This window comes from Acidovorax sp. Root275, assembly GCF_001428965.1.
Taxonomy (GTDB): Bacteria; Pseudomonadota; Gammaproteobacteria; order Burkholderiales; family Burkholderiaceae_C; genus Acidovorax; species Acidovorax radicis.
The window spans coordinates 356,223-412,031 of record NZ_LMJH01000001.1; the positions used below are offsets into that span (position 1 = coordinate 356,223).

A 55,809-nucleotide genomic window follows, 5' to 3' on the forward strand; every position below is an offset into this window, starting at 1 on the left:
GTCCTGCGCCAGATCCCCCTGCTCGACGATCATCTGGCCATGCATATAGCGCGTGATGCGGCCCAGCCGGAAGATGTCATGCCGCAGCGACGGCGTGAGCGCGGCGAACCAGCGGCCCCGGTTGATGGCCTCGCGCTCGGGCAGGCTGAGGAAGGGGCGTTGCAGGTGGTGGTCGGCCAGGGAATGGGTGGACTCTGGCAAGGCAATGGTGGCGGTGGGCATGGCGGCAGGCTGGAGTTGGGCGGGGCCGGCCTGTGCGCAGGGCCGGGCGGAAAGACGGTGAAAAGGCGCAGCATGCCAGTTTAGCGATACAGCCCGCACCGCGATGGTCCTGCACGGCACTTGCGCGACACCCCATCGCCGGGTGCCGCAGCCCTGCCTACGCTTTGGCGCTGGGGTGCGCCTTGTGCTGCCTTTGCGGCTTGCGCAGAAACGCCAGCAGCCGGCGCTCCGCCGCACTCAGGCCCCGTGGCGATGTGGTGCCGCCGATGTGATTCCACACCGCCTGCATGCCCGGCCCCGCGTCGGATGCCAGCCGCGAGCCCAGATCCAGCACGGCCGGGTGCACATACGACTTCCTGCACACGGCCGGCGTGTTGCCCAGCTGGCGCGCCACCTCGGCCAGGATGGCCTTGGCGCTGTAGCGCACGTTTTTGTCGGCCGCGCCGGAGGCGTCGGTCTGGGTGCAGGCCAGGCGTGTCAGCTCCAGCGCCTGCGTGGTGCCGTGCCAGGTGCGGAAGTCCTTGGCGGTGAAGTGATCGCCTTCGGTGCTGCTCACGCCCTGTGTGATCTCGCGCAGGTAGTCATTCACGTCGCCCGAGCCCACGGTGCGAGGGGTGCCGTCCTCATCTTCATACTGGAAGAGCTCCTGCCCCGGCAGCTGCTGGCAGTGCCGCACCACGCGGGCCACGCGGGGGTCGCTCAGCTCGGCCTCCTGCTGCACACCGCTCTTGCCGCGAAAGCGCAGCGTCAGCTGGCTGCCCTTGACCTGCACATGCCGCGTGCGCAGCGTGGTCAGGCCGTACGACTTGTTGGTAGCGGCGTACTCCTCGTTGCCCACGCGCAGGAAGGTGGTGTCCAGCAACCGGACCAGGGTGGCCAGCACCAGGGTGCGTGTCAGGGGCTGGCCGCTGCGGTGTGCCGCCAGGTCGCGCGCCACGCGGGTGCGGATGCGTGGCAGCGCGCGGCCAAAGGCCTGCATGTGCTCGAACTTGCCCTCGTCGCGCTGCTCGCGCCACTGCGGGTGGTAGCGGTACTGGCGCCGCCCGCGTGCGTCCAGTCCAGTGGCCTGCAGGTGGCCGTTGGGCAGCGGGCAGATCCAGACGTCGGTGTAGGCGGGCGGGATGGCCAGGCGCTGGATGCGGGTGATCTCGTCTGGGTCTTGGAGCCACTGGCCATCGGGCTGGCGGTAGCGAAACGCCTTAGCGCCGTTGCGCACGCGGGTGAGGCCGGGCATGGCGGGTGTGACGTACACCAGCCCACCGGGCAGCTTCTGTGGGCGCGTTGGGGGCCGGGCTGGCGCAGGCGCGCGGGGCGTTGGGGAGAGAGTGGGCATCGGGGCGAACAGGTGGTAAGGGCCAGTGCGTGGCCCCGATCACACCTGTGCCCGGGCGGTGGTAGTGTAGGTGCGCTCCGTGCGCAGGGGTGAGACAGGGACCGAATCGGTAGCCTGTTGTGCCACCATTGTGGGTAAAAAATGGATCCTGCGCTTATTGGATAAGCGCAAGTAGCTGCAAAAAATGTAGCAACCTGCTTGATCGGACCACGCTCAATCGGCCGCAGTCGGGTCCAGGGCAAAACCCACGCCGTACACCGAACGAATCCAGTCGCTGCCGTCCGCGCTGGCGGCCTTGAGCTTCTTGCGCAGGTTCTTGATGTGGCTGTCGATGGCGCGCTCGTTCACGTCCAGCGTGTCGTCGTACGCTTGGTCCAGCAGCTGCGCGCGCGAGAAGATGCGCCCGCGCTGGCGGGCCAGCACCTGCAGCAGCCGGAACTCGCGCCGCGTGAGGCCCAGTGGCGTGCCGTGCAACGTGGCCTGCCAGTGCGATTCGTCCAGCATCAGCGCCGCCACCGTGGTGGTGGCTGCCGGGGGCTCTTGCGCAGCGGCGGTTCGGCGCAGCACGGCCTTGGCGCGCGCCACCACTTCGCGCGGCGAAAAAGGCTTGCAGATGTAGTCGTCCGCGCCCAGCTCCAGGCCGATGAGCCGGTCCACTTCTTCGACGCGTGCGGTCAGCATGATGATGGGGTGCTGTGTGTGGCGGCGTGCCTGGCGCAGCACCTCCAGGCCATCCATGCCGGGCAGCATGATGTCCAGCAGCGTGAGGTCGGGCGGCGCGGCCAGCATGCTGGCGAGCGCCGCGCGGCCATCGGCCTGGTGTTCAACGGTATAGCCCGCGTGGCGCAGGTAGTCGACCACGATGGCGGCGATGTCGGGTTCGTCTTCGACGACGAGGATGCGGTGGCTCATGAGGGGTTGTCCAGCAGTGGCAGTTGCAGCGTGATGCGCAGACCGCCCAGGGGGGAGGTGTCGGCCACCAGCGTGCCGCCGTGCGCGAGCACGATGGCGCGGCAGATCGCCAGGCCCAGGCCGGAACCGCCATGGTCGCGGTTGCGCGAGGTTTCGGCGCGGTACAGGCGGTCAAAGATGCGTGGCAGCTCGTGCGCGGGCACGCCGGGCGCGCTGTCGTCCAGCTCCACCTGCAGTTGGGCGGCTCCATCGGCCGGTGGCAACAGGCGTGCCGAGAGGCGCAGCAGGCCGCCCGCATCGGTGTAGCGCAGGCTGTTTTCCAGCAGGTTCAAGAACACCTGGTGCAGTTGCTGCGCGTCGCCGCGCACCAATGGGGCGGGTATTGGGGCGGGCGTTGACACGGACGACTGCGCGGCCAGGGCGTCCAGGCCCGTGGTATCTACATCGATGGCGGCCTGCGCCAGGCGCGGGCGCATCGACGTCAGTGCTTCGGTCAGCAGCGACAGCGGGTGCACGGGCACCTGGGCCGATGGCGCGCTGGTGCCAGCGGCGTCCAGGCTGGCACGCAGGTCGCCCACCAGTTGGATCAGGCGCATCACCTGTCGGTGCAGGCGCAGCGCGGTCTTGTCGTCAAAGGGGCGCACGCCGTCCTGCACGGCTTCGATCTCGGCGCGCATGGCGGCCAGGGGGGTGCGCAGCTCGTGGGCCACGTCGCCCAGCCACTGGCGGCGCGAGGACTCGATGCTGCTCAGTTGTTCGGCCATGGTGTTGAAGGTGCGGGCCAGCTGGGCCAGTTCATCGTTGCCGTGCACAGGCACCCGGGTGTGCAGGTGGCCCTGCGCAATGCCGCGTGCGCCGGTGGCCAGGGCTTCGACCGGCGCCAGCCAGCGCCGTGCCAGCCAGCCCGACAGCAGCAGTGCCAGCGCCAGGCCGGCCAGGCCTGTCCACGCCACGAAGCCCAGGTGTTGCGCCAGAAAGGCCTGGTCGGCATCGCTGCGCACGCCCTGCGGGGGGGCCAGCACCAGCTGGCCGATGGTCTGGCCATCGGCACCGGTCAGGGCTAGGCGCGCGCTGCCGGGCTGGGGCGTGGCACCTGCCACCAGGTTTTGCTGTGCATCCACCAGGCCCAGGCGGGGGAACAGGTCATCGGGGTGGCGTTGTGGGCCACCCGCGCTGCGCTCGCCCGGGGGCGGGCCGCCGTCGGGGGGCGGTGGCGGGGGCTGCTGCATGCTGCGGTCCACTGCCGGGTTGCCGTTCGCCAGTTCGGGGGGCATGCCGGGCGGACCGCTCCGGTCGGTGGGCGGGGGGCCTTCAGCGCTCTGGGCGCCTGAGCGGCGCAGGCTTGCCCCTGGGTGGCTGAGCTGGCCCCAGAGGCGGGGCTGGTTGCGCAGGGTGTCCCAGCCGCCCGTCTGCGTGTGGTGGGCCTGCAGGCGCTCGGCCAGCCAGCCCATGCGGGCCAGTTCGATCTCTGCCACATACGGCCCCAGGCCCCGCTGCAGACCCAGGCGCGAAAAGCCCGCAAAAATCAGCAGCAAGGCCACCAGCAGGGCGGCCAGGGCGATGAAGGCTTTGCGGTGCAGGGTCAGGTGGGGCATCGATGGGGGCGCAGGTGTCGTCAGCGGGCGGGGGGCGGGCCGCCTGCTCCGCCGGGGCCGCCAGGCCCGCCTGCGGGCATGGCCACCAGGGTGCCGCCCATTGTGCGGCATGTGCCTGCGAGCGATTTGCCATCGGGCATGGTCAACGTCACGCTGGCGCCTTCGGTCTTGCCCTTGCAGGCGGCATAGGCCTCGGGCGGCGGCGCGGGTGGGTCCTGCCGTCCTTGGGATTGCGCCAGCACGGGGGTGGCGGATATTGCAGCCAGCATGGTCGTGAGCGCCACGCGGGCCAGCCAGCAGGGACGAAGAGAGTGCATAGGCATGGTGTTTTTTCTTTCAGTGTTGTGGAGAAAGGAGTTCAGCGAGTCAGCGCCAGCACGTGCTGCCGGCGCGGCGCGTGTGAGGGCGCAGTGCATTAAGGAAAGCGTTTGACGGGTGGGGCACGCCGTCAGAAACCGGCGCCGCCCAGGCCAGCGCACCCGTGGAACCGGCTTTGCCGGGCCACCGGGTGCGTCCCCCTCCGGGGGAAGGCGCCAAAGGCGACTCAGGGGGACTTTCAGTCAAGCAGCGATCGAGATCGTGATGTTGGCCGAGTACCCGCCGCCGCTGTTGGCCTGCATGGTGGTCATTTCCAGCGTGGTGCCGTCGCTGAAGACGTTGTCCGTGGCAAACGACATGGAGGCCAGGTTGCGCACGCTGGCGCTGTAGCCCGAATTGGCGCTGTAGATGGTGCTGAGCAAGGCCGTGGGGAAGGCCAGTTGCGTGGTCTTGATCTTGTTGCTCGCGTTGCTGGCTGCGGCCAGGCTTCGGTACACCTCCAGGTGCATGTGTGGCATGCGGCCCGCGTAGCAGCCGGGCACGACGGTGGTGAAGGTGACGGTGCCGTTCGCATCGGTGGCCTGCACGCCGCGCAGGTAGTTGTCGGCGATGTTGCTGGAGCTGTACACGGAATAGTTGCCGTCCTGCGTGCAATGCCACAGGTAGATGGCGTAGCCGGACAGCGCGGCGCAGCTCGCGTTGGTATTGGTCAGCGTGATCGTGATGGTGAACGGCACGCCGCTGACCTGCGTGGACGAACCGATGGAGCTGCGGATGTCCGAGCGCACGATGCCGCTGAGCGCCAGCACGTTGTAGGTGTTGTTGCTGGCATTGGAGCCATCGGCAGGGTAGGGGCCGGCGGTTTCCTCGGGGACGACCGAGCAGGTGGTTGTGGTGCCGGTACCCGTGCCGCTACCTGTTCCCGTGCCGCTACCTGTTCCCGTGCCGGTGCTGGTATCAGTGGTGTCGGTGGTGTCTGTGTCGCTGCCCCCACCCCCGCAGCCCAACAGGGTGGCCATGCCCAGCGAGCCCAGGGCGTTCAGGGCAAAGCGGCGGTTGGAGGGCGTCTGCGCGGCGGCGGCAAAGGGGGCGACGGTGGCTTGGGCGGCGGTGGTGCGGTCCATGGATTTCTCCTGCAAGTGGGGTATGGCCTGCACTGTGCCGCCCGATTGGGGAGAAATTTGGGAGCAAAAACGGTCCGATTGATTGCTATGATTTATATAGCTTTAAAAGCCCGGTCGTAAAGCGGCAGAGCGCTTTTTATTGAGAAGGCGGGATCCGAGCGCCCGCCTTGGTCAAGGCTTTACCTGGCGATCCCTGTGGCTTCGTGCCGGCAGCTGAAAGACCGGTCGCTGCGCGCAATGTCGTCGCTGCCGCACTGCCATTTGTGGATGTCCGTCTGCTGTTTGCGGGTGCGCAGCACCGGGGTGTAGACCAGGTGCTTGCCAGCCAGCGCCATGTCGCCTGTGCTGTCGGCAATGGTCAGCCGCACCACGCCATTGGCTGGATCGATGGCCATGGCCTGGAAACCTGCGGGAAGCTGCCCGGGCCGGCCCAGACCCACGGTGGCTGCGCTGGTGGGGAAGGCGCCCGTGCTCTGGTAGTGGTTCTCGACCAGCCGCAGCACGGTGCGCGCCGCGCCGTCCAGCTGGCGCACCGTTTCGCGGCGGGGATTGGCGGGCTCGTCGCCCTGGTTCCACAGCACCACGGCCACCATGGTGGCAAAGCTGAAGGCGGCCGTGCCCGCCAGCATGACCAGTCCCTTGAGGACCCAGCCGGGGCCACGGACCAAGGCCACGGCCTTCTGGATGGCGGTGTCGCTGGCACGGCGGGACACCACGAAGGTGCCGGTCATCGAACTGTGCAGGCCCCGCTCGCCAAACAGGGCGGTCAGCAAACGGTGCAGCAGGAAGGGCACCGCCAGAGTCAGCCCCAGGGTGAGCGAATACTTCAGAAAATGCCGCAGCACGGACCGCACGAGGCCCGGGCGCTCGCCCGAGCGGGTGACCACGCGCTGGCCCAGCAGCCGCTTGCCGGCAGAGCCCTGGCCCAGCGCGTCCATCAGCGCCGGGATGAACAGGCCCAGGATGCCCAGCGCCAGCGCCACCGGGTAGGTGGTGGCGGGCGCGCTGTCAAAGGCCGGACGGGCAAACACCCAGGCCAGAACCAACGCCATCGGGATGGCCACCATGGTCACCCCATCGATCAGCGTGGCGCCCAGGCGTGCCATGGTGCCCGGGAACACATCTTCGAGCTGCAGGTTCGTCTGGGTTTGCGGGGGCTTGTCAGGGGCTGATGCTGCTGCCTGCCCGCCGGCCACGGCCAGCGGCGCCTGGCAGCTGAAGCAGTGTGTGTAGGAGGCAGGGTTCTGCCAGTTGCAAAGGGGGCATTGCATGGTGGGTGCGCAGCAAAAGGGATAAAGGGTGAAGGGGGCGAAAAAGGGTGAAAGGGGAAATGTAAAAGAGGCCGCTCTGGGCGGCCTCTTTTATGGGGGGTGGGTCGTGTCAGTGGCGCGCGGGGGGCGCGGAGTGCGACATCAGGCGGTCCGTCAACGCAATGGCCAGTGCGCTCAGCAGGAACACCACGTGGATGATGGTCTGCCACATCAGCACCTTGATGTCATAGTTGGCGGCGTTGATGAAGGTCTTGAGCAGGTGGATCGAGCTGATGCCGATGATGGCGGTGGCCAGCTTGACCTTGAGCACGGAGGCGTTCACGTGGCTCAGCCATTCGGGCTGGTCGGGGTGGTCTTCCAGGTGCAGGCGCGAGACAAAGGTCTCATAGCCGCCCACGATCACCATGATCAGCAGGTTGGAGATCATCACCACGTCGATCAGCGCCAGCACCACCAGCATGATGATGGTCTCGTTGAGCGCGGTCACCTCGAAGTCGCTCTTGTAGCCGATGCTCGACACCAGTTGCTTGAGCGCCGCCGTGTTGCCGAAAGCGGCCTCGATCAGGTGCACCAGCTCCACCCAGAAGTGAAACACATACACCGCCTGCGCCAGGATCAGGCCCAGGTACAGGGGCAGCTGCAGCCACCGGCTGGCAAAAATCAGCGAGGGCAGGGGGCGCATGGGCGAGGGAGTGGCGGGGTTTTTGGGGAGGGACATGGAATGTAGGGTGGGTCTTGGGTCGCGCGATTTTAGGGGTGCCGCGTGACACCCCTCGCGCGCAAGTGCTTTCCTGTGCAGGGGCAGGTTGCCGATTCTGTAAGCTTCGTGCCAGTCAGTGGCTTGTAAGTGCCGCGCCCGACAGTACCGCCCAATTCCAATTCCATCAGACCCAGGAGACAACACCATGAGTGCGCCCACATCTGCCATCGAGTCCGTATTGGTTGAGAACCGCGTGTTCCCGCCCGCCGATGCGGTCGTCAAGGCCGCCCGCGTGTCAGGCATGGCGGGCTACGACGCGCTGTGTGCCGAGGCCGACAAGGACTTCGAAGGCTTTTGGGCGCGCCTGGCCCGTGAGAACGTACAGTGGACCAAGCCGTTCACGCGCACGCTGGACGAATCCAACGCGCCGTTCTACCAGTGGTTTGCCGACGGCGAGCTCAACGCCTCGGCCAACTGCCTGGACCGCCACATCGGTACGCCCACCGAGAACAAGGCCGCCATCATCTTCGAGGCCGACGATGGCACGGTCACCAAGATCACCTACAAAGAACTGCTGGCCCGCGTGAGCCAGTTTGCCAATGCGCTCAAGGCCCATGGCGTGGCCAAGGGCGACCGCGTGCTGATCTACATGCCCATGACGATCGAAGGCGTGGTGGCGATGCAGGCCTGCGCCCGCATTGGCGCCACGCACAGCGTGGTGTTTGGTGGCTTCAGTGCCAAGGCGGTGCACGAGCGCATCATCGACGCGGGTGCCGTGGCCGTCATAACGGCCAACTACCAGATGCGTGGCGGCAAGGAGCTGCCGCTCAAGGCCATCATCGATGAAGCCCTGGCGACGGGCGGCTGCGACACCCTGCGCCACGTGTTTGTCTATGAACGCACACCCACGGCCTGCAACATGGTGGCAGGGCGCGACAAGACCTTTACCGAGGCACTGGCAGGCCAGAGCACCGACTGCCCGCCCGTGGCAGTGGGGGCAGAGCACCCCCTGTTCATCCTGTACACCAGTGGATCCACCGGCAAGCCCAAGGGTGTGCAGCACAGCACCGGGGGCTACCTGCTGTGGGCCAAGCTCACCATGGACTGGACGTTTGACCTGCGCCCTGACGACGTGTTCTGGTGCACGGCCGACATCGGCTGGATCACAGGGCATACCTATGTGGCCTACGGCCCGCTGGCGGCGGGTGCCACGCAGATCGTGTTTGAAGGCATTCCGACCTTCCCGAACGCAGGCCGCTTCTGGCAGATGATCGAACGGCACCAGTGCACGATCTTCTACACCGCGCCCACCGCCATCCGCTCGCTCATCAAGGCCGCCGAGGCCGACGCCGCCGTGCACCCCGCACGTTCCGACCTGTCGAGCCTGCGCATCCTGGGCAGCGTGGGCGAGCCCATCAACCCCGAAGCCTGGATGTGGTACCACAAGAACGTGGGCGGCGAGCGCTGCCCCATCGTGGATACCTTCTGGCAGACCGAAACGGGTGGCCATGTCATCACGCCGCTGCCCGGTGCCACCCCGCTGGTTCCTGGCAGCTGCACGCTGCCATTGCCTGGCATCACCGCTGCCATCGTCGATGAAACGGGCAACGACGTGGCCAATGGTGCGGGCGGCATCCTGGTCATCAAGCGCCCGTGGCCCAGCATGATCCGCACCATCTGGAACGACCCTGAGCGCTTCAAGAAGAGCTACTTCCCCGAAGAACTCAAGGGCTACTACCTGGCGGGGGATGGCGCGGTGCGCAGTACGGACCGTGGCTATTTCCGTATCACGGGCCGCATCGACGACGTGCTGAACGTGTCGGGCCATCGCATGGGCACGATGGAGATCGAATCCGCCCTGGTTTCCAAGACCGACCTCGTGGCCGAGGCCGCCGTGGTGGGCCGTCCGGACGATGTGACGGGCGAAGCTATCTGCGCCTTTGTGGTGCTCAAGCGCTCGCGCCCCACGGGCGAAGAGGCCAAGCAGATCGCCAACGAACTGCGCAACTGGGTCGCCAAGGAAATCGGCCCCATCGCCAAGCCCAAGGACATCCGCTTTGGCGACAACCTGCCCAAGACCCGCAGTGGCAAGATCATGCGCCGGTTGCTGCGCAGCATTGCCAAGGGTGAGGCGATCACGCAGGACACGAGCACGTTGGAGAATCCTGCAATCCTGGATCAATTGGCCCAGACCAACTGATCCAGGAAGGCGCCGTTCATACGGCGCCTGCGCGCAGCGCTTGCCGGACTCGGGAACACTCATACCGCGCTTTGTCAAAGCCGAGCTAGGTGGACGCCCCGAAGCCACCTCCTTGCACAGCCTCACTGTAGGACGCCGCCTGAAATCAACCTCCTGCGGGCCGTAGCGGCTTCTGCATGCGTTACAACGGGGCATGGCGCTTGCGGATCTTCGCCTGGGCGCTGCCTACCGGAGGTTTCCATGCATCTGCGTTCCATTGTTCTTTTGGTGACGGTCGTAGCCATCGCTGCGCTGGCCGCGCTCAACTGGCCCACCCTCGCCGCGCCGTCCCTGGTGTCGCTGGGGATTGTGGTGTTTGAGGCTCCTCTGGGGCTCATCATGCTGGCCCTCACCGCGCTGCTGGGGATCTTTTTTGTTGCCTATGTCTTGTCGCTCCAGGGCTCCGTGCTCATGGAAACGCGCCGGCATACCAAGGAAATGCAGGTTCAGCGCGAACTTGCGGACAAGGCCGAAGCCTCGCGTTTCACGGAGTTGCGGGCTTTTCTGGATGTGCAGCACCAGCAGGCGCATGCCACCGTGTTGGCTCGGCTGGACGAATTGGAGGCACGCCTGGCAGCACGCGCCACCGAATCTGACAACTCCACTGCCGCATATGTGGGACAGCTGGAGCACCAGTTGCGCACGCGTGGCCTGGAGTCTGCACCGGTCGCTTCACGGGTTTGAGCGGAAGATCCGCCAGGTTTTTCCACGTTCGGGTTGTGGGACTTGCCTGGAGTGCGAAAACAAAAATAGAAGTCCCAGAAACACCAAAAGCCGCACCACGGGGCGTGGCACGGCCTTCAACAAGGGGCATACAACCCTAGGGGTGACGAGCGGTAAATTACTTCTGCGTCAGTACCCAGGCAGCCAGCTTCTTGGCTTCTGCATCGTTGACCTGCGCATTCGCAGGCATCGGAACCGGGCCCCACACGCCGGCACCGCCCTTGACGATCTTGGCGGCCAGCTTGTCCACTGCGTCCTTCTGGCCGGCGTACTTGGCCGCGACGTCCTTGTAGGAGGGGCCCACCAGCTTCTTGTCGACGGCATGGCAAGCCATGCAATTCTTCGAGGTTGCCAGGGCCAGATCGGCCATGGCAGGGGCGGCAACCGACAGCGTCATGGCAAGGGTGATCAGGGTACGCTTCATGGTGGGATTTCCTGTGGTTGGGTTACAGTTCTTTTAATGGAATTGTAGTGGCTTGGGTTGACAGGCATTTGTCCGCCGTCAACCGGGCGTTGTCAGCTTTTTCTGGAGATCGCGATGTACCTGCTGGGTCTTTCATTGTTGCTTCTGGCATTGAAGTATTTCGAGATCGGACCTGTGGCCGCCTGGTCCTGGTGGTGGGTGCTGGCGCCTTTTGGTGCCACGGCCCTATGGTGGGTTTGGGCTGATTCCACCGGATATACGAAGCGTAAAGCCATGGAAAAGATGGAGCAGCGCAAGCAGGACCGGATCAACAAAAACAAGGAAGCCCTGGGCATCCGTCCGCGCAAGCCACGCTGACACCAACACTCTGCAGCCTCTGGCCTTTGCTTTCCTGCGCGGAGAGCAGGCATTCCAAGGTTGCGCTACAGAAAAGAGCCCATCATCGTTGCACATGGCAAGACAGCCGTCATCACTGGTGTAACCGGACAGGACGGTGCCTATTTGGCAGAGTTTCTGTTGAAGAAGGGGTACCAAGTCGTGGGAACCCATCGTCGGACCAGCAGTGTGAATACCTGGCGCCTTCACGAGCTGGGCGTGCTGGGACATCCCAATTTGCTACTGGTCGATTTTGACCTGACGGACCCGGGCTCTGCCATCGCGCTCCTGCAGAAATTCCATCCTGATGAGTTGTACAACCTGGCGGCTCAGAGCTTTGTGGGTGCCAGTTTCGACGCTCCCACCACCACGGCGCTGGTCAATGGCCAGGGTGCATTGAATCTCCTGGAAGCCATCCGGCTGGTAGATCCCCGCATACGCTATTACCAGGCCAGTTCCTCAGAGATGTTCGGCGGCGTGGAGCAAGCGCCACAGTGCGAGTCCACACCCTTTTGCCCGCGCAGCCCGTATGCAGTCTCCAAGCTGTTTGCCCACTGGATGACTATCAACTACCGGGAGGCGTACGGAATGTATGCCGTCAGCGGCATTCTTTTTAATCATGAAAGCCCCCTTCGGGGCAGCGAATTTGTGACACGCAAGATATCGAGTGCCGTGGCTCGCATGGCCCACGGTGAAAGGGATGTGCTCGAACTGGGCAATCTGGACGCGCGCCGCGACTGGGGTTTTGCGGCTGAGTACGTGGAAGGCATGTGGCAGATGATGCAGGCCGAGCAACCAGGTACCTATGTTTTGGCAACGGGCCGCCAGCATACCGTGCGCGATTTTGTGCGCATGGCGTTCTCGGTCACCGGAATATCCCTGGAGTTTGTGGGCACCGCTGCGTCGGAGGTAGCCGTCGACGTGGGTACTGGTCGCGTCGTGGCGAGCGTTGATCCCAGCTTCTTCCGCCCTGCAGAGGTGGATCTCCTGGTCGGCGACGCTTCCCGGGCCAGGGTGGAGTTGGGTTGGGAGGCGCACACCACTGTGGAGCAGATCTGTCGAATGATGGTTGAAGCCGACTTGCGGCGCACTTATCCCGGGGCCCGATGATGGTAAACGACTGTTCGTTGTGGCGGCTAGCGCGCGAGGTCGTCCGATGAGGGTGGCTTTTGGGGTCAGCGTTCTTGCGCGGTCCGTCCAGCAAGGTGGGGTGGATGGTATTGGCACTTACACCCGGGAGCTGATGGCAGCCATGCCGCCGTCAGCGCAGCTGCAGCCGTATCTGTTCGATGCACCGGCGAGCTTGTGGGAGGGGGCGACCCCCGCGATCTCCTTTGGGCCTTTCGCGCGGCAGGCCCTGGCTGCCACGCTGCCGGGCATGGACTTTGGCGGAGTTCGCCGCGCGCTCTGTCCCGGGATTGATGTGGTTCATGCGACCGACCATCTGGTGCCCCGCTTGCGTGGCACGCCAGTGGTGGCGACAATTTTCGATGCGATCCCGCTGTCCCACCCCGAGTGGGTCCGATACCGATTCAAGGGCCTGAAAAACGAATTGTGGCGGCGCACCGCGTTCTGGGCGCAGCACGTCATCACGATTTCCGACTATTCCCGCCAGCAGATCGCTATGCATTTCCGCATTCCCGAGGAGCGGATCACCGCCATTCCGCTAGGGGTGGGGGCACGGTGGTTTGCACCGGTGGACGACGCCTTGGGAGAGGCCGTACGGTTGCGGCATGCGTTGCCGGATCGGTATTTTGTGAGTGTCGGCACCCTGCAGCCACGCAAAAATATCGGCCGTCTGCTTTTGGCCCATGCGAGCCTGCCCGAACACCTGCAGCGCGAGTGCCCCTTGATTGTGGTTGGCAAGCCGGGCTGGGGGTGCGAGGACGTCATCGCGCAGTTCACAGGGGGAGCGCTCAAGCATGTCCGCTGGTTGCGGCATTTGCCGGATGACGAACTTCAGGTGGTCATCAAGCGTGCGACGGCCCTGGTGTTCCCGTCGCTCCACGAGGGATTCGGATTGCCGGTGCTGGAAGCCTTTGCGGCGGGTGTGCCCGTGGTGGCATCCAATACGACCTCTATCCCGGAGGTGGCGGGCGACGCGGCCTTGTTGATTGATCCTCTTCGCGTCGACGAGCTTTCGGATGCGATGCGCCGCATCGCCGAGAACCCCGAGTTGGCAAGCCAGCTGGTCGTGCGTGGATGTGATCGCGTGCGCGCGTTCACCTGGCAAGCGTGCGCAGAAAAAACCCTCCGCGTCTACGAGTCGATGGCTTGAGTTTCTCGTGATGACACCTTCAACCACCCCCCCCCCCGTATCTGCGCGCCAGAGGCAAGTGCAATTGCTGGGGCTTGATATCTGGAGCGCCATGGTGGCGTGGCGCTTCTGGTGTTTCATGGGTTGGAACGATGTTGCCAAGCAGTATCGGCGGACCTTTCTGGGGCCTGTGTGGATTACGCTGCACACGGCCGTGTTCATCGTTGCGTTTGGCCTGATTGGTGCGCAGCTGTTCAAGTATCCGGCCGAATGGTACCTGCCGTATTTTTGTGCTGGGCATGTGCTGTTCGGGTACTTCAGTGCCCTGATCAATGAGGGCTGTTTGACCTATATCGGCTCGGATGCGTTCCTGAAGCAGACGCCTTATCCCAAGATGGCATTTGTTTTTCGCACCGTGTTCCGATGTTCCATCTTGATGCTGCACAGCGCGGTGATTGTGCTGGCCGTGTTGTTGTGGGCGGGGCGGCTGGGGGCGGTGCAGTGGGGGGCGCTGCTGGCTGCAACTGCACTGACGCTGCTTGCGGCCAGTCTGGTGGTTGCCATCCTTGGTGGGCTGGCGGCCCGCTTCCGTGACGTGACGGTGGCCCTGGGCAGCCTGATGCAGGTCAGTTTTTTTGTGACACCCGTGCTGTGGGTTCCTGACCAGTTGACCGAGCGTGCCCAGTGGGTGGTGCACCTGAATCCGTTGGCGCTTTTCCTGGAACTGATGCGCAGCCCCTTGTTGGGAACCGTCCCGGGCCTGCACACATGGGGCGCTGCGGTGGGCGTGGTCTTGCTGCTGGCGTTGGTTTTTTTCTGGCAGTACGTGGCGATCCGGCGGCGGATTGTGTACTGGTTATAGGCGCAGAGCCCCTCGGTATCGCAAGATGGTCCATATCCAGTTGACGGGCGTGTCAATCGACTTCCCCGTTTTTACAACCCGGTCCCGGGGGCTGCTGAACACTGTGCTGGGGCTCCCCCAGCGCGACAAGGCTCGCGTGGAGGCCAGCGGCTTGCGGCAGGTCAGCGTGCATGCGTTGCGCGATGTGAGCCTTGTGCTTCGCCCAGGAGACCGCATTGGCTTGATCGGCTCCAACGGGGCCGGAAAAACCACGCTGCTGCGTGTGCTTTCCGGAGTTTACGAACCCACGCAAGGTGAATTGTCCTTTCGTGGCCGGGTTGCCGCCCTCACGGACATCATGCTGGGCATGGACGTCGATGCCACCGGCTACGACAACATCATCATGCGCGGCATTGTGATGGGGCTGACGCGCAGGCAGGCGATGGGTCTTATTCCCTCGGTGGAGGCATTCACCCAGCTTGGCGAACACCTTCAGCTACCGGTCCGGACTTATTCCCAGGGCATGCTGCTGCGCCTGGCATTCGCGGTGTCCACAAGCGTCGTTCCCGATATCCTGCTCATGGATGAAATGATTGGCGCCGGTGACGCAAAGTTTTTCAGCCAGGCCAAGGAACGCATCAACGGGCTGATCGAACAGGTCTCCATTCTGGTGCTTGCGTCCCACAACGAAGTCATTCTCAAGAGCTTTTGCAACCGCGCGCTGGTCCTGAAGGATGGATGTGTGGTGATGGATGGAAGTGTGGAGGATGCGTTGGCGTTTCATAACGCCCAGCAAGGAGTCTCTCCGTGAGACTGGCATGTATCGGTCCAGCAGAAGTGTTGAACTCCATCGCATCGATGGGGCGCACTGAGGATGTGAGTTGGTCACCCGACGGGCGCCGTGTTGCCCTTGCCGCCATCACGCTGGACAAGGTGCTGATTGTCGGGGTGGACTGCCAGTTCGAAAATGGACAGAAGGTGCTGTACCTGACGGATACCGTGGAGGTTGCCTCCACCAGTCTCCGGCGCCCCCATGGCCTGTGCTGGATCAGTAACAGCATCGTCGCGGTCGCCAGTCGGGAGGGCAATGTATCGCTGTTCGACATTCCCCGCGCAGATCGGCTGACCTCTGTGTGTGACCTTCAACCCCGGTCCGTCATCAGCAAGCGTGAGACAGAACTCCTGAGCACCCCGGGAAGCCTGTGTGCACGGGATCTGGGCGCGGGACTGCATGAGCTTTGGGTGTGCAACGGCTTTTCCCACTATGTCACCCATCACCTGTTGAACACGGCGGCCGGCTTTTCCCACCTTGATGCACAGCTCCTCATGCAGCAGGGGCTGGAGGTTCCGGACGGTGTGGCGCTGGACGCCAGTGCGGACTGGGTGGCGGTGAGCAACCACGACCGCCACCTTGTAGCGCTTTATCGCAACGATGAATTCCTCGCGCCGGGCAACGAGCCCGCGGCAGAACTGCGTGGAATCAGCTATCCCCATGGGCTGTGTTTTCTGTCGGGGGGCCGCATCTTGTTGGTGGCGGACGCGGGCGCTCCCCACGTGGCGGTGTTTCACCGCGCTGCTTCGGGGTGGAAAAACCTGGCCCAGCCGAACGCCGTGATCCGCGTGCTGGACGATGACGTGTTCGAGCAGGGGCATCACAACCCGCGCGAAGGTGGGCCCAAGGGCATCGACGTGCATGAACCTTGGGGCCTGCTGGTCACTACCTGCGCGGAGCAGCCCCTGGCCTTTTTCGATGTCGATGAACTCATGGCGCAGGCCAAGGCCGTTGCACCAGAAGAAGCGATGCAAACGGGCTCACCTGGTACGTCGCCCGCAGACCGTACACGGGTTACCGTACTACGTCTTGCGCGCGATGTGGTGGCACGCGAAGCAGCCGTGACGGCCGCCGTGAGAAAAGAAATGGGCTTGATGCGTGCGAGCTGGTCCTGGCGGGTGACAGCGCCCTTGAGGACTTTGGCAGACGGTTGGATCCGGTGGTGGTCCAGGCGGCGCAAGGGTTAGGGCGGGATTCGCAGGAGGGGACGGAGCGCTGATGTACTTGGCAGGCGGGGTGTCGGAGGCAATGAGGCGTGCCAATGTGAGGTCATGACCCGTCCTGAATTAAGTTGACACCAGGGACGGTGATTCAAGCTGGCGAATGCCGACCAAGGACGCCCGATGCACCACATCGGGCGTTTGCATTTTCAACGATAGATGCGGCCGCTCGGCGTTGTAGATCTGGACCGACTGGCGCACCATGTGCCGGGCCTGCTCCAGATCGGCAGGCCGCTGCAGTAGCAACTCGCCCTTGAGGATGCCGTTGACCCGCTCGGCCAGCGCGTTCTGGTAGCAGTCGTAGCCGTCGGTCATCGAGCATTGCAGCCCGTGCCGCTGGTGGATGGCCTGGTAGTAGCTTGAGCAGTACTGGATGCCCCGATCCGAGTGATGCACCAGGCGTTGATTGCTTTGACGCGCGCGCAAGGCCATCTTCAGGGCCTGGGCTACCGGCTCGGTTTGCAGGCTGTCATGTACATGCCAGCCCACAATCTTGCGCGAGTAGGCATCGGTCACCAGGCTCAGGTAGACGAACTTGTCGGCCGTGGGCAAGTAGGTGATATCAGCCACCCATACCTGCTCGCTGGCCGTCGCCTGCATCTGCTGCTCCCCCGCCTTGAGCAAATCCGGATGGCGGCGAAACCGGTGATGGCTGTCGGTGGTCTTGTGATACGCCCGCCTGGGGGGCACCAGCATCTGCGCGTTGCGCAGCACGTCAAACAGCGCATCGCGCCCCAGACCGATCCCCTGGTGCGCCAGCTGCTCGCGCATCACATGGTGCAGCTTGCGCGTTCCCAGCCGCGGCTGGCGAATGCGCCGATCGCGAACCAACTCCACCACCGCCTGGGCTCGGCTCTCGCGCTGGGCGTGGCGCTGCTGGTCCTGGTAGTACGCCTGGCGGCTGTGCCCCATATAACGGCAAGCCCTCGCTACGCTCAGCCCTTGGACGAGCCGCTGCGCGAGGACTTGCCCAAAGGCTTTTTTACGACGCGCACCCCATAGTCCTTCTTCAGAACGTCGAGTACCGCTTCGAACAGTTGTGCCTTTTGCTGGGCCTGCTGCAGTTGCACTTGCAGGGCCTTGATCTGTTGCTCTGGCGTCAGCGGCATGGGGGTCTTGTTTCGGGGCATGGCCGCACATGATGCCGCGCGCCCCCACCCCTGGCGACCGTGCTTGCGCAGCCATACCAGCACCGTCGAGCGACCCTGAATCCCGTAGCGCACCTGCGCCTGCTTGTAGGTCAACTCGCCTTTTTCTACCTGTTCGACCACCGCCAGCTTAAAAGCCAGCGTGTAGTCCCTCTGCGTTCGCTTCGTGCCTGATTCCATGAGACCTGCCTTTTACTTCTAGAAAAGGTGTCAATCTCTGGCAGGACGGGTCATCACTCAGAAAAAAGCCCACCGGGGACGGTGGGCTTTTTCTTTTCTTGGTGCTGGATTTCAATAGGCGTCCAGCACCGCACCCTTGCTCGCGCTCGATGCGTTGAAGGCGAACTTGGCCTGCACGCCGCGGGTGTAGCGCGGGGCGGGGGCAGTCCAGCCGGCACGGCGCTTGGCGATCTCTTCTTCGGGCACGTTCAGTTCCAGCAGCAGCTGGCGCGCGTCGATGGTGATGCTGTCGCCTTCGTTGACGAAGGCAATGGTGCCGCCGGCAGCCGCTTCGGGCGCCACGTGGCCGACCACCATGCCCCAGGTGCCGCCGGAGAAGCGGCCATCGGTGATCAGGCCCACGCTTTCGCCCAGCCCGGCGCCGATCAGCGCGCCGGTCGGGGCCAGCATCTCGGGCATGCCGGGGCCGCCCTTGGGGCCCAGGTAGCGCAGCACCATCACGTCGCCGGCCTTGATCTTGCCGGCCAGGATGGCTTCGAGCGCCGATTGCTCGTCGTCGAACACGCGGGCCGGGCCGGTGATCACGGGGTTCTTCAGGCCGGTGATCTTGGCCACGGCGCCTTCGGGGCTGAGGTTACCCTTCAAGATGGCCAGGTGGCCCTGCGCGTACATGGGGTTGTCGATGTTGCGGATCACGTCCTGGTCGGCGCGGGGCACGTCAGGCACGTCCTTGAGCACTTCGGCAATGGTCTTGCCGCTGATGGTGATGCAGTCGCCGTGCAGCAGGCCGGCCTTGAGCAGCACCTTCATCACTTGCGGAATGCCGCCTGCGCGGTGCAGGTCCACGGCCAGGTACTTGCCGCTGGGCTTGAGGTCGCACAGCACGGGGGTCTGCTTGCGGATGCGCTCGAAGTCGTCGATGTCCCATTCCACGCCCGCGGTGTGGGCGATGGCCAGGAAGTGCAGCACGGCGTTGGTGGAGCCGCCCGTGGCCATGATCACGGCCACGGCGTTCTCGATGGCCTTCTTGGTCACGATGTCGCGCGGCTTCAGGTCCATCTTGATGGCCTCGATCAGCACCTTGGCCGATTCCTTGGCCGAGTTCATCTTCTCGTCGTGCGGGTTGGCCATGGTGGACGAATACGGCAGGCTGATGCCCAGGGCCTCGAAGGCGCTGGACATGGTGTTGGCGGTGTACATGCCGCCGCACGAGCCGGTGCCGGGGATGGCGCGCTTTTCGATCTCCTTGAGGTCGAAGTCGCTGAGCTTGCCGGCGGCGTTTTCGCCCACGGCCTCGAACACGCTCACGATGTTCAGGTCCTTGTCCTGGTAGCGGCCCGGCAGGATGGTGCCGCCGTACACATAGATGGCGGGCACGTTGGCGCGCAGCATGCCCATCAGGCCGCCGGGCATGTTCTTGTCGCAGCCGCCAACAACCAGCACGCCGTCCATCCACTGGCCGCCGACGCAGGTTTCGATGCAATCGCTGATGACTTCGCGGCTCACCAGGCTGTACTTCATGCCTTCGGTGCCCATGGCCATGCCGTCCGAGATGGTGGGCGTGCCGAACACCTGGGCGTTGCCGCCCGCTTCCTCGATGCCGGCGATGGCCGCGTCGGCCAGCTTCTGCAGGCCGCTGTTGCACGGGGTGATGGTGCTGTGGCCGTTGGCCACGCCGACCATGGGTTTGACGAAGTCGCCTTCCTCGTAGCCCATGGCGTAGTACATGGAGCGGTTGGGCGCACGCGACTTGCCTTGCGTGATGTTGGCGCTGCGGTGGTTGATGGGCTGGATCGGGATGGTCTTGCTGTCTGCCATGGCTGATTTCCTGGTGGGGGACTCGTTGTAATGGATGGGGCACTCCTGCGGCCAGGGTGTCCAACGCTCTCGGGGTGCAAGTATGCGGCGTTTGCCGCTGCGTTTCCAATCCCTTTCACCTGCTCGATTAATATGTAAAACGTATCACAGGCACATCATCGCCATGAAAGAAACCCTCATCGACGTCCGCGCCTGGCGCCAGTTCGTGGCCGTGGCCGAAGAACTGCACTTCGGCCGCGCCGCCATCCGCCTGCACATGACGCAGCCGCCGCTGACCCAGGCGATTGCGCAGATGGAGCGCTCGCTGGGCGTGGTGCTGTTCGACCGCACGCGCCGGCGCGTGGCGCTGACCCCGGCGGGCGAAGCCCTGCTGCCCGACGTGCGCGACTTTCTGGAACGCGCGCAGGCGCTGCCTGTGCGGGCCCGCGCCGCGGCGGCGGGCGAGGTGGGGCGGGTGCGGCTGGCGTTTGTCTCCACCATCGGCTTCGAGCGGCTGCCCGAGTGGGTGCGCGACTTTCGTGTGCTGTGCCCGCAGGTGGCGCTGGAGCTGGTGGAGGCCACGGGCGACGTGCAGCGCGCGCTCTTTGCGCGCGGCGAGCTCGATGCCGGGCTGGTGCTGCATTCGCCCGGTGCGGCGCCGCCCGAGCTGGCGCGCCTGGCCGTGGGCGAGGAGCCGCTGGTGCTGGCGCTACCGGTCAGTCACCCTTTGGCGCTGGCGCCACGCCTGGATCTGCCCGATGTGCTGGCAGAGCCCCTGGTGATCTTTCCGCGCCGCATCGTCCCCTCGTTGCATGACGCTATCTTCGCGCTGTACCACGCGGCCGGCCGCGTGCCCGTGGTGGCGCAGGAGGCCATCCAGATGCAGACTATCGTCAACCTGGTGTGGGGCGGCCTGGGCGTGGCCTGGGTGCCCGAGAGCGTGACCCAGTTCCGCCGCGAGGGCGTGGTCTACCGCGCGGCCGATGCCTTCGGGCCTGCTGTTGCCGCCAGGGCGAAGGCCAGGGCCGCAAAACCCGCTGGCGCGCCGCTGCTGCCCGTGTGCGAGACCAGCCTGGTGTGGCCCGCCGCGCTCGACAACCCGGCGCTGGCCCGGTTCATCGACTTCGTGCGTGAGCGCTCGAAGACCGCTTAGCCTGCTGCGACCGGCGCCGCGCGCCCGCGCACGAAGAGCAGGCCCGCGGCAATGGCCAGCAGCGGCAGCGCCACGGCGTTGATGGCGGTCCAGCCCACGCCGGTGAGCAGCGCGCCCGAGGCAAAGGACATCATCGCCGCCACGATGCCGTTGGCCAGCTGCATCAGTGCCTGAGCCTGGCCGCGCTCCTCGGGGGCATGCGATTCGGCCAGCAGCGTGGTGCCCGAGATCATCATCAGGTTCCAGCCCGTGCCCAGCAGGAACGAGCTGGCCAGGAACTCGGTGAACGAGATGCCCGACAGCGCCACCACCGCGCTGACCGCCAGGCACGCAGCGCCCACTGCTGCCACGCTGCGGCTGCCAAAGCGGTCCACCAGCACGCCCGAGAACAGCGCGGGCGCGAACATGCCGATCACGTGCCACTGGATCACCTGCGCCGCCGATGCTGCGGAAAACCCGCACACCTCCATCGCCAGCGGCGTGGCGTTCATCACCAGGATCATCAGGCCATGGCCGATGGCCGTCATCACCACCGCCGCCCGCAGGCCGGGCCGCGCGAGCAGGCTGCGCATCGCCGCCATGCCGCCCGCCGCCGGCTTGGGCGCCACCCCTTCGCGCAGCAACGCCATCACCGCCCAGCCCAGCGCGGCCAGCACTGCAATGGCCAGGTACGCGCCCGCCAGCGGCGTGGCCAGCACATTGCGCGACCACAGCGCGAGCGGCGGCGCAAACACCGCCGCACACAGGCCGCCCGCCACCACGCAGGCCGCGGCACGGCCTTTCTGCGTGGGGTCGACCGCCTCCAGCGCCGCATAGGTGTAGTAGCCCGACGAGGCCTGGTACGCGCCGATGGCCAGCGTGCCCGCGCAGAAGACCGCAAAGCTGCCCCACTGCACGCCCACCATGCTCACCAGCCCGCCGGCCACACCGAAGAGCGCACCGGCCTGCAGCCCCGCGCGCCGGCCCCGGCGCTGCATGAACAGCGACAGCGGCTGCACTGCCACCAGGTTGCCCAGCACCAGCAGCGCCAGCGGCAGCGTGGCCAGCACCGGCCAGGGCACCAGCCGCGCGCCCACGATGGAGGTGAGCGTGATGCCGATGATGGAACAGCCCCAGTACAGGGCCTGGCCCGCAAACAGCAGGCGAACGGACGCATTGCGCAAGAGCAGCATGGATCGACTTTCGGTGGCGCGCCGCATGGGCGCAAAGCAAGGGCGGTGGGGGAGAGAGGGCGCGGTGCGGCGAGAGTCAGTCGAGCAGCGCCCCCATGCCAAAGCGCTGCGCATACGCCTGCGGGCTCACGGCGCGGTGCTTGTGAAAGCTGCGGCGCAGGTTCTCTGGGTGCTCGAAGCCGCACAGCCGCGCGACGGTCGAGACCGACGCCTGGGCCTGCGCAAGCAGGGTGGACGCAGCCTCCACCCGCACGCGCTCCACATAGCGCCCGGGCGTGGTGCCCAGCTCGCGCTGGAACACGCGCGTCAGCGTGCGCGGTGGCATGCAGGCCTGCTCAGCCAGCGCATCCAGCGACAGGTCGCCGCCCAGCTGTGACGGAATCCATTCCAGCAGCGCCGCCAGCCGCGGCGCATGCCGGGTCTCGGGCGCCAGCAGCGCGCTGAACTGCGCCTGCCCGCCCGGGCGGCGCATGAACATCACCAGCCGCCGCGCCACGGCCAGCGCCATGGGGCGGCCCAGGTCCGCCTCCACCAGCGCCAGCGCCAGGTCGATGCCCGCCGTGACACCGGCCGATGTGAACAGGTGGCCGTACACAGCGCTGGACGCATCGTAGGTGTGCAAGCAGTCATCGTCCACCTGCACGGAGGGGTAGTTGCGGCGCATCAGGTCGGTGCGGCACCAGTGGGTGGTGGCATGCAACCCGTCGAGCAGCCCGGCATGCGCCAGCAGCAGCGCGCCCGAGCACACCGAGCCCATGCGGCGCACCTGCGGCTCTGCGCCGCGCAGCCATTGCTGCAGTGCGGTGTTGTCCAGTTGCGCGATGACGCCATCGCCGCCGACGACCAGCACGGTGTCCAGCTGCGCCGGGTCCAGCGTGGCCCAGCTGGCATCCGCCACCAGCGCGAACCCTGCCGATGTGGTGACGGGCCCTGCGGCCTCCGCCACCAGGCGCAGCACATACGCGGGCGGCAGGCCGTGGCCCGCGCGCTCGGCATTGGCCGAGCCGAAGACCTGCAGGGGGCCGACCGCGTCCAGGCTCATGACGTCGGGGTAGATCAGACACGCCACGGTACGGATGGATGGAGGCATGGGGGCAGTGTCGGCGTTTGCCGGGTTGGCTGCAATGACAATCACCCCACATATCTGGCCACATCATCCCGGTGTGGACGCCCATGAAAAAAGGCACGTCGCAAGGTGCCTGGCTCGATCATCGGGCGGGGTGGGCGCCCGGCGGCAGATCAGGCCGTTTGCGACTGCAGGTAGTTCTGCAGGCCCACCTTGTCGATCAGGCCGATCTGCTTCTCCAGCCAGTAGGCGTGGTCTTCTTCGGTATCGCGCAGTTGCAGCAGCAGCAGGTCGCGGCTCACGTAGTCGCCCACGCTCTCGCACAGCGCAATACCCTGCTGCAGGGCGGCGCGCACTTCGTACTCGGTGGCCAGGTCCTTCTTCAGCATGTCCGGCACGGTCTCGCCGGGGGTGAACTCCTTGGGGCGCATGTCGGGGCGGCCGCCCAGCATCAGGATGCGGCGCAGCAAGGCGTCGGCGTGCTGGGTTTCTTCCTGCATCTCGTGGTCGAGGCGGGTGAAGAGCCTGGTGAAGCCCTGGTCTTCATAGATGCGCGAATGCGCGAAGTACTGGTCGCGCGCGGCCAGCTCGCCGCGCAGCAGATCCTTGAAATAGTCGATGACTTGGGGGTTTCCCTGCATGTGTTTTTCCTTGTTTTGATGCGGGGAGTATCGCGCCGACAGTGGCAATCGCCGGCGATTCCCCCGTGCTGTCGCTCTGTATGCGTACTGGGATCAGGCGCGTTCGCATTCAATGGGGCTTGGCGCGATGCGGGCGCATTGGCGGCCGTGTGTCTTCGTGGGGCCGCGGCCGAGTGTCGCTTGTCCCGGTGGCGCGCAGGGCCGTGGTTCGCCAATGGTCTTCGACGCGCGGGCACAATACCGCCCAAATGCTGACGTACCCCCACATCGACCCCATCGCCCTGCAATTGGGCCCGCTGGCCATCCACTGGTATGGCCTGACCTATCTCGCGGCTTTTGGCCTGTTCATGCTGCTGGGCATCCGGCGCCTGCGGCACGAGCCCTTTGCGTCCATCACCGGCGCGGGGGCCTGGTCGCGCAAGGACGTGGAAGACATCCTCTTTCTCGGCGTGGCCGGTGTGGTGGTTGGCGGGCGCCTGGGCTACTGTCTGTTTTACAAGCCCGGCTACTACCTGAGCCATCCGCTGGAGATTTTTGCGGTGTGGCAGGGTGGCATGGCATTCCATGGCGGGCTGCTCGGGGTGATCGTGGCCATGCTGTGGTTTGCGCATTCGCGCAAGCGGCCGTGGCTGCAGGTGGCGGATTTCGTGGCGCCCTGCGTGCCCACCGGTCTCGCGGCCGGGCGCGTGGGCAATTTCATCAATGGCGAACTGTGGGGCCGCTTTGCCAGCCCGGACCTGCCCTGGGGCATGGTGTTCGCACACAGCGGCTCCATGCAGCCGCGCCATCCATCCCAGGTCTACCAGTTCCTGCTGGAAGGGTTGCTGCTGTTCATCCTGCTGTGGCTGTATGCGCGCAAGGAGCGCCGCCAGGGCCAAGTGGCTGCGGCCTTCCTGGTGGGCTATGGCGTGTTCCGATTCATTGCCGAGTATTTCCGTGAGCCCGACAGCTTTCTGGGACTGCTGTCGCTGGGCATGAGCATGGGCCAGTGGCTGTGCCTGCCGATGATCGCCGCGGGTGTCCTGTTGTGGCTGTGGTCGCAGCGCCAGCCGGCGGGGGCGCAAAAAATCTAGTGAAAATGGCACCTGGCGCTTATTGAATATGCGTTGGCAGCTATTGAAAATATAGCGATTTGTCGCAAAAGCTGCGACAGGTGCTCTGCGCTTGGGACCGGTGCGAGGTCCTTGGTGATGGAGTTCAGGTAGCGCGAGGCGCCGGGCAGCGGAAATCCGTGCGACGTTGTTGGGGCGTGCCGCTGGTGCCTGTGGCGTGAAACTGCGGCAGGAACATCTGGACGGCCTGGGCGAGGCCGTGCGATTTGGACGCCACTGTGGCCGGACGACTTGCCCGCTGGGTGCTGCGGGGGAGGGGCTTTCCACGGGCGAGCCGCCATGGCGAGTTGAAGCTGAATGGCTCCGCAGAAAAGGCCGAAGAACGGCAAGTCGGGCCCGCCGAAGCCCGGCATTTGCCCACTACATGTTGCGCCACCGCCGCAAGACACAGGTTTTTACCCAATAGCCTCCAGATTCGCAGGCTTTTCTCTTGTTATTTTGCGTAATTATGAGAAATTACGGATATGTGCAAACAAAGCAATTGTTTGCAGGCATTTGGATACTCGTTGGCAGCAAAAGCTGCAGGCCAATGGTCCGCCCGTGATTGATCACCCTGGAGTTTTACCCGCACCATGCGCCCGGTTCCCAATTCATTGCACGACGAAGCGGCCTCGCGTTTGCGCGAGCAGATCTTTGCCGGTGCCTTGCCACCCGGGAGCTTTCTGGACGAGGCAGCCCTGTGCGAGCGGCTGGCGATTTCGCGCACACCGCTGCGCGAGGCGCTCAAGGTGCTGGTGGCAGAAGGCCTGCTGCGCCACGAGCCACGCCGGGGCTGCTTCGTGGCCGAGATCACCGAACGTGATCTGGACGACCTGTTTCCGGTGATCGCGCTGCTGGAGGGGCGTGCCGCCCATGAGGCCACGCGCAAGGCGGGCGCGGCGGATGTGGCTGCGCTCGATGTGCTGCACCAGCGCCTGCAGCAGTTTGCGTCCGAAGGCCTCATCGCCGACTACTACGAAGCCAACTACGCCATCCACGAAGCCTTCATCACGCTGGCAGACAACCGCTGGCTGGCCCAGGTGATCGGCGATTTGCGAAAAATTCTGCGCCTGGCGCGGGCGCAGACGCTGCATGTGCCGGGCCGCCTCCAGCAAAGCCTGGCCGAGCACCTGGCCGTGTTTGCCGCGCTCAAGGCGCGCGACTGCGACGCCGCCGAAGAGGCCATGCGCAACCACTTGTTGCGCCAGCGCGATGCGCTGCGCGACGTAGCCCGCAACCAGCAATCGAGGCTGACACCATGATGAACAGTACCCCCGAATGGATCGCGCGCAGCGTGTCGCGCTTGCGCACCGCCGCGCCTGCTGCAGACAAGGCCGCAGAAAAATCAGCCGATAAGACCTCCGATAAAACGGGCGACAAGGCTGGCGACAAGGCGACCGACAGATCAGCCCGGGCCGGGCTCGATAAATCCGTGTCCGATGTGGTGGCCAAGGTGGCCGTGCCGCGTTCTACGCACGAGCGGCTGCAGGCCACGCTGCGGCGTGGGCAAGAGGCGTTGTCGCCCCGTGCGCTGCGCCGCCTGTTGACCGATCTGCAGGAGGTGGTGGCGCCCCAGGTCAGCGAACTCGAAGGCGGGCGCCGTGCCCAGGCCGTGGCCGAGTGGTATGCCAAGGCCGAGCCTGAGGAGCGGCGCGACATGTGGCTCTTGATGTGCGAGCAATTTGCGCCGGACGCCACGCGCTTCAAATCGGCCCGCCAGCGTTACGAGGCCGCGGCCGGAACGGCCGAAGAGGGCCAGGCCGAGATCAGCCTGCGCCGCGCGCTGGTGTCGCCGCGCACGCGCTTGCTGCAGCGGTTTTCGGTGTCCCCCGAAGGCATGCGTTTCTTGCTCGACATGCGTGCCGAGTTGCTGCCCCTGCTCAAGGCCGACAAGCGCCTGCTGGCGCTGGATGCCGAGCTGGAGCACCTGTTCTCGACCTGGTTCGACGTGGCGTTTCTGGAGCTGCGCCGCCTGTCGTGGGACTCGCCCGCTTCGCTGATCGAAAAGCTCATCAAGTACGAGGCCGTGCATGACATCCGCAGCTGGGCTGACCTGAAGAATCGGCTCGACAGCGACCGCCGCTGCTACGGCTTCTTTCACCCGCGCCTGCCCGACGAGCCGCTGATCTTTGTGGAGGTGGCGCTGGTGGACAAGATCTCTTCCAGCATCACGCCTTTGCTGGACGAAGCGGCGGCGCCGGCTGACATCGGGCGCGCCACCACGGCGATCTTCTATTCGATCAGCAACACCCAGACCGGCCTGCGCGGTGTGAGCTTTGGTGACTCACTCATCAAGCACGTGGTGGAGACCCTGACTTCCGAGTTTCCCCGGCTGCGTACCTTTGCCACGCTGTCGCCCATCCCTGGCTTTCGCTCCTGGCTGGGCAAGCATGCGGGTGCGATGCTGGAGCGCCTGGACGACAAGCGCCGTTCCGAACTGGGGCGCGCCGTGGGTTTTGAGCCTCCCCAGGCGACCCACCTGCTGGCAGCGCTCGACAAGGCCACCGAGCTGGATGCCAAGTCGCCCGTGCGCCAGATGCTGATGGAGTGCGCCGCGCGCTACCTGGGCCGTGAACTGCAGGAGGGCAAACCGGTGGACCCTGTGGCCCGGTTCCACCTGGGCAATGGCGCGCGGGTGGAGCGCCTGAACTGGGCGGGAGACCCGTCCAACAAAGGACTGAAACAATCGTATGGGTTGATGGTGAATTACCTGTACGACTTGAAGCGCATCGACAAGCACCGCAGCTTGCTCGCGCAGGGCAAGGTGCCGGTGTCGGGGGACATCGACAGCCTGTGCCGCGACTGACCGCAGGCCCTGCTGCCGGGCGATGCCATCATCGTCATCATCGGCGCAGAAAATGGTGCGCCACATCGGGCAAGCAGCCGGTGTAAGCGGTGCTTGGCATGGTGGGGTCCTGCATTCCCTTTTTACAACGACGACAGGAGACAAGAAATGAAAGACATGCGAATGCAGCGCCGAGACGTGCTGTTGGGGGCGGCCGCCACGGGCCTGGGGCTGGCCACGGGGGCCGGACCTGTGTGGGCGCAGGCATCGGCCTGGCCGACCAAGCCGGTGAATCTGGTGGTGCCGTTCCCTGCGGGCGGCGGCACCGACGCCTTTGCGCGCCCGCTGGCGGCGCAGTTCTCCAAGGTGACTGGCAAGACGCTCGTGATTGACAACCGGGGTGGCGCTGGCGGCACCGTGGGGGCCAGCTTTGCCTCCAAGGCCGCGCCGGATGGCTACACGCTTTTCATGGGGGCTGTGCACCACGCCATTGCGCCGTCGATGTATCCCAAGCTCGACTACGACATCGAGAAGGATTTCATCCCGCTGTTCCTGCTGGCCAACGTGCCCCAGGTGGTGGTGGTCAACCCCAAGAACGTGCCGGTCAGCAACTTCCAGCAATTCATCGAATACGTGAAGCGCAACCCCGCCAAGCTCAACTATGGCTCGGCTGGTGCGGGCACGTCGCACCACCTGGCCGGTGAGCTTTTCAAGCAGCAGACCAACACCTTCATCACCCACATCCCTTACCGGGGCGCGGGCCCCGCATTGCAAGACCTTATCGGTGGCAATGTGGACATGATGTTTGACGGCCTCGGCTCGTCGGCCACCCACATCAAGAGCGGCCGCATCAAGGCGCTCATGGTGTCTGGCCCCAAGCGCAACGCGGCCTTCCCGGACGTGCCTTGTGCCTCCGAGGTGGGCTTGCCCGACTACACCGTGACCACCTGGTACGGCCTGTGGGCGCCCAAGGGCACACCCGCTGACGTGCAGGCGCGCATCGTGGATGAAGTGCGCAAGCTGGGGGGCGCAGAAGAGCTCAAGACCATCTGGGCCAACAACGGCGCCGAATACGGCGGCCTGACCCAGCCGCAGTTTGCCGCCATGGTCAGCAGCGAGGTCAAGCGCTGGGCGGCGGTGGTGAAGGCTTCTGGCGCAAAACTTGATTAACCCCCTAAGGCACTTCGCGCCATCCCCCTGAGGGGGATGCCACCCGTGGCCTGGCAGAGCCAGTTCCACGGTGGCACTGGCGATGGCGTTGCGCCAGTTTTTGTGGGGCGTGGACTTTGCAATCGTGATGGACAACGAATATGTCGGGTGAAGTGTTGATGGATGCCGGTGAGCGCGGTGTGGTGCATGTCACCTTGCGCCATGCTGGGCGGCTGAACGCGATGTCGCGGGGCATGTGGCGGCAGCTGCGCGAGGTGTTTGAAGACATCCAGCGCCGCAGCGATGTGCGCTGTGTGCTCATCGCGGGTGAGGGCGATGCCTTCTGTGCGGGCGGGGACATTTCGGAATACCCGGGTTTTCGGTTTGACGCGGCTGCCTTGCGCGACTTTCATGAGAACGATGTCTGGGGCGGGCTGAACGCCATGCTTTTGTGCGACGTGCCCGTCGTGGCCCAGATCAGCGGTGCCTGCATGGGCGCTGGGGTGGAGATTGCCAGCTGCTGCGACATCCGTGTTGCGGGCAGCGCCGCCCGATTTGGCGCCCCCATCGCCAAGCTCGGTTTCCCCATGGCCCCGCGCGAGGCGCAGCTGGTGGCCGGTGCCGTGGGCGACATGACGGCCCGGCAGATGCTGCTGGAAGCCGCCACCTTCAGCGCTGCCGACATGCTGGAGCGGGGTTTCTTAAGCCGGGTGGTGGCCGACGACAGGGTGGCCACCGAGGCCTTGGGCAGCGCGCAGCGCATTGCAGCATTGGCACCCCAGGCGGCCCGCATGAACAAACAAACATTTCGAGCATTAAAAGTGCCTCTGGCGCTTGATGGTAAAGCGCAGAATGCTATAAAAAATATAGCATCCGATGCGCCCAATCCCTACGCGTATGCGGACAGCGCCGAGCACCGAGAAGGCATCACTGCGTTTCTTGAAAAACGCGCTCCCGTGTTCTGACGGGCCTTGCCCACTTTTTTTGTTGATCTGACCTTTTGCAACTTTGCAACTTTGCACCACTGCCATGAGCCAACACAACCTCTTCAGCGCCCTGCGCGCAGCCTTTCCTGCAGACCTGGGCAGCACCGCCGTCGAAACGACGGCGCCCGATGGTGCCCCGCTGCTCTACACCTGGGCCGACCTGGACCACGCCAGCGCGCGCATCGCCAACCTGCTCACCGCGCTGAAACTGCCTGAAGGCAGCCGCGTGGCCGTGCAGGTCGAGAAGTCGGTCGAAGCGATGCTGCTGTACCTCGCCACCTTGCGTGCGGGCTATGTGTTTTTGCCCCTCAACACGGCGTACCAGAGCGCCGAGATTGAATACTTCATCGGCAACGCCGAGCCTGCGGTGGTGGTGTGCAGCCCTGGCAACTTCGGCTGGGTGTCCAAGATAGCGTTCACGCTCGGCACGCAGCATGTATTCACCCTGGGCGACGACCGCACCGGCAGCCTGCTGGACCGCGCCGCGCACCATGGCGACACGCACACGCCTGTGCAGCGCAAGGCTGACGACTTGGCCGCCATCCTGTACACCAGTGGCACCACGGGCCGCAGCAAGGGCGCCATGCTTACGCACGGCAACCTGCTGTCGAACGCACAGGTGCTCAAGGACTATTGGGGCTGGACGGCTACCGGAGGGCCTGAAGGCCGTGGTGATGTGCTGATCCATGCGCTGCCCATCTTCCACGTGCATGGCCTGTTCGTGGCCATCCATGGCGCGCTCATCAATGGCAGCAAGATGATCTGGTTCAGCAAGTTCGACCCCAAGGCCGTGCTCGCCGCCATGCCGCGCGCCACGGTTTTCATGGGGGTGCCCACGCTGTACGTGCGCCTGCTGGCCGAGTCCGGCTTGAACAAGGAGGCCACGAAGAACATGCGCCTTTTCATCGCTGGTTCCGCGCCGCTGCTCATCGAAACCTTCACCGAATGGCAGCAGCGCACCGGCCACACCATCCTGGAGCGCTATGGCATGAGCGAGACCATCATGCTCACCTCCAACCCCTATGCCGCCGACAAGCGCCATGCGGGCCAGACCGAGCGGCGCGGTGCCACGGTGGGCTTCCCGCTGCCCGGGGTGGGCCTGCGGGTGGTGGACGACGCCAACAAGCCTCTGCCCGTGGGTGAGATCGGCGCTATCCAGGTCAAGGGCCCCAACGTGTTCAAGGGCTACTGGCGCATGCCCGAGAAGACAGCCGAAGAGTTCACGAAAGACGGCTGGTTCAAGACCGGCGACGTGGGCAAGGTGGATGAGCGCGACTATGTGAGCATCGTGGGCCGCAGCAAGGACCTCATCATCAGCGGCGGCTACAACGTCTACCCGGCCGAGATCGAGGGCTACATCAACGACATGCCGGGCGTGGCCGAAAGTGCGCTGGTGGGCGTGCCACACCCCGACTTTGGCGAAGTGGGCGTGGCTGTGGTCATTGCCAAGCCCGGCGCACAGCTCAACCCTGAGGCCATCGTGGCATCGCTCAAGTCGCAGCTCGCCAACTTCAAGATCCCGAAGAAGTGTTTTGTGGTGCCCGAGCTGCCCCGCAACACCATGGGCAAGGTGCAGAAGAACCTGCTGCGCGAGCAGCACAAGGGGCTGTTTGCCTGACGTGGACCCGAGGGTGGGTGTGCTGCGCCAGCTGCGCGGGGTCACTCACCCCGCCGTCTAGCCCGCCGCTGAGGCTTGGGGGCCGCAGAAAATGCAGGGTGTTGCTGCGGGGGCTGTGGCCCCATCGGCATGGTTGCAGCAATGCTCCAGCCACCCGGCCACCAGCCGGTACACCGACAGGTTGGTGCGTGCCGTAGGTGCACACAGGTAGTAGCCCAAAGGGCTTTCAAAGCGCTGGGCCAAGGGCTCGATCAGGGTGCCTGCCGCTAGCTCGTCCTCCACCAGGCAGGTGGGCACAATGCCCACGCCAAAGCCCGACACGGCGGCACGGATGATCAGCGAGTACAGGTTAAAGCCCGGCCCGAACCGGCTGGCGCTCGCGTCCAGGCCGTTGGCTTCCATCCAGTCCTGCCAGGCCAAAGGCACCTCAATGTGCTGCAGCAGCGTGGCGCGCATCAGGTCTTGCGGGGTGTTCAGGGGCAGGGCGGCCTGCAGTTGCGGGCTGCACACGATGCTGGTTTCCTTGCCAATCAGGTAGCGCGCATTGGCGCTGGGCCAGTTGCCGTAGCCGTACTGGATGGCAGCGTCGAACTCGTGCGGCGTCGCAAAGTCGTGCGCGTGCTGGTAACGCACAAAGTTCAGCGACACCTGCGGCAGCGTGCGCTTGAAGTGGCCCAGGCGCGGAAACAACCACTGCGCCGCAAACGTGGGCGGCACGGACAGGTTGAGCGAGCCACCATCGCCCCCGTACGACATGAGCTGTGCCGTGGCCGATTCCAGCGCGGCCATGGCCGGACGGGTGGCGTTCAGGTAGGTAGCGCCTGCCTCGGTCAGCTCTAACCCCGTGGCCTTGCGGATGAACAGCTTCTGGCCCAGGTAGTCCTCCAGCGCCGCGATGTGGCGGCTGATGGCGCTTTGCGTCACGCACAGCTCGCGCGCGGCCATGGTGAAGGCCTGGTGCTTGGCGGCGGAGTGAAAGGCGTTCAGCTCAGAGATGGTGGGGCACAGGCGGCGCATAGATGTAGCCTAGGGGGTATGAGTAGGGCTCATGGGATGGTGAGATTTTAGGCGTTGCGGATATGGGCAATTGGCCCGATAAATGCGTCCTGTGACAGCAACGTGTCAAGCGCCACACTCTGTAGATGCTGCAATGCACCAGATGGATGCTTGATGGTCTTCATGGCCCTCTGAAAAAGCAGGCTATGAGTAATTTTGAAGCCATCGCGCCCACTTTGACGAATCTCATGACCTCTTTGTTGATTGAAAACAGCCGTGTGCTGGATGTCCACGCGCTCACACTGCGCACCGGCCTGTCCGTTCTGGTGCAGGACGGCCGCATTGCAGCGGTAGGCACCGACCTGCAGGTGCCAGAAGGGACCACCACGCTCGACGCCAAGGGCATGACCCTGATGCCCGGCCTGATCGACTGCCACGTGCACGTGGTGGCGTCTTCGTTCAACCTGGGTGCCGTGGCCAAGATGCCCAACGTGTTCACCATGATGCGCTCGCTGCCCATCATGAAGGGCATGCTGGAGCGGGGTTTCACCACCGTGCGTGATGCGGGCGGCGCCGACTGGTCGCTGGCCGAGGCGGTGCGCACGGGGCTGGTGCAGGGGCCGCGCATCTTCCCTGCGGGCAAGGCGCTGTCGCAAACCGGCGGGCATGCGGATTTCCGTCAGCGCAACGATGACCTGGATGTGTGTTCGTGCGCCTACAAGCTCGGCAACATCGGCCGCGTGGTCGATGGCGTGGATGCTTGCCGCCTGGCGGTGCGTGAAGAAATTCTGAAGGGCGCCACGCAGATCAAGGTGATGGCTTCGGGCGGCGTGGCCTCGCCCAACGACCCGATTGGCAACCTGGGCTATTCCGAGGCCGAGCTGCACGCCATTGTGGAAGAGGCATCCAATGCCAACACCTATGTCATGGCCCACGCCTACACGCCCCGCGCCATCGCCCGCGCCGTGCGCTGCGGCGTGCGTACCATCGAGCACGGCAATCTGGTGGATGCGCCCACGGCAGAGTTCATGGCCGAGATGGGGGCTTTCATGGTGCCCACGCTCATCACCTACGAGGGCCTGGCCAACGAGGGCGAGCGTTATGGCCTGCCTGCGGTGTCGATTGCCAAGATCGATTCGGTGCGGGGCCAGGGCAAGCAGGCCATCGAGATCCTGGCCAAGGCGGGCGTGAAGATGGGCCTGGGCAGCGACTTGCTGGCCGAGACGCATTATCTGCAGTCGGACGAGTTGCGCCTGCGCGCGGAGATTCTGGGCAACGGCCCGGTGCTGCAGCAGGCCACGCTGATTGGCGCGGAGATTCTGGGCCAGCAAGGCCAGCTGGGCGAAGTCACGGCCGGTGCCATTGCCGACATCTTGCTGGTCGATGGCAACCCGCTCACCGACATCACCTGCCTGCTGAACCAGGGCGAGCGCATTCGCGCCATCGCCAAGGACGGCGTGTGGGTCAAGAACACCCTTTGAGTTCCTTTCATCCCCTCACCCCCATCCCCCCTACCGGAGATCACCATGCAACGTAGAAATTTCGTCAAGCTCGGCGGCGCCGCAGCGGCTCTGCAGTTCCTTCCCTCCATCGGTTTCAGCCAGCAAGGTGAGGTGTTTCGGATTGGCTCGCTCACGCCCATCACCGGTGCAGGCAGCCCCTACGGCCCGGGCATGCAGCAGGCCATTCGCCTGGCCGTGGATGAGGTCAATGCCGCGGGCGGCGCGGGTGGGCGCAAGCTCGAACTCTTCACCGAAGATGACCAGACCAAGCCCGACGCGGCCGTGCTGGCCGCCAAGAAGCTGATCGAGGTGAACAAGGTGCAGGCGGTGCTGGGCACCTGGGCCTCGGGCGTGACACTGGCGGTGATGCCGCTGACCGACGCGGCAGGCATCATCCAGATGAACGTGTCCGGTGCGCCCGCCATTTCCACGCTGGACACCAAGGACCTGGTGTGGCGCTTTCAGGCCACCAACGACCGCTTTGGCGCGGCCTTTGCCGAGATCTGCACCAAGCGCGGCTTCAAGCGCCCGGCCACCATGGCGTTCAACAACGCTTCGGGCCTGGGCAACGTGGAAGGTTTCACCAAGGCCTGGGAGAAACGCGGCGGCAAGGTGGCGGCGCACGTCACGTACGAGCCCAGCCGCCCCAGCTACCGCAGCGAGCTGCAGAAGATTCTGGCGGCCAAGCCCGATGTGATCGTGATGGGCTCGTACCTGCCCGACACCACCATCATCCTGCGCGAGTGGTTCCAGTCCGGTGCGGACACCAAGTGGATCATCCCCGGCTGGGCGGCCAACCCCGATCTGGTGAAGGCCCTGGGCGCAGAGGTGTGCGAGGGCATCATTTCGGTGGACACGGTGTCCAACGAAAAGAGCGCCTCCTACGCCCAATTTGATGCCGCCTTCACCAAGGCCACGGGCAAGGCAGCCTCCACCAACATCTACGCAGCCATGGCGTACGACATGGTGATCTCGCTGGCGCTGGCCATGGAGGCTGCTGGTCCCAAGGCCACGGTAGAGCAGATCAACGCCAAGCTGCGCGATGTCTCCAACGCCCCCGGCACGGCCGTGTTCACCTTTGCCGAAGGCAAGGCGCAACTGGCCAAAAAGGCCAAGGTGAACTACGAAGGCGCATCGAGCAAGCTGGACTTTGACAAGGTGGGCGATGTGACGCCGGACTTTGGCGTGTTCATCATCGAAAAGGGCCAGCTGGTGCGGCGCGACGTGGTGTCCATCACGATGTGATGGACCGCGCCCGGTGCGCCTGCCAGGTGCAGGCCCCGGGCATTTTTTTGCGGCGCACAGCGCAGATGTGCACGGGATGACGGAATGACGCAATGACCTGGATCGACTTTGTAAACCTGCTGATCAACGGATTGATCGAAGGCCTGGTGGTGGCACTGCCTGCCCTGGCCATGACCCTGGTGATGGGCGTCAACCGCTTTCCCAACGCAGCCACGGGCGACATGCTCACCACTGGCGCCTACGCTGCCGTGGCGGTGCAGCTGCTGGGGGGCTGGCCGCTGTGGGCGGCCGCGCTCATCAGCATGGTGGTCACGGCCGTGGTGTCGGCGGGCTCGTACACGCTGATCTTTCGCAAGCTGGCCGGGCGGCCCATGGTGTCGTCCATGCTCGCGGCCATTGGCCTCGGGTTTTTGCTGCGCAGCCTGATCGGTTTTTTTGCCGGGCATGACCAGCGTACGTTTGACCTGCCCCTGGTGCGCGCCTGGAACTTTGGTGGCATTCGCGTGTTGCCCACCGACCTGGCCATTGCGGCGGTGGCCGCCGTTTGCCTGCTGGTGGTGTTTGTGCTGATCTACCGCACTAGCTTTGGCCGCCAGCTGCGCGCCGTGGCCGACAGTGCGGACTTGGCGCGCGCCAGCGGCATTCGCGCCAATGGGTTGATGCTGAGCCTGTGGCTGTTGGTGGGTGCGTTGTCCTCGCTGGGCGGCGTGCTGCTGGGCATGAAGGCCGTGGTCAGCCCCGAGATGGGGTGGGAGAGCCTGATCCCCGCGTTTGCGGCCATGGTGCTGGGCGGCATTGGCAGCCCGGTGGGCGCGGTGCTGGGTGCGCTGCTGCTGTGTGTGGCGCAAGAGCTGGCGGTGCCGCTGATGGGGCCGTCGTACAAGCTGGTGCTGTCGTTTGTGGTGTTGGCCCTGGTGCTGCTGGTGCGCCCGGCGGGCATCATGGGCCGCGTGCAACTGGTGCGGTAAGGAGTTCGACCGATGATTGCTTACCTGTGTGCCATTGGCATTGTGGCCCTTATCTACTGTCTGCTGGCGCTGGGCCTGAACCTGCAGTTCGGCCTGACCCGGTTGGTCAACTTTGGCGTCGTGGCGTTCTTTGCCGTGGGCGCCTACACATCAGGCCTGCTGGCGCTGCAAGGCGTGCCGCTGGTGCTGTGTTTTGTGGCGGCGGCCGTGCTCTCGGGCTTGCTGGCGCTGCCTATTGGCCTGCTGTCGCTGCGCTTGCGGGACGACTACCTGGCCATCGTGACGCTGGGTTTTTCGGAGGCGGTGCGCATCTCCATCCAGCAAGAAAGCTGGCTGACCAAGGGCGTGCAGGGCTTGCCCGGCTTGCCCAAGCTGTTTGCGTCCTGGGGCAGCGGTGTGTCGGACATGGCAATTTTTGCCACGCTGCTGGCGGTGGTCGTTGTGGTGGCTTGGGGCACGGTGCGCCTGGCGGCCAGCCCGTTTGGGCGGCTGCTCAAGGCCATTGGCGACGATGAGCCCGCGTTGTCGGCCCTGGGCAAGGACCCTGCCTGGTTCAAGGTGCAGGTGTTCATGCTGGGGGCGGCGCTGGCGGGTGTGGCAGGGGCGTTCTATGCGCACTTCATCACCTTCATCACGCCAGAGCAGTTCATCCCGCTCATCACGTTCTATGTGTGGATGGGACTGGTGATGGGCGGCTCAGGCACGGTGCGCGGCGCGGTGTTTGGCTCGCTGCTGCTCATGGTGTTTCTGGAGGGCTCGCGCTTTGCCAAGGACTGGGTGCCGGGCGTGTCAGAAGTTGGCATGGCCAGCCTGCGTTTGGCTGCGGTGGGCCTGGCGCTGATTCTGGTCACCCTGTACAAGCCCAACGGCCTGTTTGGAGGCAAAACCCAATGACCGCAACAACGATGCTGAAGGTGGAGGCCGTCACGCGGCAATTCGGGGGCTTCAAGGCGGTGGACGGTGTGTCGCTGCAATTGAACGCAGGTGAGATTCTGGGCATTGCAGGCACCAACGGTGCGGGCAAGAGCACACTGTTTGCCGCCATTGCCGGGCAGCAGCCAGCGGATGCAGGGCAGATCCAGTTTGAGGGGCGGGACATCACCCGCATGCCCCCATACCGCCGGGCGCGGCTGGGGCTGGTGCGCACGTTCCAGATTCCGCGCGAGTTCAAGAGCCTCACGGTGCACGAGAACCTGATGGCGGCCGCCGCCAACCCGCAGGGGGAGCGGCTGGTGAATGCCTTCTTCCAGACGCGCAGCCTGCGCGAACACGAGGCGCAACTCTCCGTCAAGGCCGACCGCATCCTGCAGTTTTTGAACCTGGCGCGGGTGCGCGATGTGACGGCGGGGGGCTTGTCGGGCGGGCAGAAGAAGCTGGTGGAGCTAGGCCGCGTGCTGATGCTGGACCCGCGCTGCATCTTGCTGGACGAGCCGTTTGCCGGAGTGAACCCGGTGCTGATCGAAGAGATTTGTGACCGCGTGCGCGAGCTGAACGGGCAGGGCATTGCGTTCATCGTGATCGAGCACCACCTGCAGGCGCTCAAATCGCTGTCCAACCGCATGATCGTGATGGACCGGGGCTCCATCCTGGCCGAGGGGGACCCGCACACGGTGCTGGACGACCCGCGTGTGCAGGAAGCCTATATGGGAGGGGTGGTATGAGCGGCGCAGACAACTTGCTGCAGATCGCGCAATTGCGCGGCGGGTATTCCGAGGTGGACATCATCCACGGCATTGACCTGACCGTGGCGCCGGGCGAGATCGTGACCATTGCAGGCACCAACGGCGCAGGCAAGTCCACCCTGGTGAAGGCGTTGCTGGGCCTGCTGCCACGGGTGGCGGGCACCATCCACCTGGGCGGGCGCGACATCACGGCCTTGTCGGCCGAAGACCGCTTTGACGCAGGGCTGGCCTACGTGCCGCAGGTGGCCAATGTGTTCCCGTCGCTCACCGTGCGCGAGAACCTGTTGGTGGTGCGCGGCGTGGCAAACATCAAGCGCCGCATGGACGAGGTGCTGACCGACTTTCCGGCGCTGGTGGAACGATTGCCTCAGCCCGCCAGCAACCTCTCGGGCGGCGAGCGCCAGCAACTGGCCTTTGCGCGGGCCCTCATGCCATCGCCGCGCATCATGGTGCTGGACGAGCCCACGGCAGCGCTGGCGCCCTCGCTGGTGGGCAAGGTGTTTGACATGGTGCAAAAGCTGCCCGCCGCAGGCGTGGCGGTGCTGATGGTGGAGCAGCGTGCGCGCCAGGCGCTGCAGATCAGCCAGCAGGGCTACATCCTGGACCAGGGGCGCTGCGTGCTGCAGGGCCCGGCGCAGGGGCTGCTGGCCGATGAGCGCATGGCGCAGTTGTATCTGGGCAATCACTGAGCCGCCCCCAATCCAGCCGGCCATGAAAAATCCCCGCTAAGGCGTTGCGCCTTAGCGGGGATTGCTATATATTTGATAGCTTGTAGCGATTGATGGATAAGCGCTAGCACCTGTTTTTATACTTAACGCAGCACCAGCACAGGGATGTGCGAGTGCGTCAGCACATGCTGCGTTTCGCTGCCCAGCAGCAGGCGCTTGAGGCCCTTGCGGCCGTGGGAAGCCATCACGATCAGGTCGCACTTGTGCTTCTTGGCGGCCGAGATGATGGCCTCGGCCACGAGGTCGGATTTGGCGATGACGGCCTTGACTGTCACCCCCTGGGCGCCGCCCTGGGCTTTCACGCCATCGACCATGGCCTGGGCCGCGTCGCCCCATTGCGATTCGATGCGTTTCACGTCATTCGTATCGACGGGCATGCCGCCTTCGAAGTAGCTGCGTGGGTAGCGTGGCACCACCTTGAGGGCTACCGCAGATGCGCCGGTGAGGGCGGCCAGGGACAGCCCATGTTCCACGGCCTTGTCCGAGAGGGGTGAGCCGTCCGTTGCGATCAGGATGCGCTTGTACATAAAAGATCTCCTCAAAGTGATGGAACGAGCTTAGGATGAATCATGTTCCGGGACTTGATGCAGGTCAATGTACGTGTCATGTCCGAACGATAGGCTTGAACCATGTCAATGTTTCGACCCGGTGCGCCGGCCCCATCCCCGGTGCATGCGCTTGGTGCTGTCCCTGGTGCGGAGCCCCCCGCGCAGGCCATGCTGCTGGATGATCCGCAGGAGTGGCCGGCGTTCGGTCGCCCCCTTGCGCCAGCGGACAAGGCACCCGCAGATCCTGCCACTTGCGCCTGGGACTCCCACGTGGTGCTGGAGGGGATGCACTGCGCGGCCTGCGCGCTCACGATTGAGGATGCCCTGCGGAGGGTGCCTGGCGTATTGCAGGCAGACGTGAGTGCCGCCACGCGCCGCGCGCGCGTGGTGTGGCAACCCTCGCAGGTGCAGCCCTCGCAGTGGATGGAGGCCGTGCACAAGGCGGGCTACCGGGCCATGCCCGCCATGGATGCCTTTGTCCGCGAGCAGCGCCAGCGCGAGAGCCGCCGCGCCCTGTGGCGCTGGCTGGTAGCAGGCTTTTGCATGATGCAGGTGATGATGTATGCGTGGCCCGCGTATGTGGCGCAGCCCGGGGACTTGACGGGCGAGATGGAGCAACTGCTGCGCTGGGCCTCATGGGTAATCACGCTGCCCATGGTGGTGTTTTCGTGTGGCCCCTTTTTTGCCAGCGCGCTGCGCGACGTCAGGCAGCGCCGGGTGAGTATGGACTTGCCCGTGGCGCTAGGCATGGCCATCACCTTTGTCGTGAGCACTGCGGGCACCTTCGACCCCGCAGGCATCTTCGGCAAGGAGGTGTACTACGACTCTTTGACCATGTTTGTCTTCTTCCTGCTTACCGGACGCTGGCTGGAGCTGCGCCTGCGCGACCGCACGGCCGGTGCGCTGGAGGCTGTGATGAACCGCCTGCCCGACAGCGTGGAGCGGCGTGCGGCCGATGGCAGCTTTGTGCGCGTGGCCACGCGCCGCGTCGTGGTGGGTGACACCATTCGCGTGTTGCCGGGTGAGGCGTTTCCGGCCGATGGGCGCATCACCCTGGGCAACACCCATGCGGATGAATCCTTGCTGACGGGTGAGTCCACCCCCGTGGCGCGCGCTGAGGGCAGCGTGGTCACGGCGGGCAGCTACAACCTGCAGGCGCCGGTGGAGGTGCATGTAGAAGGCACGGGCGGGCAGACCCGCTTTGCGCAGATCGTGGCGCTTATGGAAAGCGCGTCGTTGCAGAAGCCACGCCTTGCCCAATTGGCTGACCGCATTGCCCGCCCCTTTTTGCTGGCGGTGCTGGTGGCGGCGGGCTTGGCTGCGGTGTACTGGTGGCCGTCTGACCCAGGGCATGCGCTCATGGTGGCGGTGGCCGTGCTCATCGTCACCTGCCCCTGTGCGCTGTCGCTGGCGACCCCGGTGGCGATGCTGACGGCCGCTGGCACGCTGGCACGCCACGGCGTGTTGGTGCGCAACCTGCAAGGGCTGGAGGCGCTGGCCCGCGTGGACACCGTGGTGTTCGACAAGACCGGTACGCTCACGCGGGACGGCATGGCGTTGCAGGCCGTGCGCACGGCCAGTGGGTGGACCGCCGAGGAAACGCTGTCCCTGGCTGCTTCCCTGGCGCGCCACTCGATGCACCCGGCATCGCGCGCGGTGGTGGCGGCCGCTACGGCGAGTGATGGTCGCTGGGGGGTGGCTGGTTGGCAGGAGGACGCGGGGTTGGGTTTGGTAGCCATGGTGTGCGACACCAGGAACGCAGTCCAGCCCGCGCGCAAGGTCCGACTCGGATCTGCGCACCACGCAGGCGTGGCGGCGGACGATGCCAGTACCGCGCTGCAGGTGGTGCTGTCGGAACAACATGCCGATGGCACGGTGTCAGAGCTGGCCCGTTTCGACCTGGTGGAAGACCTGCGCCTTGAGGCGCCCGCCGTGGTGGCTGCGCTGGAGCAGGGTGGCGTGGCGGTGCAATTGCTGTCGGGCGACCGCATGGGCGCGGTGCAGCGTGTGGCGGCACAGGCAGGCATTGCGCAGGCGGCGGGCGAGTGCACGCCGCAGGGCAAGCTGGCTGCATTGCAGGCGCTGCAGGCTGCTGGCCACCAGGTGGCCATGGTGGGCGACGGTTTGAACGATGGCCCGGTGCTGGCCGGTGCGCACGTGTCCTTTGCGTTTGGCCGCGCAGTGCCGCTGGCGCAGTCGCAGGCCGATTTTGTGGTGCTGGGCGACAGCCTGGCTTTGGTGCCACAGACCGTGCTGCTGGCGCGCCGCACCTTGCGCGTGGTGCGCCAGAACCTGTGGTGGGCGGCGGGCTACAACGCGTTGTGCGTTCCGCTGGCGGTGGTGGGCTGGATGCCTGCCTGGCTGGCCGGGCTGGGCATGGCGCTGAGCTCATTGTTGGTGGTGCTCAATGCGGCACGTCTCGCACGTGACCTGCCTCCGCTGCCCGGGATGCAGGAGATGCCGCGGAAGGAGGAGGGGGCTCTGTCTCCTTCCTCAGTCCTTTCTGCCAGCAGTGCATTGCAGCCGTCCCTGGATCTTTCGAAGACAACCCTGGAGCCTGTCTGATGGACATCCTTTATCTCCTGATTCCGCTGTCTGTGATGCTGGTTCTTTTGATTCTGGGAGGGCTGTGGTGGGCGGTGTACCACGGCCAGTTCGAGAGCGTGGAACAAGAAGGCGAGCGCATTCTCCGAGACGGTTGACTTGTGTCAATGCCCGATAGCCCCGACTGCAACAAACTCTTACTGCATTACAAAGAGGTGCCCGATGGATTCTCCAAAAACAAGTGCTGCACACTACAACGATACGGTGGTGCGGCAGTTTTCTATCATGGCCGTGGTTTGGGGGGTGGTTGGCATGCTGGTGGGCGTCATCATTGCCGCCCAACTTGCCTGGCCTGAGCTCAACTTCGGCATTCCGTGGCTCAGCTATGGGCGCTTGCGCCCGCTGCACACCAACGCGGTGATCTTCGCGTTCGGCGGCTGCGCGCTGTTCGCCACCAGCTATTACGTCGTGCAGCGCACGAGCCAGGTCCGCCTGTTCGCCGGGCCGCTTGCGGCGTTCACGTTCTGGGGTTGGCAGCTGGTCATCGTGGCCGCAGCCATCAGCCTGCCGCTGGGCTACACGTCCGGCAAGGAATACGCAGAACTTGAATGGCCCATCGACATCCTGATCACGCTGGTCTGGGTGTCCTACGCCATCGTGTTCTTTGGCACGATCGGCGTGCGCAAGGTCAAACATATCTACGTGGCCAATTGGTTCTTCGGCGCGTTCATCCTGGCCGTGGCGTTGCTCCATGTGGTCAACAGCGCTGCGATTCCCGCGGGCTTCATGAAGAGCTACTCGGCCTATGCCGGCGTGCAGGACGCCATGGTGCAGTGGTGGTATGGGCACAATGCGGTGGGCTTTTTCCTGACCGCTGGTTTCCTCGGGATGATGTACTACTTCATCCCCAAGCAGGCAGGCCGTCCGGTGTACAGCTACCGCCTGTCCATCGTGCACTTCTGGGCGCTGATCTTCACGTACATGTGGGCCGGCCCCCATCACCTGCACTACACCGCGCTGCCCGACTGGACGCAATCGGTGGGCATGGTGTTCTCGCTGATCCTGCTGGCCCCCAGCTGGGGCGGGATGATCAACGGCGTGATGACGCTGTCGGGCGCCTGGCACAAGCTGCGCGACGACCCCATCCTGCGCTTCCTGATCGTGTCGCTGTCGTTCTACGGCATGTCCACGTTCGAAGGTCCGATGATGTCCATCAAGACCGTCAATGCGCTCTCCCACTACACCGACTGGACCGTGGGCCACGTGCACTCGGGCGCGCTGGGCTGGGTGGGCCTCATCTCCATGGGCTCGCTGTACTACCTGGTGCCCCGCCTGTTCGGCCGCGAAAAAATGCACTCCATCAAGGCGATTGAGCTGCACTTCTGGATGGCCACCATTGGCATCGTGCTGTACATCGCCGCGATGTGGATCGCCGGCGTGATGCAGGGCCTGATGTGGCGCGCCATCAACCCCGACGGCACGCTCACCTACACCTTTGTGGAAAGCGTGAAGGCGACCTATCCGTTCTATGTGATCCGTGTGGCCGGTGGTTTGCTGTACCTGGGCGGCATGGTAGTGATGGCCTGGAACGTGTGGGTGACTGCGATCTCCGGCCGTTCGGTCAAGGTGGCGATCCCTGCCGTGAATGCGGCCCACGCCTGAGCCGAAGGAGATAACTCATGTCTAACAACAACCCATCGAATTCGACCGGCTTCTCCCATGAAAAGGTGGAGACCAACAACTTCCTGATGATCGTGCTGATCCTGCTGGTGATCGCCATTGGTGGCCTCGTAGAGATCGTTCCGCTGTTCTTCCAGAAGTCTACGACCGAAGCGGTCAAGGGTGTCGAGCCCTACAACGCCATGCAACTGGTGGGCCGTGACATCTACATCCGTGAAGGTTGCTACAACTGCCACTCGCAGATGATCCGCCCCTTCCGCGCTGAAACGCTGCGCTACGGGCATTACTCGGTGGCGGGTGAGTTTGTGTATGACCACCCCTTCCAATGGGGCAGCAAGCGCACGGGCCCCGACCTGCACCGCGTAGGGGGCAAGTACAGCGATGAATGGCATCGCATCCACCTGAACAATCCGCGCGACGTGGTGCCCGAGTCGAACATGCCCGCCTACCCCTGGTTGGAAAAAAATGCCGTGGAACCCGCCAGTGTGGCCCCCCGCATGAAGGCCTTGCGCACGGTGGGGGTGCCTTACACCGACGAGCAGATCGCTGCATCTGCCGCCGACGTCAAGGGCAAGACCGAGATGGAAGCGCTGATCGCGTATCTGCAAGTCATGGGCCGCGCGCTCAAGTAAAGGAGATTCGCCATGGACATCACCACCATGCGCATCGTTGCCACGCTGGCATCGATGGCCTGCTTTGTCGGCATTTGGGTCTGGGCCTATCGGGGCCGCAACAAGGCCCGGTTTGACGAGGCCGCGCGGCTGCCCTTTGAACAAGATTGATCCCACCAGAACGAGAACACCCCATGAGTGACTTCACCAGCAATTTCTGGTCGGTCTTTGTGACCACACTGACCCTGGTCGGCATCATCGCCTGCGGCATCCTGCTGTGGATGGCGGGCCGCAAGAAGGTGATGGCCACCGCCGACAACACCACTGGCCACGTCTGGGACGAGGACCTGGTCGAGATGAACAACCCCCTGCCGCGCTGGTGGGTGTGGTTGTTCGTCATCACCATCGTCTTCGGCTTTGGCTATTTGGCGGCCTACCCAGGTCTCGGCAGCTTTACCGGCAAGCTCAACTGGACGCAAAAGGGCGAATACGAAGCCGAGATGGCCAAAGCCAAGACCGAACTGGAGCCGCTGTATGCCCGCTTTACTTCGATGAAGCCGGAAGACATTGCCAAGGACCCACAGGCACAGGCCATTGGCGAGCGCCTGTTCATGAACAACTGTGCGCAATGCCATGGCTCGGATGCCCGGGGTAGCAAGGGCTTCCCCAATCTGGCCGATGGCGATTGGCTTCATGGCGGCGCGCCCGAGAAGATCCGGGAAACGATCGAGAAAGGTCGCGTCGGCAACATGCCTCCCATGGCTGCGGCAGTGGGTTCCCCTGAAGATGTGCGCAATCTCTCACACTACGTGCTGAGTCTGTCTGGTAGCCCCCACGATTCGCTGCGTGCTTCGCTGGGCAAGTCCAAGTTCACGGCATGCGCAGCCTGCCACGGTATGGACGGCAAGGGCAATCAGGCACTGGGTGCCCCGAATCTCACTGATGACATCTGGCTGCATGGCTGGGGCGAGGCGGCCATTACTGCCATGGTCAACAACGGCAAGGTCAACCAGATGCCCGCTCAGGCGGACAAGCTCACAGAAGCTCAGATCGGTGTACTGTCGGCCTACGTCTGGGGCCTGTCGAACGGCAAGTAGGCGCCCTGCACGCTAAACCTTGGACGGTACTTTGGTGCCGCTCCAAGGATTGTTTGAACTGAGTACTTCGAAGCAAACGGATCGACACCACCATGAAGCCACCCAGCGAGCCCGCTCGCAAGGTCATCCCGATTTCACCGATTGCATCCGATGGCTCGTCGCAGGGCGAGATTGTGTCTCTCTACGAGGCGCAAAAGAAAATCTATCCACGCTCCATCAGTGGCGTGTTTGCACGCTGGCGCTGGGGCATGGTGTTTCTCACGCAGCTCGTTTTTTACGGGCTGCCCTGGTTTGAATGGGGGCAGCGCCAGATGGTGCTGTTTGACCTGGGGGCTCGGCGGTTTTACATCTTCGGCCTGGTTCTGTACCCCCAGGATTTCATCTACCTCACGGGCCTGCTCATCATTTCTGCGCTGTCGCTGTTCCTGTTTACGGCGGTGGCGGGGCGGTTGTGGTGCGGATTTGCGTGCCCGCAAACGGTCTATACCGAAATGTTCATGTGGATCGAGCACAAGATCGAAGGTGATCGCAGTGCCCGACTACGGCTGGACAACGGCCCATGGACCTTCGAGAAAGTCCGCAAGAAGTTCTTCAAGCAGGTGATCTGGATCGCGGTGGCGCTGTGGACTGGGTTTACGTTCGTGGGCTATTTTGTGCCCATCCGTGAGCTTGGTGCGGAGTTGCTGGTGATGCAGGGGGGCTGGCAGATATTCTGGGTGCTGTTCTACGGCTTTGCCACGTATGGCAATGCGGGCTACATGCGCGAGCAGGTGTGCAAATACATGTGCCCCTATGCGCGCTTTCAGAGCGCCATGTTCGACAAGGACACGCTGATCGTCAGCTATGACGTGGAGCGGGGCGAACCGCGCGGCCCGCGAAACAAGAACATCGATCACAAGGCCAAAGGTCTGGGCGACTGTATTGACTGCACGCTGTGCGTGCAGGTATGTCCCGTGGGCATCGACATCCGCAAGGGGCTGCAGTATGAGTGCATTGGTTGCGGGTTGTGCGTGGATGCTTGCAACACGGTCATGGACAAGATGCACTACCCAAAGGGGCTTATCCGGTTTTCCACACAGAACGGCGTGGCGCAGCGGTGGAGCCAGTCGCAGATCCTGCGCCGGGTGCTGCGGCCGCGTGTGCTGATCTACAGCGCAGTGCTGGTAGCCCTGTGCGTGGGCATGATGGCGAGCCTTGTCACGCGCACGCCGCTCAAGGTCGATGTTGTGCGTGACCGCGCTGCGCTCTCTCGCATCGTCGCCGGTGGCAAGCTGGAGAACATCTACCGCCTGCAGATCATGAATGCAACCGAAGGACCCCAACGCTATCGCATCGGTGCGCGTGGTCTTGAAGGGCTGGAAGTGGCGTCCGATGCTGAGGTGGAAATCGGAGCGGCAGAGTCCCGGTGGGTGGCTGTCCGACTGCAGATACCGTATGGTTCGGCGCCTTCAGGATCGCACGCTGTGCAGTTCGACGTGCAGGCACTCGGCGGGGCCGCCCATGTGACTGAGAAATCCGTGTTTCTGGTGCCGCGGTAACGCGCGTGCACACTGGTGCAAGGTCTTCGCGGGCCTTGCTTTGACGAAAAATATTTTTGAGGAGTCATCACATGCCATCCAGTTCCGCCCTCGGCACTGCCCCTTCCGCTACGTCGCCATGGTGGAAGTTCGGCCATGTCTGGTTGATCATCGCTGGTCCTGTGATCGTGATCATTGCGGGTTTTGTCACCCTCTGGCTGGCGATTTCGCGTCCCGATCCCGTGATCGCCGAGGACTATTACCGCCAGGGCATCGAGATCAACAAGACGCTGGAGACTCCACACAAGAGCCTGGCTCCCGCGATGAAAGGCCGCAACCATGCGGCCACTCCGGTCCAGGACCAGCCGCGCTGAACACCCCCTGGCCGTGCGGTTTGTCTGCGCGGCCTTACCAGGAGAAAAATCAATGTGGACGCAACGCCTGATGTGGATTGCATGGCCCGCCTTCTTGATGGCAGGCGTCATGGAGGTGCTGGTTTTTGCGATGGTGGATCCGCAGGACTTGCACTGGTTTCGGCAGCCGTTGGCGTTGTCGCGTCAGGGCGTCTACACGCTTGCTTTTTTCGCGTTCTGGATGATCACCATGGCGTCCAGCGCATTGACGACATTGTTGGCGATGTCGCCCTTTGAACTCAACCGCTGCCCGGTCCCCGAAGGGGATCGCCCCGATGACTGTCAAAAGACTTCATCTTGCCCTTGATGGGCTGCGGTAGCTGGCCGGTAGATACGGAGAGAGGCCGCCGCCAACGCATCGCCTTGGTCAGTGGCAGGCCTGCTGGTTGTTCACGATGCGCTTGAGCGCATCGGTTTCCAGGATGCGCACATGGCGCTGCTTGACCTCGACAATACCTTCTTCCACAAACTTGGAAAATGTGCGGCTCACGGTTTCGAGCTTGAGCCCCAGGTAGCTGCCAATTTCCTCACGCGTCATGCGCAGTACGAGTTCGGACTGTGAAAACCCACGGGCATGCAAGCGTTGCACAAGGTTCAGCAGAAACGCTGCCAGGCGTTCCTCGGCGCGCATGCTGCCCAAGAGCAGCATCACCCCATGCTCACGCACGATCTCGCGGCTCATGATCTTGTGCACATGGTGTTGCAGCGCGGTGACCTCGCGGGACAGTTCTTCGATGCGGTCAAAGGGCATGACACAGACTTCTGCGTCTTCCAGGGCCACTGCGTCGCAGGTATGGTGATCGTTCACGATGCCATCCAGGCCGATAATCTCGCCCGCCATCTGGAAACCAGTGACCTGGTCGCGCCCATCTTCGGTGGCTACACAGGTCTTGAAGAAGCCGGTGCGGATGGCATAGAGCGATGTGAAGGCTTCGCCGTTGCGAAACAGCGTTCCGCCCCGCTTGATCTTGCGGCGGACGGCAACGACTTCGTCAATGCGTTGCAGTTGGTCTTCGCTCAGGCCAACCGGCATGCACAGCTCGCGCAGGTTGCAGTTAGAGCAGGCGACTTTGATGGTGAGCGGGTTCATAGGCACAGGGGCTGGGTTAGGTTTGAGCATATCGCCTCATCTGCCTGTAAGACAGGCTTGTGGGTACGGATGGGCGAATGACATGCATCAAATTGTCGCTGTTCGGCCCCGTGCATCACTTGATTCAGGTCAAGGACATGAGGGTCAGCTTACGGCACAGTCAAAGTGTATGCAAGGAATTTGCCCATGACTGCTGTTTCGCCTGATCTTCTGCGCCGTTTCGACGTGCCAGGGCCCCGCTATACCTCTTATCCAACCGCCGACCGTTTCGTCGAGGCGTTTGGGCAGGACGACTATGCGCTTGCACTGGAGCAGCGCAGGCTGGGCTCCATGACGAAGGCGTTGCCGTTGTCACTGTATGTGCACATCCCATTTTGCGAGTCGCTGTGTTACTACTGTGCGTGCAACAAGATCATCACCAAACACCATGATCGGGCAGATACCTACCTGCGGTACCTGAGCCGCGAAATCGATCTGCACACAGCGCACTGCGGGACGGGGCAGGTGGTGAGCCAGCTGCACCTGGGTGGTGGTACGCCTACTTTTTTGTCCGACGACGGCTTGCGTGAACTCATGGCCATGCTCAAGCGCAGCTTCTCGCTGGCGCCGGGCGGAGAGTATTCGATTGAAGTAGATCCCCGCACCGTCAATGCCGACCGCCTTGCCGTGCTTGCGGAACTCGGGTTCAATCGACTGAGTTTTGGAGTGCAGGATTTTGATCCTGAGGTTCAAAAGGCTGTTCATCGCATACAGCCTGCCGAGCAGGTGTTTTCGCTGGTGGAGTCCGCACGTTCGCTGGGTTTTGAATCCATCAATGTGGACTTGATCTACGGCCTGCCGCGCCAGACGCCCGAGTCGTTTGATCGCACGCTGACCCAGGTTGTGCAGCTGCGGCCTGACCGCATCGCCCTGTATGCCTATGCCCACCTGCCGGAGCGCTTCAAGCCCCAGCGCCGCATTGTTTCTGCCGAGTTGCCCACGGGGGCGGGCAAGGTGTCGATGCTGTCCCGTTCGCTGGCTGCCTTCATGGACGCTGGGTACGTGTATGTGGGCATGGACCACTTTGCGTTGCCGGCCGATGCATTGGCGGTTGCCAAGCGCCAGGGCCGTCTGCACCGCAACTTCCAGGGCTACAGCACACAGCCCGATTGCGATCTGATTGGCCTGGGCGTGTCGGCGATTGGCCGGGTGGGGGCGACCTACAGCCAGAACGCAAAAACTCTGGACGAGTACTACGATTTTCTGGACCAGGGGCGCTTGCCAGTGGTGCGTGGGCTCGCCCTGACCCGCGATGACCTGGTACGCCGCGCCGTCATCATGGCGTTGATGTGCCAGGGCGAGTTGTTGTTTGAGCCCATGGAGCAGGCCTGGTTGATCGACTTTCGGGCTTACTTCTCTGCCGAGCTGGAGCAACTGGAACCCATGGCTGAGCAGGGACTCGTCGTGGTGAGACCCGACGGGGTCGAGGTGACGGCCATGGGCTGGTTCTTCGTGCGCGGCATCGCCATGGTTTTTGACCGTTACCTGCAGGCAGATCGCAACCGAGCCCGTTTTTCGCGCATCATCTGACTCTCATGATTGCAACGGTTGCCTCGACCGCCTTGCTGATGGGACTGGTTGGCGGGTCCCATTGCTTAGCCATGTGCTCCGCGCCCTGCGCAGCGTTGGTGGGGCAGGGAGAGTCGCGGAGTTTGCCCAAGACGGGTGGGGATTTGGAGGCACAGGCTTCCTCGCAGACGGTCCAAACTGTGCAATGGATGCCTCGGGGTGGTGTCATTCGGCGCACGGCTGCTTTCCATGTCGGTCGGCTGGCTGGGTATGCCGTGGCGGGCGGTTTGGCCGCGCTCGCCATGGACAGTCTGGCATGGTTGACCCAACAGACGGCGGCGCTGCGCCCGGCGTGGACCCTGGTCCATGTCGCGGTGATGGCCTGGGGGTTGATGATGATGGTCCAGGCCCGCCAGCCCCAATGGGTGGAGCAGGCGGGTCGCACTGTGTGGTCACATGTCAAGCCGCTTGTCAGCGCCCCTGGCGGGGTTCTCGCTGCAGGGGGACTCTGGGCGCTAATGCCCTGTGGATTGCTCTATTCGGCCCTGTTGGTAGCCGCCCTGAGCGGCGGACCCTTGGAAGGGGCGTTGACCATGGCGTTGTTTGGCCTGGGCAGCGGTGTGTGGCTGGTGGGCGGGCCGTGGGTATGGGCACGACTGAAAACACGGATCAATACAGCGCGTGCGGACTGGGGGACCCGTATCGCGGGGGGCTTACTCTGTGCAGTCGCCAGCTGGGCACTGTGGATGGACTTGGTCTACAAACCATCGCTGTGGTGCCGTTAGCTTGTTTCCAACCGGAAGTTGCAGAGCAAAGGGGTTGACGGGGGTCTTTAAACCCATGTCTATACAAGGGTGATCTGGGGTGGGCTTCGCGGACGCATCCAAGTGTTGCCGCGCCGCTGCGGTGCAGGCGCAGTCCTTCGACAAGGCCCCCGAACTGGCGATAATCTATGTAACCATTGGTGGCATTGAAGTCGCCATGTTTCACACGCCCCGAAGTGAACTCTTCCATCCTCATCGACATCAGCCAACTGCGTGTCGGCATGTACATCCAGCTCGACTTGGGCTGGATGCATCATCCGTTCCCGGTGAGCAGTTTTCGCGTGGCGTCGGCGGAACAGATTGCCACCCTGCGTGAACTGGGGCTCACCGAGGTACGTTATCTTCCCAAGAAGAGTGATCCAGAACTGAGGGAACTTGTCCCCGCCGCCTGGAGCGTCCCGGAAATGAAGGCACCGTCCTTGAACGGACTGGATGCGGCAGGCTCCGCCGCGACCGTGGACCCGGAGGCGCTGCGCAGGCGTGAACTGTTGGAAGCCCAGAACCGGACTCTGGCAGTCTGTGACCAGCGATTTGGAGAGGCCACCCGCCAGTACCAGGCGCTGGAGCGTGTGGTCTCCGAGCACCCCGACCAGGCGCGTGCCAAAGGCGATACGCTGGTGTCCGGATGTGTGGCCGAGCTCCTCGAAAACGGGGATTCCGTCATCCGGCTGCTGTCAGAAGGTGTCGGCGAGCGCAATGCCCTGCATCCGATCAACGTGATGGTGATCTCTCTGTTGCTGGGCCGCGCACTGGGTATGAAAAGTGCCGAGCTGCACGACCTTGGCATCGCGGCGCTGATTCATGACCTGGGCAAGCTCAAGCTGCCACCGAATCTCAGGCAACCTACGCCCTCGATGATTCCCATGGAGCGCACGCGCTACGAGACCCATGTGGGTGAGTCTGTGGCACTGGCCACGCGCATGGGCTTGCCCGAAGCCGTGCTTACCGCCGTTGCCAGGCACCATGAGATGGCCGATGGCAGCGGGTTTCCATTGCGGCTGTCAGGGCCCGACTTGGGGCGTGCGAGCCAGGTGCTTGCGTTGGTCAATCGGTATGACCGCATGTGCAACCCTGCCAACGGAGTGGATGCGCTCACGCCCCACGAGGCGCTGTCAGTCATCTTTGCGCAGCTCAAGGCGCGGTTTGATTCTGTGGTCCTGGGTGCATTTATCCGCATGATGGGGGTGTACCCACCGGGCTCCATCGTCCAGCTGGTCAACGACCGTTATGCGATCGTGGCTTCAGTCAATTCTTCGCGCCCCCTGCGGCCCAAGGTCATTGTTCATGACTCCCGAGTCCCCAAGGATGAGGCGCCCATATTGGATCTGGAAACCGTGCCAGAGCTGGGCATCCGGCGCAGTCTCAAGCCCGCGCAATTGCCACGCGATGCCCTGGACTACCTTTCCCCCCGTCAGCGTATCTGCTACTTTTTCGAGCGCGCAGTCAGCCCCGGCCCCGAAGAGGCTGGTTCGTGACCGTTGTGCAGTCCCACGGCTGGCTCGACGGTTTGCAGGAAGCTGTCTGGTTGGTCGATGAGGCCAGCCTTCTCATCCTTTATGCGAATGCCGCAGCGCAGCGGCTGGTGGGTTTGCCTGCGGCCTCTATGGTTGGCACGCCGGTGCTGCGTCTGGCTTCCACACCACAGGATGTTGCGTTCTGGGGGGAGTCAGCGCAGGTGGTTGCAGACGGCATCCATTCCCACACCAGCGTTTTGCGCGCAGATGGAGCCCTGGTGCCGGTTGACCGGCGCGTGACACGCGTTCCGGGAGAAGGGGCTTCGGGCACCGTTTTCATGCTGACGATGCTGGACCGGAGTGTCCAGGATGCCACCGAGCGCGAGCTGGAAACTTTGTTGTCTGAACTGCGCGCGACGCTGGATTCCGCAGCCGATGGCATGCTCGTCTGCAGCCTTGATGGCCGGGTGCGGGCCTTCAACCAGCGGCTTGCGCAGTTGTGGAATATTCCCCGTGATTTGCTGGTGCAGCGCAACGATGCGGCGGTGTATGCGCACATGGCGGCCCAAGTGGAAGACGCACGTGCCTACTCGGAGCGCCTGGCGGCCATTGCACGTGAGCCGATGCAGGAGAGTACAGACATACTGGTGTTGAAGAGTGGCCTGGTGCTGGAGTTGCGGACCGTGCCCCAGTTTGGCCAGGGGCTGCCCGTGGGGCGCGTGTATTCCTACCGGGACATTACTCGCCAGACGGAGATACAGGTCAGCCTCAGGCTCGCAGCCCGGGTGTTTGAGTCCAGTCTCGACGCCATCTTCATCGCCGATAGCCATCACCGGGTCCTGCGCATGAACCCGGGTTGCGAGCGCCTAGTAGGGCCTTCTGCCAAATCGTTCGAAGGATGCATGGCCGCTTCTTTGTTCGGAGGGGGTTCGGATGCGGCTTTCATGGAGCAGGTGCTGCAGGGTTGGGCGGAGGATGGTTTCTGGGAGGGCGAGCTGTGGCTCCCCAGGGACAATGGCACCTATTGCGCGGTGCAGCTGTCATGGGTGGCGCTGCGCGACGATGAAGGGCGCCTGGTGCAGAGCATCGGCTTCATGCGTGACCTGACGCTGCAGCATGCGGCCCAGAAGCGCATCGAGGAGCTGGCCTACAGCGACGTGCTCACCGGCCTGCCCAACCGCCTGCTGTTGTCGCAGCGGGTGGACACGGCCATTCAGGGGGCGCGCCAGAGCGACACGGGTTTTGCGATCCTGTTCCTGGACCTCGACCGTTTCAAGATCATCAATGACTCCCTGGGCCATCCTTTTGGGGACCGTGTGCTGCAACTGGTCGCCGAGCGCCTGCAGGCCTGCCTGCGCCAGACGGACATGTTGTGCCGATTGGGCGGCGACGAGTTTGTCATCTACCTGCATGGTGGAGATGCCGTAGTGGCAGAGAGTGTGGCGCGCCGCATTCTGGAAGACATGCTCAACCCTTTCATGCTCGACAGCATGGGTTTCTCCATTCAGTGCAGCATTGGTATTGCGTTGTATCCGCAGGATGGTGCAACGCTGGACGACCTCATCAAGCAGGCCGATACGGCCATGTACCGGGTCAAGGAACGGGGGCGTGGCAGCTATGGCTTTTACCAGCCGCAGATGAACGCCAATCTGCTTTCCCGCATGCAGATGGAGCATGCGATGCGCCAGGCGCTGGGGTTGGACCGCATGGCGGTGCACTACCAGCCGCAGGTCAACATGGCCACCGGGCGCATCACGGGGGCGGAGGCCCTGATCCGCTGGACCGACCCCGAGTTCGGCGCCGTATCGCCGGGGCAGTTCATTCCCCTGGCGGAGGAGTCAGGCTACATCGTCACTCTGGGCGCGTGGGTCATGGAGCAGGCTGTGCGCGAGGCGGCGGTGTGGATGCACAGTGGCATGCCAATCATGATCTCCGTGAACGTGTCGGCGCTGGAGTTCCGGCAGCCGGATTTCGTGGACCGTATCACCCGGCTGCTGGCCGTGCACCAGCTGCCGCCCACGTTGCTGGAGCTGGAGCTGACCGAAACCATCCTGCTGCAGGATGCGCAGGAAATGGAGCAGCGTCTGCGTGTCCTCGCCGGCCTTGGGATTGGCTTGGCCATCGATGATTTTGGTACGGGATATTCCAGCCTCGCGTATCTCAAGAAGCTGCCGATCAGCAAGCTCAAGATCGACCAGTCGTTTGTGCGCGGCCTGCCCGACGATGATGGCGACCGGGCCATCGTGAGCGCCATCATCAGCATGGGGCGTGCCATGCACATTGAGGTGGTGGCAGAGGGGGTGGAAACAGAAACCCAACAGGCTGTGCTGCTGCAGATGCAGTGCGACCACTACCAGGGGTTTCTCTGTGCACCTGGCCTTCCCGCCCAAGAGTTTCGAGCCCTGCTCAGCAAACCATTGCCCTTGAAGGCGCAGGGCCGGCGCAGTCCAGTCCAGAACTGAGGCCATCCTGCTGCTGCGCCACCCCGGCTGCCCCGGGGGCGTTCGCAAGGCTTAAAACGCCGCGATGCCCTTCCAAAGCATGTAGGCCGCCAATCCGAACAGCAAGGACGCGAACACGCGCTTGAGCTGCTTGACTGGCAGGCTGTGCGCGGCCTTGGCGCCCAGTGGGGCGGTGAGGACGCTGCAGGTCGCGATCACTGCCAGCGCGGGCAGCCAGATGTAGCCCAGCGAAGCCGCAGGCAATCCGCTCACGTTCTGCCCGCCGATCACATAGCCCACCACATTCGCCAGCGCAATTGGAAACCCGAGCGCAGCGCTGGTGGCCACGGCATTGTGGATGGGCACGTTGCACCAGGTCATGAATGGCACGCTCACGAACCCGCCACCGGCACCTACCAGGCCCGACAGGAATCCGATCACGCCACCTGCAGCCACCTGGCCAGCCCCACCGGGCATCTGGCGCGTGGGGGCGGGTTTTTTGTCCAGGAACATCTGTGTGGCGGAGAAGCTGACGAACAAGGCGAAGAAGATGGCCAGGAAGGAGCCCTTGAGCAGGGCGAACACGCCCAGGCTGGCCACAAACCCGCCCAGCACGATGCCGGGTGCCAGGCGTTTCACGATGTCCCATCGCACTGCGCCACGCTGGTGGTGAGCCCGCACGCTGGAGATCGATGTGAACATGATGGTGGCCATCGATGTGGCAATCGCCATCTTCACTGCGAGATCGGGAGCCACCTTCTGCGCGCCCAGGATGTAGGTCAAGAAAGGCACCAGCAGCATGCCACCGCCAATGCCCAGCAGCCCCGCCAGAAAACCTGTAGCCAGACCAAGTACACCGAGTTCAACAATCAGCAAGGGATCGAGCATGGCGCACAGTCAGGCAAGGGTGGAACGAGGGCGGGGACGCGCGGAGAAATGCCCTGTCGGAGGTGCTGCAGCGTTTGGTTGCGGTGACAGGAGCATGCGGAATAAGGTGTCTGCGAATGCCACCGGACTCTCATCCTGAACCGGGGGTTCAGGTGGGCGAGGGCAGCCAAGCGTTGGGTTCATCTGACGCGAGATGATCACGCTCACCGGGCAATGTACCAAGCCCGAGCTCGTTGAGCATTGGTTCAAGGAAATATAAAGCCCGGCGGCTTCGCAGACATCGTCATTGTAGGCGCTGGCGCCTTGCACCGCAGATATGGGGGCATGTAAAGCCCGTAAGCTTTTGGGACGTGCAGCAAGGGGTCGGTTCTGCATGCGCCACCGCCGACCTGGATGCGATGTCCGGCAGGCAGGGCCTTGTCAAAGAAGGCGGCCGTCGTCGCCCAGTGCCTGGTCCAGCCGCTGCACCAGGCCATGAAGGCGCTGCTGGTCTTCGTCGGGCAAGAGGGTTTCCTGCTGACCCGTGCTACCGGTTGCGATGGCCGGGCTGGCTGCTTTGGCAGCGGCGCCTGCTGCCAAGTCGGCTGCCTCGCGGTCGGCGATCTCGAAGGCCAGATTCAAGGCCGCCAGCACGGCGATGCGTTCGCGGGCGCGGACCTTGCCCGCGTCGCGGATGCGCGTCATGGCGGTATCGACGCGCTCAACGGCATCCAGCAGGCGGCTTTCGTGGCCCTCGGGGCAGGTCAGCAAGTAGCTTTGCTGCAGGATCTGCACCTCGATTTGCTTCATTCGGCTTCCTTCGTGACGACGGGGGCTGCTGCGGGCAGGCGCTCCAGCAGTGCATCGACGCGGGCGCGCGCA

54 protein-coding genes (2 of these 54 running past the window's edge) are annotated in these 55,809 nt (G+C 64.2%); 34 read left to right on the forward strand and 20 right to left on the reverse strand.

Annotated features, from left to right (window positions below; all coding sequences use genetic code 11):
• The 8 genes from ASE52_RS01645 to ASE52_RS01680 all read right to left on the reverse strand — a co-directional run.
• Positions 1-222 carry the beginning of a Crp/Fnr family transcriptional regulator gene (locus ASE52_RS01645; protein WP_057223275.1) on the reverse strand. The gene continues 552 nt to the left of window position 1, outside the view, so 222 of the gene's 774 nt are visible here — the first part of the coding sequence; it begins with the start codon at positions 220-222; the stop codon falls past the left edge of the window.
• 157 nt (positions 223-379) lie between these two features.
• Positions 380-1,555 (reverse strand): DNA topoisomerase IB, encoded by a 1,176-nt coding sequence (locus ASE52_RS01650; RefSeq protein WP_082606726.1) that lies wholly within the window; start codon positions 1,553-1,555, stop codon positions 380-382.
• A gap of 213 nt (positions 1,556-1,768) precedes the next feature.
• Entirely contained in the window at positions 1,769-2,467 is a 699-nt protein-coding gene (locus ASE52_RS01655; RefSeq protein WP_010460588.1) for a response regulator, read from the reverse strand.
• Entirely contained in the window at positions 2,464-4,062 is a 1,599-nt protein-coding gene (locus tag ASE52_RS01660; protein WP_057223282.1) for an ATP-binding protein, read from the reverse strand. Before ASE52_RS01660 ends, ASE52_RS01655 begins: the two co-directional genes overlap by 4 nt.
• Before the next feature lie 20 nt (positions 4,063-4,082).
• A complete protein-coding gene (locus ASE52_RS01665; protein ID WP_241776895.1) occupies positions 4,083-4,385 on the reverse strand; it encodes a hypothetical protein in 303 nt (100 codons plus the stop codon).
• A 237-nt stretch (positions 4,386-4,622) separates the two neighbouring features.
• Positions 4,623-5,504, reverse strand: a complete 882-nt coding sequence (locus ASE52_RS01670) for an intradiol ring-cleavage dioxygenase (RefSeq protein WP_057223286.1) — start codon at positions 5,502-5,504, stop codon at positions 4,623-4,625.
• Positions 5,505-5,683: 179 nt separating this feature from the next.
• Positions 5,684-6,775, reverse strand: coding sequence for an RDD family protein (locus ASE52_RS01675; RefSeq protein ID WP_057223287.1), 1,092 nt, complete (start codon positions 6,773-6,775; stop codon positions 5,684-5,686).
• Positions 6,776-6,884: 109 nt separating this feature from the next.
• Positions 6,885-7,493 carry a TIGR00645 family protein gene (locus ASE52_RS01680; RefSeq protein ID WP_029413653.1) on the reverse strand — a complete coding sequence of 203 codons (609 nt, stop codon included), beginning with the start codon at positions 7,491-7,493 and terminating at the stop codon, positions 6,885-6,887.
• 187 nt (positions 7,494-7,680) lie between these two features.
• Here ASE52_RS01680 and acs point away from each other — a divergent pair, with 187 nt between their 5' ends.
• Together acs and ASE52_RS01690 are read left to right on the forward strand one after the other, a co-directional pair.
• The gene (acs, locus tag ASE52_RS01685) at positions 7,681-9,675 is read left to right on the forward strand and encodes an acetate--CoA ligase (RefSeq protein ID WP_057223288.1); all 1,995 of its coding nucleotides are present in this window, start codon (positions 7,681-7,683) and stop codon (positions 9,673-9,675) included.
• A 240-nt stretch (positions 9,676-9,915) separates the two neighbouring features.
• Complete coding sequence (locus ASE52_RS01690; protein ID WP_010460602.1) at positions 9,916-10,398, forward strand: hypothetical protein; 483 nt, start codon at positions 9,916-9,918, stop codon at positions 10,396-10,398.
• A 157-nt stretch (positions 10,399-10,555) separates the two neighbouring features.
• Here the strand turns inward: ASE52_RS01690 and ASE52_RS01695 are convergent, their stop codons facing one another.
• The gene (locus ASE52_RS01695; protein WP_010460604.1) at positions 10,556-10,861 is read right to left on the reverse strand and encodes a c-type cytochrome; all 306 of its coding nucleotides are present in this window, start codon (positions 10,859-10,861) and stop codon (positions 10,556-10,558) included.
• A 114-nt stretch (positions 10,862-10,975) separates the two neighbouring features.
• Between ASE52_RS01695 and ASE52_RS01700 the strand changes: the two genes are divergently transcribed.
• From ASE52_RS01700 to ASE52_RS01725, 6 genes are all read left to right on the forward strand, one after another.
• Complete coding sequence (locus ASE52_RS01700) at positions 10,976-11,218, forward strand: TIGR04438 family Trp-rich protein (protein ID WP_010460606.1); 243 nt, start codon at positions 10,976-10,978, stop codon at positions 11,216-11,218.
• Between the two features lie 51 nt (positions 11,219-11,269).
• Entirely contained in the window at positions 11,270-12,346 is a 1,077-nt protein-coding gene (gene gmd, locus ASE52_RS01705) for a GDP-mannose 4,6-dehydratase (protein WP_082606727.1), read from the forward strand.
• Between the two features lie 133 nt (positions 12,347-12,479).
• Positions 12,480-13,514 carry a glycosyltransferase family 1 protein gene (locus ASE52_RS01710; protein ID WP_241776896.1) on the forward strand — a complete coding sequence of 345 codons (1,035 nt, stop codon included), beginning with the start codon at positions 12,480-12,482 and terminating at the stop codon, positions 13,512-13,514.
• A complete protein-coding gene (locus ASE52_RS01715) occupies positions 13,435-14,355 on the forward strand; it encodes an ABC transporter permease (RefSeq protein ID WP_140426115.1) in 921 nt (306 codons plus the stop codon). Before ASE52_RS01710 ends, ASE52_RS01715 begins: the two co-directional genes overlap by 80 nt.
• A gap of 25 nt (positions 14,356-14,380) precedes the next feature.
• The gene (locus ASE52_RS01720) at positions 14,381-15,145 is read left to right on the forward strand and encodes an ABC transporter ATP-binding protein (protein ID WP_010460614.1); all 765 of its coding nucleotides are present in this window, start codon (positions 14,381-14,383) and stop codon (positions 15,143-15,145) included.
• A 29-nt stretch (positions 15,146-15,174) separates the two neighbouring features.
• Positions 15,175-16,353 carry a hypothetical protein gene (locus tag ASE52_RS01725; protein WP_140426116.1) on the forward strand — a complete coding sequence of 393 codons (1,179 nt, stop codon included), beginning with the start codon at positions 15,175-15,177 and terminating at the stop codon, positions 16,351-16,353.
• Between the two features lie 99 nt (positions 16,354-16,452).
• Here ASE52_RS01725 and ASE52_RS01730 read toward each other — a convergent pair.
• Together ASE52_RS01730 and ilvD are read right to left on the reverse strand one after the other, a co-directional pair.
• A protein-coding gene (locus ASE52_RS01730) for an IS3 family transposase (protein WP_140426117.1) occupies positions 16,453-17,714 on the reverse strand; the annotation gives its coding sequence in 2 pieces (ribosomal slippage) (positions 16,453-17,370 and positions 17,373-17,714; 1,260 coding nt in all).
• 111 nt (positions 17,715-17,825) lie between these two features.
• On the reverse strand, positions 17,826-19,532 hold the full coding sequence (gene ilvD, locus ASE52_RS01740; RefSeq protein ID WP_007855286.1) for a dihydroxy-acid dehydratase: 1,707 nt from the start codon (positions 19,530-19,532) through the stop codon (positions 17,826-17,828).
• A gap of 163 nt (positions 19,533-19,695) precedes the next feature.
• Here ilvD and ASE52_RS01745 point away from each other — a divergent pair, with 163 nt between their 5' ends.
• Entirely contained in the window at positions 19,696-20,664 is a 969-nt protein-coding gene (locus ASE52_RS01745; RefSeq protein WP_057223297.1) for a LysR family transcriptional regulator, read from the forward strand.
• Here ASE52_RS01745 and ASE52_RS01750 read toward each other — a convergent pair.
• The 3 genes from ASE52_RS01750 to bfr all read right to left on the reverse strand — a co-directional run bounded on the left by ASE52_RS01750 (position 20,661) and on the right by bfr (position 23,543).
• Complete coding sequence (locus tag ASE52_RS01750) at positions 20,661-21,836, reverse strand: MFS transporter (RefSeq protein WP_057223298.1); 1,176 nt, start codon at positions 21,834-21,836, stop codon at positions 20,661-20,663. The genes ASE52_RS01745 and ASE52_RS01750 overlap by 4 nt on opposite strands.
• Before the next feature lie 76 nt (positions 21,837-21,912).
• A complete protein-coding gene (locus ASE52_RS01755; protein ID WP_057223301.1) occupies positions 21,913-22,926 on the reverse strand; it encodes a helix-turn-helix domain-containing protein in 1,014 nt (337 codons plus the stop codon).
• A 149-nt stretch (positions 22,927-23,075) separates the two neighbouring features.
• A complete protein-coding gene (gene bfr / locus ASE52_RS01760; protein WP_010460629.1) occupies positions 23,076-23,543 on the reverse strand; it encodes a bacterioferritin in 468 nt (155 codons plus the stop codon).
• Positions 23,544-23,791: 248 nt separating this feature from the next.
• Here bfr and lgt point away from each other — a divergent pair, with 248 nt between their 5' ends.
• From lgt to ASE52_RS01790, 6 genes are all read left to right on the forward strand, one after another.
• The gene (gene lgt / locus ASE52_RS01765) at positions 23,792-24,616 is read left to right on the forward strand and encodes a prolipoprotein diacylglyceryl transferase (protein WP_010460631.1); all 825 of its coding nucleotides are present in this window, start codon (positions 23,792-23,794) and stop codon (positions 24,614-24,616) included.
• A gap of 611 nt (positions 24,617-25,227) precedes the next feature.
• Positions 25,228-25,896, forward strand: coding sequence for a GntR family transcriptional regulator (locus ASE52_RS01770; RefSeq protein WP_010460633.1), 669 nt, complete (start codon positions 25,228-25,230; stop codon positions 25,894-25,896).
• Positions 25,896-27,440 carry a malonyl-CoA decarboxylase gene (locus ASE52_RS01775; RefSeq protein ID WP_010460635.1) on the forward strand — a complete coding sequence of 515 codons (1,545 nt, stop codon included), beginning with the start codon at positions 25,896-25,898 and terminating at the stop codon, positions 27,438-27,440. The genes ASE52_RS01770 and ASE52_RS01775 overlap by 1 nt, the downstream gene beginning before the upstream one ends.
• A gap of 147 nt (positions 27,441-27,587) precedes the next feature.
• Positions 27,588-28,589, forward strand: coding sequence for a tripartite tricarboxylate transporter substrate binding protein (locus ASE52_RS01780; RefSeq protein WP_010460637.1), 1,002 nt, complete (start codon positions 27,588-27,590; stop codon positions 28,587-28,589).
• A 140-nt stretch (positions 28,590-28,729) separates the two neighbouring features.
• Positions 28,730-29,533, forward strand: a complete 804-nt coding sequence (locus ASE52_RS01785) for an enoyl-CoA hydratase/isomerase family protein (RefSeq protein ID WP_057223305.1) — start codon at positions 28,730-28,732, stop codon at positions 29,531-29,533.
• Positions 29,534-29,597: 64 nt separating this feature from the next.
• Positions 29,598-31,172: a malonyl-CoA synthase gene (locus ASE52_RS01790; protein WP_057223307.1), complete on the forward strand. Its 1,575-nt coding sequence runs from the start codon at positions 29,598-29,600 to the stop codon at positions 31,170-31,172.
• 57 nt (positions 31,173-31,229) lie between these two features.
• On the opposite strand, the gene ASE52_RS01795 is transcribed toward ASE52_RS01790, so the two are convergent.
• A complete protein-coding gene (locus tag ASE52_RS01795) occupies positions 31,230-32,189 on the reverse strand; it encodes a LysR substrate-binding domain-containing protein (protein WP_057223308.1) in 960 nt (319 codons plus the stop codon).
• A gap of 227 nt (positions 32,190-32,416) precedes the next feature.
• Here ASE52_RS01795 and ASE52_RS01800 point away from each other — a divergent pair, with 227 nt between their 5' ends.
• From ASE52_RS01800 to ASE52_RS01825, 6 genes are all read left to right on the forward strand, one after another.
• Positions 32,417-33,649 (forward strand): amidohydrolase family protein, encoded by a 1,233-nt coding sequence (locus ASE52_RS01800; RefSeq protein ID WP_056747221.1) that lies wholly within the window; start codon positions 32,417-32,419, stop codon positions 33,647-33,649.
• A 45-nt stretch (positions 33,650-33,694) separates the two neighbouring features.
• Positions 33,695-34,915: an ABC transporter substrate-binding protein gene (locus ASE52_RS01805; protein ID WP_057223310.1), complete on the forward strand. Its 1,221-nt coding sequence runs from the start codon at positions 33,695-33,697 to the stop codon at positions 34,913-34,915.
• 92 nt (positions 34,916-35,007) lie between these two features.
• Entirely contained in the window at positions 35,008-35,883 is an 876-nt protein-coding gene (locus ASE52_RS01810; protein WP_057223312.1) for a branched-chain amino acid ABC transporter permease, read from the forward strand.
• 12 nt (positions 35,884-35,895) lie between these two features.
• Entirely contained in the window at positions 35,896-36,777 is an 882-nt protein-coding gene (locus ASE52_RS01815) for a branched-chain amino acid ABC transporter permease (protein WP_057223313.1), read from the forward strand.
• Positions 36,774-37,544 (forward strand): ABC transporter ATP-binding protein, encoded by a 771-nt coding sequence (locus tag ASE52_RS01820; RefSeq protein ID WP_082606729.1) that lies wholly within the window; start codon positions 36,774-36,776, stop codon positions 37,542-37,544. The genes ASE52_RS01815 and ASE52_RS01820 overlap by 4 nt, the downstream gene beginning before the upstream one ends.
• A complete protein-coding gene (locus tag ASE52_RS01825; protein WP_057223318.1) occupies positions 37,541-38,254 on the forward strand; it encodes an ABC transporter ATP-binding protein in 714 nt (237 codons plus the stop codon). Before ASE52_RS01820 ends, ASE52_RS01825 begins: the two co-directional genes overlap by 4 nt.
• A gap of 122 nt (positions 38,255-38,376) precedes the next feature.
• On the opposite strand, the gene ASE52_RS01830 is transcribed toward ASE52_RS01825, so the two are convergent.
• On the reverse strand, positions 38,377-38,820 hold the full coding sequence (locus tag ASE52_RS01830; RefSeq protein WP_010460646.1) for a universal stress protein: 444 nt from the start codon (positions 38,818-38,820) through the stop codon (positions 38,377-38,379).
• A gap of 189 nt (positions 38,821-39,009) precedes the next feature.
• Here ASE52_RS01830 and ASE52_RS01835 point away from each other — a divergent pair, with 189 nt between their 5' ends.
• From ASE52_RS01835 to ASE52_RS01875, 9 genes are all read left to right on the forward strand, one after another.
• Entirely contained in the window at positions 39,010-41,406 is a 2,397-nt protein-coding gene (locus ASE52_RS01835) for a cation-translocating P-type ATPase (protein WP_057225084.1), read from the forward strand.
• Entirely contained in the window at positions 41,406-41,543 is a 138-nt protein-coding gene (gene ccoS, locus ASE52_RS01840; protein ID WP_010460651.1) for a cbb3-type cytochrome oxidase assembly protein CcoS, read from the forward strand. Before ASE52_RS01835 ends, ccoS begins: the two co-directional genes overlap by 1 nt.
• 64 nt (positions 41,544-41,607) lie before the next feature.
• Entirely contained in the window at positions 41,608-43,047 is a 1,440-nt protein-coding gene (ccoN, locus tag ASE52_RS01845) for a cytochrome-c oxidase, cbb3-type subunit I (RefSeq protein WP_010460653.1), read from the forward strand.
• Between the two features lie 17 nt (positions 43,048-43,064).
• Positions 43,065-43,697 (forward strand): cytochrome-c oxidase, cbb3-type subunit II, encoded by a 633-nt coding sequence (ccoO, locus tag ASE52_RS01850; RefSeq protein WP_010460654.1) that lies wholly within the window; start codon positions 43,065-43,067, stop codon positions 43,695-43,697.
• Between the two features lie 12 nt (positions 43,698-43,709).
• Entirely contained in the window at positions 43,710-43,847 is a 138-nt protein-coding gene (locus tag ASE52_RS01855; RefSeq protein ID WP_010460656.1) for a cbb3-type cytochrome c oxidase subunit 3, read from the forward strand.
• 23 nt (positions 43,848-43,870) lie between these two features.
• On the forward strand, positions 43,871-44,773 hold the full coding sequence (gene ccoP, locus ASE52_RS01860; protein ID WP_057223320.1) for a cytochrome-c oxidase, cbb3-type subunit III: 903 nt from the start codon (positions 43,871-43,873) through the stop codon (positions 44,771-44,773).
• 92 nt (positions 44,774-44,865) lie between these two features.
• Positions 44,866-46,311, forward strand: coding sequence for a cytochrome c oxidase accessory protein CcoG (gene ccoG / locus ASE52_RS01865; protein ID WP_057223322.1), 1,446 nt, complete (start codon positions 44,866-44,868; stop codon positions 46,309-46,311).
• Positions 46,312-46,382: 71 nt separating this feature from the next.
• Entirely contained in the window at positions 46,383-46,664 is a 282-nt protein-coding gene (locus ASE52_RS01870) for a FixH family protein (protein ID WP_057223323.1), read from the forward strand.
• 52 nt (positions 46,665-46,716) lie between these two features.
• Positions 46,717-47,010 (forward strand): hypothetical protein, encoded by a 294-nt coding sequence (locus ASE52_RS01875; RefSeq protein WP_057223326.1) that lies wholly within the window; start codon positions 46,717-46,719, stop codon positions 47,008-47,010.
• Between the two features lie 60 nt (positions 47,011-47,070).
• On the opposite strand, the gene fnr is transcribed toward ASE52_RS01875, so the two are convergent.
• Positions 47,071-47,793 carry a fumarate/nitrate reduction transcriptional regulator Fnr gene (gene fnr / locus ASE52_RS01880; protein ID WP_010460666.1) on the reverse strand — a complete coding sequence of 241 codons (723 nt, stop codon included), beginning with the start codon at positions 47,791-47,793 and terminating at the stop codon, positions 47,071-47,073.
• 186 nt (positions 47,794-47,979) lie between these two features.
• Here fnr and hemN point away from each other — a divergent pair, with 186 nt between their 5' ends.
• The 4 genes from hemN to ASE52_RS01900 all read left to right on the forward strand — a co-directional run bounded on the left by hemN (position 47,980) and on the right by ASE52_RS01900 (position 54,081).
• Complete coding sequence (gene hemN / locus ASE52_RS01885) at positions 47,980-49,362, forward strand: oxygen-independent coproporphyrinogen III oxidase (protein WP_057223329.1); 1,383 nt, start codon at positions 47,980-47,982, stop codon at positions 49,360-49,362.
• Positions 49,363-49,367: 5 nt separating this feature from the next.
• Positions 49,368-50,126 carry a sulfite exporter TauE/SafE family protein gene (locus tag ASE52_RS01890; RefSeq protein WP_057223332.1) on the forward strand — a complete coding sequence of 253 codons (759 nt, stop codon included), beginning with the start codon at positions 49,368-49,370 and terminating at the stop codon, positions 50,124-50,126.
• Positions 50,127-50,341: 215 nt separating this feature from the next.
• Positions 50,342-51,640 (forward strand): HD-GYP domain-containing protein, encoded by a 1,299-nt coding sequence (locus tag ASE52_RS01895; protein ID WP_035197271.1) that lies wholly within the window; start codon positions 50,342-50,344, stop codon positions 51,638-51,640.
• Positions 51,637-54,081: a bifunctional diguanylate cyclase/phosphodiesterase gene (locus tag ASE52_RS01900; RefSeq protein ID WP_057223335.1), complete on the forward strand. Its 2,445-nt coding sequence runs from the start codon at positions 51,637-51,639 to the stop codon at positions 54,079-54,081. Before ASE52_RS01895 ends, ASE52_RS01900 begins: the two co-directional genes overlap by 4 nt.
• Positions 54,082-54,132: 51 nt before the next feature.
• Here ASE52_RS01900 and ASE52_RS01905 read toward each other — a convergent pair whose 3' ends face one another.
• The 3 genes from ASE52_RS01905 to ASE52_RS01915 form a co-directional block, all read right to left on the reverse strand.
• Complete coding sequence (locus ASE52_RS01905; RefSeq protein WP_010460678.1) at positions 54,133-54,948, reverse strand: sulfite exporter TauE/SafE family protein; 816 nt, start codon at positions 54,946-54,948, stop codon at positions 54,133-54,135.
• Between the two features lie 420 nt (positions 54,949-55,368).
• Positions 55,369-55,737, reverse strand: coding sequence for a cell division protein ZapA (locus tag ASE52_RS01910; RefSeq protein WP_010460680.1), 369 nt, complete (start codon positions 55,735-55,737; stop codon positions 55,369-55,371).
• On the reverse strand, positions 55,734-55,809 hold the end of the coding sequence (locus tag ASE52_RS01915; protein WP_010460682.1) for a hypothetical protein. The gene runs 152 nt beyond the window's last position; the window shows 76 of its 228 coding nt (coding positions 153-228); its start codon lies off the right edge, out of view; the stop codon is at positions 55,734-55,736. Before ASE52_RS01915 ends, ASE52_RS01910 begins: the two co-directional genes overlap by 4 nt.

Bases quoted from the DNA above. Each gene is read 5' to 3' on its own strand.
- ASE52_RS01650 (WP_082606726.1), bottom strand. From the start codon at position 1,555: ATGCCCACTCTCTCCCCAACGCCCCGCGCGCCTGCGCCAGCCCGGCCC.
- ASE52_RS01655 (WP_010460588.1), bottom strand. From the start codon at position 2,467: ATGAGCCACCGCATCCTCGTCGTCGAAGACGAACCCGACATCGCCGCC.
- ASE52_RS01660 (WP_057223282.1), bottom strand. From the start codon at position 4,062: ATGCCCCACCTGACCCTGCACCGCAAAGCCTTCATCGCCCTGGCCGCC.
- ASE52_RS01665 (WP_241776895.1), bottom strand. From the start codon at position 4,385: ATGCCTATGCACTCTCTTCGTCCCTGCTGGCTGGCCCGCGTGGCGCTC.
- ASE52_RS01670 (WP_057223286.1), bottom strand. From the start codon at position 5,504: ATGGACCGCACCACCGCCGCCCAAGCCACCGTCGCCCCCTTTGCCGCC.
- ASE52_RS01675 (WP_057223287.1), bottom strand. From the start codon at position 6,775: ATGCAATGCCCCCTTTGCAACTGGCAGAACCCTGCCTCCTACACACAC.
- ASE52_RS01680 (WP_029413653.1), bottom strand. From the start codon at position 7,493: ATGTCCCTCCCCAAAAACCCCGCCACTCCCTCGCCCATGCGCCCCCTG.
- acs (WP_057223288.1), top strand. From the start codon at position 7,681: ATGAGTGCGCCCACATCTGCCATCGAGTCCGTATTGGTTGAGAACCGC.
- ASE52_RS01690 (WP_010460602.1), top strand. From the start codon at position 9,916: ATGCATCTGCGTTCCATTGTTCTTTTGGTGACGGTCGTAGCCATCGCT.
- ASE52_RS01695 (WP_010460604.1), bottom strand. From the start codon at position 10,861: ATGAAGCGTACCCTGATCACCCTTGCCATGACGCTGTCGGTTGCCGCC.
- ASE52_RS01700 (WP_010460606.1), top strand. From the start codon at position 10,976: ATGTACCTGCTGGGTCTTTCATTGTTGCTTCTGGCATTGAAGTATTTC.
- ASE52_RS01710 (WP_241776896.1), top strand. From the start codon at position 12,480: ATGGCAGCCATGCCGCCGTCAGCGCAGCTGCAGCCGTATCTGTTCGAT.
- ASE52_RS01720 (WP_010460614.1), top strand. From the start codon at position 14,381: ATGGTCCATATCCAGTTGACGGGCGTGTCAATCGACTTCCCCGTTTTT.
- ilvD (WP_007855286.1), bottom strand. From the start codon at position 19,532: ATGGCAGACAGCAAGACCATCCCGATCCAGCCCATCAACCACCGCAGC.
- ASE52_RS01745 (WP_057223297.1), top strand. From the start codon at position 19,696: ATGAAAGAAACCCTCATCGACGTCCGCGCCTGGCGCCAGTTCGTGGCC.
- ASE52_RS01750 (WP_057223298.1), bottom strand. From the start codon at position 21,836: ATGCTGCTCTTGCGCAATGCGTCCGTTCGCCTGCTGTTTGCGGGCCAG.
- ASE52_RS01755 (WP_057223301.1), bottom strand. From the start codon at position 22,926: ATGCCTCCATCCATCCGTACCGTGGCGTGTCTGATCTACCCCGACGTC.
- bfr (WP_010460629.1), bottom strand. From the start codon at position 23,543: ATGCAGGGAAACCCCCAAGTCATCGACTATTTCAAGGATCTGCTGCGC.
- lgt (WP_010460631.1), top strand. From the start codon at position 23,792: ATGCTGACGTACCCCCACATCGACCCCATCGCCCTGCAATTGGGCCCG.
- ASE52_RS01770 (WP_010460633.1), top strand. From the start codon at position 25,228: ATGCGCCCGGTTCCCAATTCATTGCACGACGAAGCGGCCTCGCGTTTG.
- ASE52_RS01775 (WP_010460635.1), top strand. From the start codon at position 25,896: ATGAACAGTACCCCCGAATGGATCGCGCGCAGCGTGTCGCGCTTGCGC.
- ASE52_RS01780 (WP_010460637.1), top strand. From the start codon at position 27,588: ATGAAAGACATGCGAATGCAGCGCCGAGACGTGCTGTTGGGGGCGGCC.
- ASE52_RS01785 (WP_057223305.1), top strand. From the start codon at position 28,730: ATGTCGGGTGAAGTGTTGATGGATGCCGGTGAGCGCGGTGTGGTGCAT.
- ASE52_RS01790 (WP_057223307.1), top strand. From the start codon at position 29,598: ATGAGCCAACACAACCTCTTCAGCGCCCTGCGCGCAGCCTTTCCTGCA.
- ASE52_RS01795 (WP_057223308.1), bottom strand. From the start codon at position 32,189: ATGCGCCGCCTGTGCCCCACCATCTCTGAGCTGAACGCCTTTCACTCC.
- ASE52_RS01800 (WP_056747221.1), top strand. From the start codon at position 32,417: ATGACCTCTTTGTTGATTGAAAACAGCCGTGTGCTGGATGTCCACGCG.
- ASE52_RS01805 (WP_057223310.1), top strand. From the start codon at position 33,695: ATGCAACGTAGAAATTTCGTCAAGCTCGGCGGCGCCGCAGCGGCTCTG.
- ASE52_RS01810 (WP_057223312.1), top strand. From the start codon at position 35,008: ATGACCTGGATCGACTTTGTAAACCTGCTGATCAACGGATTGATCGAA.
- ASE52_RS01815 (WP_057223313.1), top strand. From the start codon at position 35,896: ATGATTGCTTACCTGTGTGCCATTGGCATTGTGGCCCTTATCTACTGT.
- ASE52_RS01820 (WP_082606729.1), top strand. From the start codon at position 36,774: ATGACCGCAACAACGATGCTGAAGGTGGAGGCCGTCACGCGGCAATTC.
- ASE52_RS01825 (WP_057223318.1), top strand. From the start codon at position 37,541: ATGAGCGGCGCAGACAACTTGCTGCAGATCGCGCAATTGCGCGGCGGG.
- ASE52_RS01830 (WP_010460646.1), bottom strand. From the start codon at position 38,820: ATGTACAAGCGCATCCTGATCGCAACGGACGGCTCACCCCTCTCGGAC.
- ASE52_RS01835 (WP_057225084.1), top strand. From the start codon at position 39,010: ATGCTGCTGGATGATCCGCAGGAGTGGCCGGCGTTCGGTCGCCCCCTT.
- ccoS (WP_010460651.1), top strand. From the start codon at position 41,406: ATGGACATCCTTTATCTCCTGATTCCGCTGTCTGTGATGCTGGTTCTT.
- ccoN (WP_010460653.1), top strand. From the start codon at position 41,608: ATGGATTCTCCAAAAACAAGTGCTGCACACTACAACGATACGGTGGTG.
- ccoO (WP_010460654.1), top strand. From the start codon at position 43,065: ATGTCTAACAACAACCCATCGAATTCGACCGGCTTCTCCCATGAAAAG.
- ASE52_RS01855 (WP_010460656.1), top strand. From the start codon at position 43,710: ATGGACATCACCACCATGCGCATCGTTGCCACGCTGGCATCGATGGCC.
- ccoP (WP_057223320.1), top strand. From the start codon at position 43,871: ATGAGTGACTTCACCAGCAATTTCTGGTCGGTCTTTGTGACCACACTG.
- ccoG (WP_057223322.1), top strand. From the start codon at position 44,866: ATGAAGCCACCCAGCGAGCCCGCTCGCAAGGTCATCCCGATTTCACCG.
- ASE52_RS01870 (WP_057223323.1), top strand. From the start codon at position 46,383: ATGCCATCCAGTTCCGCCCTCGGCACTGCCCCTTCCGCTACGTCGCCA.
- ASE52_RS01875 (WP_057223326.1), top strand. From the start codon at position 46,717: ATGTGGACGCAACGCCTGATGTGGATTGCATGGCCCGCCTTCTTGATG.
- fnr (WP_010460666.1), bottom strand. From the start codon at position 47,793: ATGAACCCGCTCACCATCAAAGTCGCCTGCTCTAACTGCAACCTGCGC.
- hemN (WP_057223329.1), top strand. From the start codon at position 47,980: ATGACTGCTGTTTCGCCTGATCTTCTGCGCCGTTTCGACGTGCCAGGG.
- ASE52_RS01890 (WP_057223332.1), top strand. From the start codon at position 49,368: ATGATTGCAACGGTTGCCTCGACCGCCTTGCTGATGGGACTGGTTGGC.
- ASE52_RS01905 (WP_010460678.1), bottom strand. From the start codon at position 54,948: ATGCTCGATCCCTTGCTGATTGTTGAACTCGGTGTACTTGGTCTGGCT.
- ASE52_RS01910 (WP_010460680.1), bottom strand. From the start codon at position 55,737: ATGAAGCAAATCGAGGTGCAGATCCTGCAGCAAAGCTACTTGCTGACC.